Here is a 57,671-nt window from a genome sequence, read left to right on the forward strand (position 1 = left end):
GTCCTCTCGTGGTCGATCTGCGTGGGCCGCATGCCTACGCGGCGCTGCACATCGAGGGTTCGCTGAACATCGTGGACGAGGTGTTCGAGGAACTGCTGCGGGGCGGGCTGCCGTTCAGCAGGAGCACGCCGGTCCTGCTGGCCTGTCCGGTCGGTGAGAAGTCGCTGCGGTACGCGGCGGCGCTGGCGCGGCTGGGGCATCCGGACGTACGGAGCCTGGCGGGCGGGATCGTCGCCTGGCGGGACGCGGGCGCCCCACTGGTACGGGAGTGAACGGCCCGAGCGTCCGCCACCGCCTCCGGTGGTAAGTGATAACCGTTTCCACCTGTAGATTTCTGTCCCGGGCAGTGAAACAGGCGAGAGACGGAAGAGGTGGCGCGACCAGATGGGCGTGAGCATGGGAACGGCCGCGATGTGGGTCGAGCGCTGGGAGCGGCAGCAGCGTCGCTACGCGGTGGACCGCGAGGAACGGTTCACGGTGATCGCGGATGTCGTCGAACACGTCACGATGACGGCCGGCCCCCGGCCGCTCCTGCTCGACCTGGGCTGCGGCCCCGGCTCCCTGTCCGCCCGGCTCGCCCACCGGATGCCGGACGCGGAGATCGTCGCCGTGGACATGGACCCGCTGCTGCTGGAGCTGGGGCGTACCCACCACAGCGACGCCGCCCGGTACGTCGACGCCGTCATCGGCGCGGACGGCTGGACCGACGCGCTGGAGCTGCGCCGCGGCCTGGACGCCGCCGTCTCGACCACCGCCCTGCACTATCTCGACGAGCCCACGCTCCTGGACACCTACCGGGCCGTCGCGGCCCTGCTGCGGCCCGGCGGTGTCCTGGTCAACGGTGACCACTTCCGGCCGGCGGCGACGTCCTGCTCCGACCTGACCGCGCTCGTGGGACGCCGCCGCGCCGAGCGGACGGGTTCCCACACCCATGAGGACTGGCGGTCCTGGTGGTCCGAGGTGGCCCGGGACCCCGAACTGGCCGACCTGTTCACGGAGCGCGAGCGGCGCCGGCCGGTCGGTGGCGGGAGCGGCGGTGCGGGGGACCTCTCCCTGGACCGGCACACCGAGCTGCTGCACCGGGCGGGTTTCCGGCACGTCACGCCGGTCTGGCAGTTCGGGGACAGCTGCGTGCTGGTGGCCGTCAAGGAGTGAGGGGCGAGGGCTGGGGAGGCGGGCCCCGGCCTCAGCTCTCCGTGGCAGGCTCGTCCCGGAGGGCCAGGGACATCAGTATCTCGTCGCGGTCGTCGCCCGGCGCCACCCGCAGCGCCCCCGGCCACCGGCCGACCTCCGTCCAGCCTGCCTTGCGGTAGAAGACTTCGAGCCCGAGGCCGGCCCGCGCGGTCAGCTTCAGCCGCTCCAGGCCCATCTCGTCGCGGGCCACGTCCCGCACATGACGCATCAGCGCCGCCCCGATACCCAGGCCGCGCAACGGCACCTGGGTCTGGACGTGGTTGACGACACCGCAGTGTGTCTCCAGCGGATGCGACTCGCGGCGGACCAGCAGCCAGCCCGCGAGGGCGCCGTCCACGGTGGCCACGAGCAGCCGGCTCCGCCGGGGGGCGAGTTGCTCCACGAGCCGGTCCAGGGCGGGGGCGAGGTGTGACGGGGACACCGGCGGCAGGGGGCAGTCCGCCGGGATCACCGCCCCGCCGGCGTTGGCCACCGCCGCCCAGCAGGCGAGCAGTTCCCGGCGCAGGGCCGACGGCAGGTCCTCGGGCCGGGTTATCTGACCGAACGCGGGGGCGTGCACTGTCTCGGGTGCTGTCACACCCGCCAGCTTGCCAGAGACGGGTGTGTCCCGCCGTGGCGGGGGAGCGGTCCCGTGGCCGCACGGGCCGCCGGTGTCCGCACCCCTGCGGGGGCGTCACGGCTTGCGGGCGACCGCTCCGTACATGGCGATGTCCTCGTCGCGGATGCCCTGTTCGCCGGTGCCGTCCGGGTGCCACTTGTGCACCTGCACGATGCCCGGCTCGACCAGTTCCAGACCCTCGAAGAACTCATGGGCCTCGTCCAGGGTGCGCAGCCGCATCGGCATGTCCCGGGCCGCGTACTCACGGGCGACCCGCGCCACCTCCTCGGGGGCGAACTCCGCGGTGCCGATCGACATCGCCAAGTAGCTGCCCGACGGCAGCGGTTCGAGGAGCCGGCGGACCACTCCCACCGCGTCGTGCTCGTCCAGCATGAAGTGCACGATGGCGATGACGGTCAGCGCCACCGGCCGCGTCAGGTCGAGGGTCTCGCGCAGTTCCGGCGCGTCGAGGATGGCCGCCGGGTCACGGAAGTCGGCCTCCAGGTACGCCGTCCTGCCCTCCGGCGTGCTGGCCAGCAGCCCCTGGGAGAGGGTGAGCACGATGGGATCGTTGTCGACGTAGACCACCCGCGCGTCGGGGGCCACCGCCTGGGCGATCTCGTGGAGGTTGGGGGAGGTGGGGATGCCGGTGCCGACGTCCAGGAACTGGCGCATCCCCGCCGTCTCGGCGAGCCAGCGCACGGCGCGGTTCATCCAGTCCCGGTTGGCGCGCATGTGGACCGGCAGGGCGGGCCACTCCCGGGACATGGCGTCGCCCGCCTCCTGGTCCGCCGGATAGTAGTCCTTGCCGCCCAGGATGTAGTCGTAGATCCGCGCGGAGTGCGCGTGCTCGGTGTCGATGCGGTCAGCGGGCCATCCGTTGTCGGGCACCGTCATGTCTCCCATACAGGTTGTGAGGTTCGGGCCAACGCCCAACAAAGAAAGCACACTTCGCAGCGGAGCGTCGGCGGCACCGGCTCTCACACCCGGCGCCGACCGCACCGTCTGGCCCTCGCGCGCCGCAGGGCGTGCCGTCACAGTTCCTTGCGCAGCGCGTCGAGAACGGCCTCGGTCCGGGCGGCGGGCGTCGCCTGGGCGCCCAGCCGGTCCAGGGCCTCCCGGTACACCACGACATCGTTGCCCTTGTCGAGGTAGACGGCGCCGACCAGTCCGTCGAGGTAGACGACGTCGGGGAGCTCCCGGGCCCGGAACCGGAAGAGCTGGAACGCGCCCGCCCGCATGGCGGGATGCGGTCCGCCGGCGAACGGCATGATCTGCACCGTCACGTGCGGCAGCCGGTTGACCTCGATGAGATGTCCGATCTGCGCGCGCATCACGTCCGCCCCGCCGACCGGCCAGCGCAGCACCGTCTCGTCCATCACCACCCACACCCTGGGCGGCGCCTGGCGGGTCAGCAGGTCCTGGCGGCGCATCCGCAGCGCCACCCGGCGCTCGGTGGCCTCGGCCGGGGCGTGCGGGTTGCCGGCGCCCAGCAGGGCCCGCGCGTACGCCTCGGTCTGCAGCAGCCCGTGGACGAACGCGCTCTCGTAGGCCCGGATCTGCAACGCCGCCTGCTCCAGGCTCAGATAGGCGGCGTACCAGTCCGGCATGACATCGCGGTAGGTGTGCCACCAGCCGCGCTTGTTGGCCTCGCGGACCGACTTCAGGAACGTGTCGATCTCCTGCTGGTCGGTCACCCCGTAGACCTGGAGGAGCTTCTCGGCGTCGGTCAGCCGCAGCCGAGCCACCTTGGCGGCCTCCATCCGGCGGATGGTGGAGTGGCTGACCCCGATGGCGTCCCCCGCCTCCTCGTACGTCAGGCCGGCCCGGGACCGCAGTTCCTCCAGCTGCTTGCCGAGGATCATGCGAAGGACGGAGGGAGCGCCGCCCCAGTCGGTCTCCGCCCGCACGCCCGCTCCCTCACTCGCTCGGAAAGTCCCCGGGTCACCGTCTCATGCGTACAGGTGACACGGGCCGTCGCGGCCACGTGGCCGCGAAGAGCAGCATGCACGTGGGCACTTGCAATTTTCAACTTGCCGGTTGCGAGGCGTGGTCGGAAGGTGCCACAGTGGAGTCACCGTTCCGGTTGTCACGTACACCGGTGATGCCGCACCGGCTGCCGGCGGTCCGGGTATGGCCGGTGCGAAGGCGGACGGAAGGCGATGGCGATGTGTGGCCCTTTCCTCTCGGACGCCCGGCGGACCGCCCGGACACGACCGGGTCGGAACGCCACCCCACCCGTGCCACCCGCGGCCGGCCCGCCCGAGCCCGAGCCGCGGGGCGGCAGCGCGGGGACCGGGCGTCCGGTCGACCACCGGACCGCACCCGGCCCCCGCGCACACCCGGAGGCGGGCACACCGGTCGACTCCCCGGGCCGACGGCCCCGACCGGCCCGCCTCCGGGAACTCCCTGACCCCGTCCCACCGTACGGCGCGCGGGGCCGCCGCACGCCGCGGGCACGGCACCCTCACCGACCTCGCGGAAAACAGACACGAGCAGGGTGGCCCCCGTTTGAGAACGCCTACGCGCACGGGTGGCGTCCGCCTGAGAACGGCTACGAGCGCGGGCGGCCCCCGCCCGAGGAAGACCTCATCACGACGGCACCCGCTGAGAACAGACACGAGCACGGCGGCGTCCGCCCGGCAACGGACACCAACGCGGTGGCACCCGCCCGAGACAGCGCGGCGGCACCCGCCTGACCACGGAGGCCGACCGCACCACCGGCGGTCCCGTGCCGCCCTGCCCGGCCCACCCCCCACTCGGCCGAAGGACTCCTGCCTCATGGACCGACCGTCCCGCCCCGACCTCTCATCGCCCCGCCCGCGGCCGTGCTCGCCCGAGCACACCGAGCGCCTGCGGATACCGGCGCGGCTCTCCGCGGACCTCGGCTACGACGCCGTGGGACTGCCCCGGGAACACGGCGAGCACATCATGGACCGGCTGCCCCGCGTGGGCTGTGTCTTCGGCGACGACCGGCGCTGGTGGTGGATCGTCCCCTCCGGCTCGCAGATCGGCGTGGTCTGGCCGCCCGGTACCACGTACGCCGTCGGCGCCCGGGTGGCCGACCCCTCCTGGACCTCCACCCACCGGCCGAAACCGGGCGCCGACCGGCCCGGACTCATCCACGCGCCCCGCACCGGCTCCCCGTACACCCCGCCGATACCCCTCTACGTCCTCACCTGCCGCCTGGCCGGCGGCCCGCCGTGCTGGCAACTGGACGCCACCGGCTGACCCCTCGGCACCACGGCCCCCGCGGCCATACCCTGTACGGGCCGGCACGGCCCGGCCGGCCGTCTCCCGACCCCGAAGGACGCATCATGGCCGCCGTTGAGCCCGTCACCTTCGACGACGTGCGGGACGCCGCCGCGCGTCTCGCGGGCGTCGCCCACCGCACCCCGGTGCTGACCTCCCGCACCCTCGACGCCCGGGTCGGGGCCGAGGTGTTCGTCAAGTGCGAGAACTTCCAGCGGGTCGGCGCCTTCAAGTTCCGCGGCGCCTACAACGCCGCCTCCCGGCTCTCCCCCGAGCAGCGGGCCAAGGGCATCGCCGCCTACTCCTCCGGCAACCACGCCCAGGCCGTCGCCCTGGCCGCCCGCGAACTGGGCACCACCGCAGTGATCCTCATGCCCGAGGACGCCCCGCGCGCCAAACGGGAGGCGACCGCCGGATACGGTGCGGAGATCGTCACCTACGACCGCTACACCGAGGACCGCGCCGAGCTCGGCGCGGCCCTGGCACGGGACCGCGGCCTGGCCCTCATCCCGCCCTACGACCATCCGCACGTCATCGCGGGCCAGGGCACCGCCGCCCTCGAACTGCTGGAGGACACCGGCCCGCTGGACGCCCTCGTGGTGCCGGTCGGCGGCGGCGGGCTCATCGCCGGCAGCGCCGTCACCGCCACGGCCCTGCACCCGGCGGTCCGGGTCGTCGGGGTGGAACCCGAGGCGGGCGACGACACCAAGCGCTCGCTGGCCGCCGGTGAACGCGTCACCGTCCCCGTCCCGCGCACCATCGCCGACGGCCAGGCGCTGTCCACCCCCGGTGAGATCACCTTCGCCGTGAACCGGCGCCTCGTGGACGCGATCGCGCTCGTCACCGACGAGGAGATCGTGCGCGCCATGCGCTTCGCCTTCGAACGCCTGAAGATCGTCCTCGAACCCAGCGGCGCCACCGCCCTGGCCGCCCTGCTGACCGGGCGTGTCGAGCACCCGCCGCGGCGGGTCGGCGTCATCGCCTCCGGCGGCAACGTCGACGCCGCGCGGTTCGGCGCGCTCCTCGGCGGCTGACGCGGCGGTCGGCCCGGCGGGCGCGGGCGGCCGAGACCGGTGATTCACGCGATGCCGGCCGCCCGCCGGTGCGGCGAGACTGCGGAGTCGTCCGGAACCCTCTCCTTGTGGAGGCAACCATGATGTCATGGGCACGACATATCGGAATCCGGGCGGGCGCGCTCCTGCTGCTGGCCACCGGCCTGTGGTCCGCACCCGCCCCCGCCGTCGCCGCCGCCGACGGACCCACCGTCACCACCCGCTACGGGCAAGTCCGGGGCGAGGCGGGCGAAACCGCGCACTCCTACCTCGGCATCCCCTACGCCGCGCCACCGGTCGGCCCGCTCCGGTGGCGTCCGCCGGCCGCGCCCGCGCGCTGGACCGGCGTCCGGGACGCCACCGCCCCGGGCGATCCCTGTACGCAGACCGCCTCGGACAGCCCCTGGGGCGACCTGGCCGGACCCGGCACCCCCAGCGAGGACTGCCTCTACCTCAACGTCCACACCCCGGCCCGGCCGTCACCGCTCAAGCGCCCGGTGATGGTGTGGATCCACGGCGGTGGCTTCACCGTCGGCTCCGGGGCCTTCTACGACGGCAGCACCCTCGCGGCCGACGGCGGCGTGGTGGTCGTCACCCTCAACTACCGCCTCGGCGCCTTCGGTTACCTGGCCCACCCGGACCTGGCCGGCGAGTCCGCGGAGGGCAGCTCCGGGAACTACGGGGTGCTCGACCAGCAGGCGGCGCTGCGCTGGGTGCGCGACAACGTGGCGGCCTTCGGCGGCGACCCCGACAACGTCACGGTGTTCGGGGAGTCGGCGGGCGGCGGCAGCGTCTGCCACCAACTCGTCTCGCCGCGCACCGTCGGCCTGTTCGACCGGGCCATCGCCCAGTCGGGCTGCGGGTTCACCCTGCCCACCCAGGAGTCGCAGCGGAGCCGCGGCACCGCCTGGGCCGGCTCGCTGGGCTGCGCGGACGCCGCGTGCCTGCGCGCGCTGCCCGCCGACCGCGTGCTCACCGCCGCGCAGAGCCCCACCGCCCGCTGGACGCCCAACGTCGACGGTGCCGTGCTGCCCCGGCAGGTGACGGACGCGCTGGAGAGCGGACGGTTCCACCGGGTTCCCGTCCTCCAGGGCACCACCGCCGACGAGGGCCGCCTCACCGTGGCGAGCACCTACGACCTGGCCGGCCGGCAGCTCACCGCCGCCGGATACCCGCCCGCGGTCCGCGCCCTCTACGGCGACCGGTCCGACGCGGTCCTCGCCCGCTACCCGCTGTCGGACTACGGCACGCCCGCCGAGGCGCTCGGCGCGATCCTCACCGACTCCCCGTTCGCCTGCCCGCAGTCCCGGACGGCGGGCCTGATGGCCCGGTACGTACGCTCCTACCAGTACGAGTTCGCCGACCGGCACGCCATGGACCACCTCGGCCTGCCGGTCAGCTTCCCGATCGGGGCCCCGCACGGCTCCGAGATCCGGTACGTCTTCGGCGGCGTCACCGGCACCCCCGCCCAGAACGCCCTGGCCGACGCGATGCTCGGCTACTGGACGACCTTCGCGAAGACCGGCGTCCCGTACGCCGCCGGTGCCCCGCACTGGCCCCTCTTCCCGAAGGTCCAGATCCTCGACCCCGAGGCGATCACCGCGCAGACCATGTTCCCCGAACGGCACCGGTGCGACCTGTGGAACCAGCCCGCCTCCTGACCCAGGGGCCCGGCCCGGGGCAGTACCGCCGCCCCGGGCCGGGACCGTGTGCGGCGGGTCAGTACGGGCGGTCGCCGGTGATGGCGACGCGCTCCGCGACGCGGCGGTCGCAGCCGTAGTCGTAGACGGCGTAGTGCTGGGTGGCGCGGTTGTCCCAGAACGCGATGTCGCCCGGCCGCCAGCGGAACCGCACCTGGTACTCCGGCACGTGCGCCTGCTGGAACAGGAACCGCAGCAGCCGGTCGCTCTCGTCGCGGTCCATGCCGGTGATGTGGGTGGTGAAGGAGGTGTTGACGAACAGCATCCGCCGTCCGGTCACGGGATGGGTGCGCACCACGGGGTGCTCGACGGGCGGGAAGAGGTCCTGGAAGGGGGCGAGCCGCTCGGGGCCGTAGAAGCGGGCGAAGCCGGGGATGAAGTCGTGCACGGCACGGGCGCTGTCGACGCGGTCCTTCACCTCCTGCGGCAGGTTGTCGTAGGCGGCGGCCATGTCCGCCCACATGGTGTCACCGCCGAACGGGGGCACCTCGCGCAGTTGCAGGACGGCGCCGAGCGCGGGCCGTTCGCGGAAGGTGACGTCGGTGTGCCAGACGTTCTCGAAGGTGGGGACGGCGCCGCGGCTCTTGTCGAAGCGGACGACGTCCTCGCCGGCGCCCGTGGCCAGCAGCGGGTTGGTCTCCAGGTCGCCCCAGTTGCGGGCGAACGCGCGCTGCTGGTCGGAAGTGAGGTGCTGGGAGCGGAAGAAGAGGACCTTCCACTCCACCAGGGCGCGGTCCAGCTCCTCGCGCAGGGCGGGCGTCAGCGGACGCGACAGGTCCACACCACGGATCTCGGCCCCGATGGTGCGGGCCTGCGGGACGACGTCGAAGAGTTCGTACGGGCGCTCCTCCCACCCGTCGGGCAGCCGGCGCAGGACGCGCGGCCCCTCGTAGAGCCCGTCTGCGGGGATGCGTGCGGTGCGGAGCGTGACGGACGGCACAGTGGCCGTGGCGGTCATGGGGATCCTCTCCTTCGGGCCGGCCCGGCCGGGACGGCGGACACGCGGAGCGGAGCGGACGGAACACCCGGAACGCGGGAGAGAGCCGTCCGCGGCGCGCCGCCGTCACGGCCGGCCCTGGCAACGGCGGATGGGCGTCCGGTACGACGGGACGCCGGTGCGTGCGGGGAGGCGCGGTGAGCCCACGGGCTCGCGCGCGGAAGGTCTCCGGCTACCGGCCGGAGCGCTCACACCCGGTTCGCTCCGGGACGCGCAGAGGCCCCGCAGCTGACTCGAACCAGTAAATGAGCATGGAGTGATTGTGTGATCCCCGCTTCGCCGCTGTCAATGGCACCCCGCGCGGGCTACTCGGGAGGATTCGGGGTGTCGTGCGTGCGGTACATCGCCTGGACGTCCAGTTCCAGTTGCACGGTCGGACCCACCACCGCGATGCCGCGCGCCAGCATGGACCGCCAGTTGAGGGTGTAGTCCTCACGGTGCAGTTCCGCCCTGGCCAGCGCCGCGCAGCGCAACTCCTCGCCGTAGCCGCCGTTGACCGTGCCCAGGTAGGTGGTCTCCAGCCCGACCGAGCGGCTCACCCCGTGCATGCTGAGGGTGCCGTTGAGGACCCACTTGCTGCCGCCGCGGTAGGCGAAGCGCGTGCTGACGAAGTCGATGTGCGGGTAGTTCTCCACATCGAGGAAGTCGGCCGACCGGAGGTGGTTGTCCCGCGTGGTGTTGCCCGTGGTGATGCTGGCGGCGTCGATGCGGACCTGGACCCGGGAGTCGGACATGTCCGGCGCCATGTGGAGGACGCCGTCGAAGCGTTCGAAACGGCCGTGCACATGGGCCATGCCGACGTGCTTGGCGATGAACCGGATCGCGGTGTGGGGCGGGTCGAAGACCCAGCTGCCCGCCGGGGGCAGGGCGAGCTGCTGGGCCGAGTGGAGCCGTACCAGCCCCGTGTCGGGGTGCGAGTCGCCGGTGATCTCGATGGTCTCGCGGTGCGGCTCCAGGCCCTCGGCCACGATCAGCATGCTGTAGCGGCCGGCGGGCAGCGCGGCCACGAAGAAGCCGTAGGGGTCGGTGGTGCCGCGGGCGAGGAGCCGGTGGGTGTCGAGCGCGGTGACCGTGACGTCGGCACCGGCCAGCGGCTGGTCGACCGGGTCCAGAACGGTACGGCTGACGCCGCCCGCGCCGGCCGGCAGCGGCAGGGTGAGACTCGGACTGGCCGTGGCGTTCCTGTGCCACCGGCGTCGGAGCAGCCCGAGGGGCATGGTGTTCACCTTTCGTCGAGGGGCGGGGAGTTGGGGTGGAGATGGGGGAGCTGGAAAGTCAGGGAACGGTGCGGATCAGGGACCGAGAGTGTGCACAGGCAACGCTCAGGGTACGGGGACAGGGTAGACCGCCCATGATCATGAGGTGGGCGGGGGTCGTACGAGTGTCTCAATACGAGACAGTGCGCACGTGGCGCGGTGTCCAGGGGTATCGCCCGTCGCCGCCGGGACCGGGCTCGGTACGGTGTGGGACGTCATGACCACGGCACATCACTCCTTCCCAGTCGCACACCATTCCTTCACTTCTCGTTCGCTCGCGCAGCTGCGGCGGGCCCGGCAACGGTTCCTGGCGGGGCGTCCGCTCCCCGACGGTGTGCCTCAGGAGGTGGCCGCCGCCTGGCGGCGCGCCCGGTTCTTCGGGGTACGGCCGGACACGGCCTGGCCCGCGCCGGGCGCCGGGGAGGCGGACCGGGGGCCCGGGCCCGGCACGGACGCCGGGAACGGGTCCGGCCGTCCGCCCGAGCCGGCCCTGCTGGCGGCGGCCCGGCCGGTGCTGGAGCGGCTGGCGCCGAGCCTCGGCGACGGGCGGGCGGTACTCGTCCTCACCGACGAGCGCGCGCGGATCCTGTGGCCGTCCCCCGGCGCGGACCTGTCCGAGCGGCGGGTCGGGCACAACAGCGCGGCCCTCGCGCTGGATACGGGCCGCTCCTGCGCGGTGCACGGCCCCGAGCACGTTCTCGACGCGTGGCAGGACGTGTCCGCGGTCAGCGTGCCGGTCCTGGACCCGGCCGGGCGCGTCCGGGGGACGGTGACCGTGGTGTCACCGCTGTGGACGGACGGCCGTACGCCCCCCGAGGCGGCGCTGGCCGAGGCGGTGGCCGCGCTGGTGGAGACGGAACTGGCGGCGCGGTCGCGCCCGGCGGAACGGGTCCTGCTGGACGCCTACCTCGCGGCGGCGCCCGGCGAGGACCGCGCGGTGGTCGTGTTCGGCGGCCACAGCCGGCTGGTGAGCCGGGCCGCGGCCCGGCTGCTGTCCCCGGCGGACCTGGAACACCTGGAGCGGAACGCGCCGTGGGGCCGGGACCTGGCGTACGGCCCCGCCTCGCGGGAACTGCCGCAGACGGGTGCGGACCTGGGTACGTGTACGGACGCGGAGTCCGGGGCCCGGTCGCCGTCGGCGCCGCGGCCGGATGACGCGGACGGCGTTCCGGAGTCGCCGGACCCGGCCGCCGGGGCCGGCCCGGGGACGGCGTCGGCGATCCCGCCGCCCCGGGACGGCGCCGAGGAACCGCCGGGTGCGGACCTCACGTACGAGATCCGGCTGCCGTCCGGGGCGGTGGCCGCCGCGCGGTTCGCCGCCGTGCGGCATCAGGGGGTGGCCGTCGGGGCCGTGGCCGAGCTGGAGCCGGTGCCCGGCGCGTCCGCGCGGAGCGCCGGCAGGACCACCGTCGCGCTGGCCGGCCGGTCGGTGCCCTGGCGGCGGGCCGTCGAACGGGCCGCCGAACTCGCCGAGGTCCGCGCCCCGTTGCTGCTGGCCGGCGAACGCGGCACCGGTAAGACCACCCTGGCCCGCGAACTCGTCTGCGACCCGCTCGTCCTGGACGCCGCCGAAGGTCCCCTGGGCCAGGGCGTCCTGCCGTCCCGGGACCGCCCGGTCCTCCTGCGGCACGCCGAGCGTCTGGCGCAGCAGGACGTCGCCGTCCTCAACCGCCTGCTCGACGACCGTCCCGACGCGCCGCTCCTGCTCACCTACACCCCCGGCACACCCCCGGGCCCCTGTCTGCAACGGCTCCTGGACGCCTTGTCCGCCCGCTCGGTCACCCTGCCCGCGCTGCGTGAACGGCCCGAGGACATAGAGGACCTCCTCCCCGCCGTCACCCCGCGCCCCGCCGCCGGGCACCCGCCGCTGACCTGGACCCTGGACGCGCTGCGCGCCCTGGAACGCCACCCGTGGCACGGCAACGTCACCGAACTCGCCCACGTCGTACGGGCACTGGCGCTCCAGCGCCGCACGACGGGTCCCGTCCGGCGCTGCGAACTTCCCGACCCGGTGCGCCAGGGCCCCGCCGCCCGCCCGCTCACCCCCATGGAGCAGGCCGAACGCGCCGCCATCCTGGAGGCCCTGCGCCGGCACGGCGGCAACAAGGCCCGCACGGCGGCGGCGCTGGGCATCGGCCGCGCGACGCTCTACCGCAAGCTGCGGAGCTACCAGACGTAGCGGCGCGCGGGCATACCGGACGGGGCGAAGCGCGGGCATACCGTGACGCGGCGAAGCGCGGGCATACCGGCCGGGCGGGAGGGTAGGGCTTCCTCCGCGCCACCCCATGGACCAGCCAGCCACCGAGTCGTGGCCCCGCGCGGACGGGCCGCGACGGGCGTCTCCCGGGAGCCTTGCCATGCCGGACATCGGAATCGTCGGAGCGGGGGTCGCCGGCCTCCACCTGGGCCTGCTGCTGCGCCGGCAGGGCCTGCCCGTCACGCTCTACAGCGACCGGACCCCGGCCCAGGTGGCCACCGGACGCCTGCCGGCCACCGTCGCGCACCACGCCCCCACCCTGCGCCGGGAGGAGGCGCTCGGCGTCGCGTTCTGGCCCGCCGGGGAATACGGCTACACCTGCCACCACCACTACGTCGGCGGCCCCCGGCCGCTGTCGTTCCGCGGCGACTTCACCAGCCCCTCCCGCGCTGTCGACCACCGCCTGGTCCTGCCCGCCCTGACCGAGGTGTTCCAGGAACGCGGCGGCGGACTCCGGGTGGGGCGGGTCGGCGCCGACGACGTGGAGAAGCTCGCCGCCCGGCACGACCTCCTCGTCGTCGCCGCCGGACGCGGCCCGCTCGCCGCGCTCTTCCCCCGGCTGGACGGCCCCGGCTCGGCCACCGCGCCCCGCCGCCGGCTCTGCGCCGGCCTCTACCACGGCGTCGCGCCCGTCGAACCCAAGGGCGTGACCCTGTCCCTCGCCCCCGGCCGCGGCGAACTGATCGAGATCCCGCTGTACTCCCGCGACGGACACGTCACCGCGCTGCTGTTCGAGTGCGTTCCCGGCGGTGGCGCGGACGCGCTGTGCGACATCGACCACCGGGCCGACCCGGCCGCGTTCCGCCGCGCGGTGCTCGACGAACTCGCGGCCCACCACCCCACCGTGTCCGCGCGGATCGTGCCGGGCGAGTTCGGGCTCACGGGCCCGCTCGACCTCGTACGGACGGCGATCGTGCCGACCGTGCGGGCGGACTGGGCCGAACTGCCCGGCGGCCGGTACGCGCTCGCCCTCGGCGACGCCCACACCGTCGTCGACCCCGTCGTCGGGCAGGGCGCCAACGTCGCCTCCTACGCTGCCGAGGTCGTCGCCGAGGCCGTCGCCGAGGCCCTCCTGGAGGACCCCGTCCTCGACGAGCTGTTCTGCCGCCGGGTCGCGCGGCGCCGCGGCGAGGTCGTCATGGGAGCGGCCCGCTGGTCCGAACTCATGCTCCAGCCACCGGGGCACGTACGCCAGTTGCTCGGTGCGATGAGCGAACTGCGCGGCGCGGCCGACGAGTTCACCGACAACTTCGGCCACCCCGACCGGCAGTGGCGCGTCGTCGCCACGCCCGAGCGCACCCACGCGTTCCTGGCCCGGCACGGCGCCGCCCGCGTGCGGCACACCGAGGGCGGCCGCGCCTGAGCCCCCGTACTCAGCCCGTCTGCGTCCCCGGACTCTGAGCCCGGCCCGTGCCCGTCTCGCACGATGGGGGCCCATCCCGTGGCGGAAGAGGCATGCATGGGCCGTGACCTGCAAGTGCGCGTGGCGACCACCGAGGATCTCCCGTGGATCCACGAGCTGCGCCACCGGGTGTACGCACAGGAACTGGGCCAGCATCCGCCGGACCCGTCCGGGCGGCTGTCCGACGGACTCGACGGCGACAACGTCTACCTCGTCGTGGCCCACGGCCCGGCCCGCACCGGATTCGTCAGCGTGACGCCGCCCTGGGCGGGCCGGTACGCCCTGGAGAAGTACCTCACGCGCGAGGAACTGCCGGTGCTGTCCGGGGACGGCGTGTTCGAGGTGCGCCTGCTCACCGTGGAACCGGAGCGGCGGTCGACCGGCGCGGCGACGCTGCTGATGTACGCGGCGCTGCGCTGGATCGCGGCCCGGGGCGGCCGCCGGGTGGTGGCGATGGGCCGCACCGAGCTGCTCGCCATGTACCTGGCCACCGGACTGCGCCCCGTCGGTCGTACCGTCCGCAGCGGCGCCCCGTCCTTCGAGGTGCTGGCCGGGAGTGTGACCGGCCTGACCCGGGCGGCGACCGGCCGCTACCGCGCCGCGCTCGCCCGGCTGCGGGACCGGACGGACTGGCGGCTGGACACGCCCTTCGCCGCCCCGCCGGACGGCTGCGAACACGGCGGCGCCTCCTTCACGGCGATCGGCACCGACTTCGCCGATCTGGACCGGCGCCACCGGATCGTCGCCGCCGACGTCCTGGACGCCTGGTTCCCGCCGGCCCCCGGCGTCCGGGCGGTGCTCGCCGAGGACCCGGCCTGGGCCGCCCGGACCTCACCGCCCGCCGGAGCCGAGGGCCTGCTCGCGGCGGTCTCCGCGGCCCGCGCGCTGCCGGTGGACACGCTCGCGGTCGGCGCGGGCTCCTCCGACCTGATCTTCCGGGCGTTCGGCCGGTGGCTGACCCCCACCAGCCGGGTCCTGCTGACGGACCCCTGCTACGGCGAGTACGCCCATGTCACGGAGCGGGTGATCGGCTGCCGCGTCGACCGGTTCCCGCTGCGCCGCGCGGACGGCTGGCGGATCGACCCCGACCGGCTGGCGTCCGCCGTCGCCCGTGGCGGCTACGACCTCGTGGTCCTGGTCAACCCGAACAACCCGACCGGGCGCCACGCCCCCGCCGATCGACTGCGGCCCCTGCTCGCCGCCGCGCCGCCCCGGACCCGCTGGTGGATCGACGAGGCGTACATCGGCTACGCCGGCCTCACCGAGTCGCTCGCCCCGCTCGCCGCGACGGACCCGCGGGTGGTGGTCTGCACCTCGCTGTCGAAGATGTACGCGCTGTCCGGCGTGCGGGCCGCCTACCTGGTGGCCGAACCCGCCACCGCGGCACGGCTGCGCGACTGGACGCCGCCCTGGCAGGTCGGGCTCCCGGCGCAGCTGGCCGCGGTGGCGGCGCTGCGCGACCCGGCGTACTACTCCGGCCGCTGGCTGCGCACCCACGCCCTGCGCCGGTCCCTCGCCGCCGGCCTGGCGGCGCTGGACGGAACGCTGGAGGTCGAGGAGTCGGTGGCGAACTTCCTCACCCTCACCCTGCCGCCCGGCGGTCCGGGTGCCGCCCCTCTGGTGGCCGAGTGCCGTCGCCAGGGCGTGTACCTGCGTGATCTGTCCCCGCTGTCCCCGCGCTACGAGGGCCGCGCCGTGCGGATCGCGGTCCGGGACACCGAGGAGAACGCCCGTGTCGTCGCCGCCTGCCGCGCCGCCCTGGAGACCCTCCGGCCTGGTCCGGCGCCGCGCACCGCCCCGTCCCGGGCGGTCACCACCGGTGCCCTGGCGGCCGGGTGACCCCGTTCCCGTGGGGGCGCTCGGTGGTGCCGGGTTCCGTGGACGAACCTGGCCCCGGCCGGGGAGCCGCCACCGCCGGCCGGCGGCTGTCCCGGCCGGCGGCCGGCAGCGGCCGATCCGGCCGGGCGATCGGCTACGCGCCGGCGGCCGGGCCCGTCTGCTGCACGACCTCGAAGGACCACAGCGTGGAGCCGCTCGCCGCCGGCTTCGGGCGCTCGCCCTCGGGGGCGCCGCCGCCCTGGTGGGCCGACTTCATCGGGCCCTCCATCCACGCCTGGAAGGACTCCTCGTCACGCCACCGGGTGTAGACCAGGTAGGTGTCGGTGCCCTCGACCGGGCGCAGGAGTTCGAACCACTCGAAGCCGTCGGAGTTCTCCACGGCGTGCGCCCGGGAGGCGAAGCGCTTCTCCAGCGTCTCGCGCTGCTCGGCGGGGACCGTCAGTACGTTGATCTTGACTACGCTCATGGCCCCATCCTGCCGTACCGGCCCCGGCGCGGCCGGTCCGGGTCACCCGCGCGGCACATCGGCACGGCGGCGCGCGAGCAGGGCCGAGCAGATCTCCCCGGCGCGTACGGCGGTGGTGGACAGCAGGGTCGAGGTGAGGCCGTGGGTGTGTTCGGTGCCGCCCTGGAGGTAGACGTCGGCGGTGACGCCCGGCGCGGTCTCCACCCGGTGGTCGCGGCCGACGCGCAGGGCGTCCTCGTCGTCGCGCAGACAGAGCTTGGCGATCTCGCCGAGGCTGTCCCCGATGCTCTGCGGGCGGTAGCCGGTGGCGTAGACGAGGACGTCGGAGGCGAGGAGTTCGCGCTCGCCGGTCGGCAGGTACTCGACCGTCACCCGGACGTCCCGGGCGCGGGTCTCGACCTCGCGGATGCGGGAGACGTTGAGCATCCGCAGCCGCTGCCTGCCCTGCACCCGCTCCTGGTACATGGTCCGGGACAACGACTCGATCAGCTCGGTGTCGACCACCGAGTAGTTGGTGGAGCGGTGGTAGTCGAACAGGGACTGCTTGACCTCGGCGGGGGCGCCGTAGAAGACGTCCACGGCCTCGGGATCGAAGATGCGGTTGGCGAACGGGCTGTCGTCGGCCGGCGTGTACCCGTACTTGGCGAACACCGAGCAGATCTCCGCCTCCGGCAGCCTGCGGTGGAGGTAGTCGACGGCCTCGGCGGCGCTCTGCCCGGCGCCGAGCACCACCGCGCGGCGCACCGGCCGGCCGGAGCGGACCAACTCGTCGACCCGCGGCAGCAGTTCGCTGTTGTGCCAGACCAGGTCGGACAGGACGGCGCCGGGCGGCAGCCGGGGCTCCAGACCGGTGGCCACGCACAGGGCGCGGGCGCGGCGCACGGTGTGCCGGCCGGGCGCGGCCGGGTCCCGGCTGACCACGTCGAACCAGCGGACCTCGCCGTCCTCGGTGACCGGCCGGACCGCGACGACCTCGGCGCCGTACGCGACGAGATGGCCGAGGCGGGCGGCGGCCCACTCGAAGTAGTCGTGGAACTCCACCCGCAGCGGGAACAGTGTCTTCTGGTTCAGGAAGTCGACCAGCCTGCCGCGTTCGCGCAGGTAGCACAGGAAGCTGAAGTCGCTGGTGGGGTCGCGCATCGTCACCAGGTCCTTGAGGAAGGACACCTGCATGGTGGCGTCGTCGATCAGCATGCCCCGGTGCCAGCCGAACCGCGGCTGGCGTTCCAGGAATCCGGCGCGGAACGGGGCCTCGGGGTCCGCGGTGACGCCCTGTTCGTGCAGGGCGATCGCCAGGGCCAGGTTGGCCGGGCCGAATCCGACGCCCAGTACGTCGTAGACGGAATCCGGCCCACTGCGCAGTGTCGTCACCGCTTCATCGCCTCCCGTTGCGGGCCGCTTCCCGCAGGCACATGCTAGATAAGGTTAGCCTTACCTGACAATGGGGCGTCCGTGTCGGCCCGTTCGTGGTGACGGCCCATCGGCACCACCATCGGCGTACCGCTGACCGGGTCGCGGCCGACCACGCAGCGCAGGCCGAAGACCTCCTCCACGGTCCGCGCCGTGACCACCTCGGACGGTGCGCCCTCGGCCACGATCCGGCCCGCCTTCATGGCGACGATGTGATCGGCGTAGCGGCAGGCCTGGTTGAGGTCGTGCAGGACCATCACGACCGTGCGGCCCTGATGCCGGTTCAGGTCGGTGATCAGGTCCAGGACATCGATCTGGTGGGCGAGGTCGAGGTACGTCGTCGGCTCGTCCAGCAGCATCACCGGGGTGCCCTGCGCGACCGCCATGGCGATCCAGGCGCGCTGCCGCTGGCCGCCGGACAGCTCGTCGACGGCGCGCTGGGCCAGCTCGGTCATCGCGGTGGCCCGCAGCGCCTCGTGCACGGCCCGTTCGTCGGCGGCCGACCACTGCCGCCACCACGTCTGGTGCGGTGAACGCCCCCGCCCCACCAGGTCGATGACGGTCAGCCCCTCCGGCGCGACCGGCGCCTGCGGAAGGATGCCGAGCCGCTGGGCCAGCACCCGGGTCGGTATCGAGTGGATCGAGCGCCCGTCCAGCTGGACGGTGCCCGCGCCCGGGTTCAGCAGCCGGGCCAGGGCGCGCAGCAGGGTGGACTTGCCGCACGCGTTCGCCCCGACGATCACCGTGATCCGGCCGGCGGGCACGGCCAGGTCGAGCCCGTCGACGACGACCCGGTCGCCGTACGCCAGCCGCAGTCCCTCGGCCCGCAGGTGCGGGCCGGCGCCGGGAGCGCCGTGGGCCGGCTCGTGCGGCGTCTGTCGTACCGCCTCGGATCCAGAAGACTTCGCGGACACTTCCTCACCCTCCAGAACCGGCGCGGTTGGCACGGACCAGCAGCCACAGCAGGACGGGGGCGCCGAGCACGCCCGTGACGATGCCGACCGGAAGCTCGGTGCCCGGAACGAGCTTCCGCGCGGCCAGGTCGGCGACGAGGACCATGACGGCGCCGGTCAGCCCCGCGGTCACCGGCGGCGGGTGGGCGGTGCCGGCCAGCCGCTGGGCGATCTGGGGCGCCGCGAGCGCCACGAACGCCACCGGCCCGGCGGTCGCCGTCCCGAACGCCACCAGGCCCACGCAGGCCAGCAGTACCGCGACCCGCACGGTCTGCACCCGGGTGCCCAGGCCCCGGGCGACGTCGTCGCCCAGTTCCAGGGTCCGCAGCTGCCTCCCGAGCAGCAGCGCCGCCGGCACCAGGACGGCCATCGTCACGGCGAGCGGGCGGATCTGGTCCCAGGTGCGCCCGTTGAGGTTGCCGACCAGCCAGCCCAGGGACGCCTGGGCCTGGAAGCGCTGCCCGCGGGCCATCAGGTAGTCGGTGGCGCTGGTGCACAGCCAGGCCACGCCCACGCCGACCAGCACGATGCGGTACCCGGTGGTGCCCCGCTGCCACGCCAGGACGTACACGAGCAGCGCGGCGGCGAGCGCGCCGAGCAGCCCCAGCGCCTGGGTGCCGACCCCCGCGTCCCAGCCGAGCACGATGCCGGCCACCACCGCGGTCCCGGCGCCCTGGGTGATGCCCATCATGTCGGGACTGGCCAGGGGGTTGTGCGTCATAGTCTGGAGCAGGGCGCCGGAGACCCCGAAGGCGATGCCGACCAGCAGTCCGGCCAGGGAGCGCGGCAGCCGCAGTTCGTGGACGATGAGCCGGGTGCCGGGGTCGCCCGCGCCCACCAGGGCGCGCACCACGTCGGCCAGCGGCAGCGAGATGTCCCCGGTCGCCGTCTCCACGCTGAACGCCAGGAACGCGACGGCGGCGAGGACCAGGCACACGCCGAGGAGCCGGGGCCGCAGCACCCCGGAGACGGGCGGCAGCGCGAACCGGAAGGGGACGCGGCCGGCCGTGCGGCGGGGCGCGGCGTCCCGGCGCTCGGGGACGGGGGCGAGTTCGGTCGTCATGGGTCACAGCTCCGCGAGGCGTCGACGGCGGACCAGCGCGATGAAGAACGGGCCGCCGACGAAGGCGACCAGGATGCCGGCCTGCACCTCGGCCGGCCGGGCGATCAGCCGTCCGGCGATGTCGGCCGCGAGCAGCAGACACGGGGCGAGCACGGCCGACAGCGGCAGCAGCCAGCGGTGGTCCGGGCCGATGCCGGCCGCCTGGGTCAGGACGCGGACGATGTGCGGCACCACCAGTCCGACGAAGACGACGGGCCCGATGACGGCGACGGCTCCGCCGGTGAGCAGGGTCACCGCCACCACGCCCTGGACCCGTACCACGCCGAGCCTCAGACCGAGGGACTTCGCCACGTCGTCGCCGAGCGCGAGGCTGTTCAGCGCGGGGGCGCAGGCCAGGGCCAGCACCGCGCCGACGGCGAGGAAGGGCAGCACCCGCAGCAGCACCCCCTGGTCCTGGTTGGCCAGCGAGCCCGCGGACCAGAAGCGGTACCGGTTCAGGGCGTCCGGGTCGGTGAGGGCGACCGCGCTGGTCAGCGAGAACAGCAGTGAGGTCACGGCGACCCCGGCCAGGGCCAGCTTCACCGGGGTGCTGCCGGAGCGGCCGAGCCCGCCGAGTCCGTAGACCAGCGCACTGGCCACCGCCGCCCCCGCGAAGGCGAACCAGATGTAGCCGTGGACCGAGCCGATGCCCAGGACGCCCACGGCGAGGACGACGGCGAAGGCGGCGCCCGCGCTCACCCCCAGGATGCCGGGGTCGGCCAGCGGGTTGCGGGTCAGCGCCTGCATCAGGGCGCCGGACAGGCCGAGCGCGGCGCCGGTGGCGAGACCGAGCGCGGTGCGGGGCAGCCGTACCGACCAGATGACGTTGTCGACACGGGAGCCGGGCGGGTGGCCGAGCAGGGTGTCCCAGACCTGGCCGGGGGGCACGCTCAGCGCCCCGAACGCCATCGACATCGCGCACAGGGCGAGCAGCGCCGCGCCGGAGAGGATGAGCAGAAGTGCCGCGCGGGGGCCTTTCGCCGCCCGGACCGCCAAGGTCCCCACGTCCGTTTTCCTTCGGTCAGGTCTGCCTGGAATCGCCTGGAAGCTGTGCGCACCCTGTGAATTAGGTAACCCTTACCTTACTATGGCGCCGACCGCCGGCCCAGGGCCGGGACCGACCTGCCGGGAGGCGCGCTGTCGTGTGCGGTTCCGACGATTCCCTGGTCCACTGGCGGACGTTGCTCACCCCACCGCCTCCGGAGACCGCCCTGCCCGCCGACCGGCCCCACCCTCCGGATCCGTACCCGGACCGGTCCGCGCGCACCCTCACCGGGGTGCCGGACGCCCCGGGCCTCGTCCTGCTGGCCGCCTTCTTCGCCCTGCTGCACCGCTACAGCGGGGCGACCGACCTGACCGTCGGCCACGACGGACTGCCCGTCCGGGTCAGTCTGCGACACGGGCCGGGATTCAGGGAGTTGGTGCGCCGGGTGACCCATGCCTGGCAGGAGGCCGAGAGCCGGCGGCTGCCGCTGGAGATGCTGGTGGACGAAGTACGTCCCCGGCCGACGCGCGGTGGCGGCCTGTTCTTCAACACGGCCTTCGCCACCGCCGGCCGGCCCGCCACCGGCCTGCCCGCCCCCCTCGACCTGCTCCTGGACGTACAGAGCGGCGAGGCCCGCGCCACCTACCACCCCGGCCTCTTCGACGAGGCCACCGCCGACCGCGTCCTCCACCACTACCGCACCCTGCTCACCGACGCCCTCGCCCGCCCCGACACGCCCGTCGCCCGGCTCGCCCTGCTGGACGCCGACGAGTACCGCCGGATCGTCGTCGACGCGAACGCCACCGGACACGGCGTACCCCCGGACACCTGGCCCGCGATGTTCGCCGAGCAGGTCCGGCGCCGCGCCGACCACGTCGCCCTCGTCTTCGAGGACGAACAGCTCACGTACGCCGGACTCGACGCCCGCGCCAACCGGCTGGCGCACGCCCTGATCGCCCGCGGCGCCGGCCCCGAACGCGTCGTCGCCATCGCCCTGCCCCGCTCCGCCGACCTGATCGTGGCCGAGGTCGCCGTCCTGAAGTCCGGCGCCGCCTACCTCCCGGTCGACCCCGACTACCCCGCCGACCGGATCGCCCACATGCTCGGCGACGCGGCGCCCGTCTGCCTGGTCACCACCGAGGACGGCGCCCGCCACCTGCCCGCCCGCGGCGGCATGACAGCGCTGGCCCTCGACGCCCCCGCCACCGCGGCGGAACTGGCCGCCCGCCCGGCCCACGACCCCACCGACGCCGACCGGGGCGCCCCGCTCACCGTCCGCAACGCCGCCTACGTCATCTACACCTCCGGCTCCACCGGCCGCCCCAAGGGCGTCGTCCTCGCGCACAGCGGCGTGGCCAAGCTCGTCGCGACCCAGAGCCGGCGGTTCGGTGTCGGCCCGCACAGCCGGGTGCTCCAGTTCGCCTCGCCCAGCTTCGACGTCGCCTTCTGGGACCTGTGCCTCGGCCTGCTCTCCGGCGGCCGCCTGGTCGTCGTGCCCGCCGAACGCCGCGTGCCCGCGGCACCGCTCGCCGACTACGCCCACGCCCACGGCGTCACCTTCATGATCCTGCCGCCCGCGCTGCTGGCCGCCCTCCCCGACGACGTGACCCTCCCGCCGGCGGCCACCCTGCTCGCGGGCACCGAGCGGGTCTCGCCCGAGCTGGTCGCCCGCTACGCCCGCGGCCGGATGATGTTCAACGCCTACGGCCCCACCGAGGCCACCACCAACTCCACGCTCGGCCTGTGCGACCCGGACATCCCGCCCGGCTCCCTCGTCCCCATCGGCGTCCCCGACCCGGGCACCCGGGCCTACGTCCTCGACGCCTGGCTGAGCCCCGTGCCCGCCGGCGTCACCGGGGAGCTGTACCTGGGCGGGGAGGGCCTGGCCCGCGGCTATCTGAACCGGCCCGGCCTCACCGCCGAGCGGTTCGTCGCCGACCCGTTCGGCGCCCCGGGAGAACGGCTCTATCGCACCGGCGACCTGGTCAGGCTGCGCGGCGACGGCCGGCTGGAGTTCCTCGGCCGCGCCGACACCCAGATCAAGATCCGCGGGTTCCGGATCGAGCCCGGCGAGATCGAGTCCGTACTGCGCGGCCACCCGGCCGTCGACCAGGCCACGGTGGTCGCCCGCGAGGACCGCCCCGGCGACCGGCGGCTCGCCGCCTACGTCGTACCCGCCCTGGACGCGCCGTCCGACGACCACGCGCGGGTCGAGGAGTGGCGCGAACTGCACGAACTCCTGTACGGAGCGGCCGGTGCGGAGGGGGCGCCCACCGCCGGGCTCCGGGAGAACTTCGCGGGCTGGAACAGCATGTACGACGGCCGCCCGATCCCCGTGGAGGAGATGCGCGCCTGGCGCGACGCGACCGTCGACCGCATCCGTGAACTCCGGCCGCGCCGCGTCCTGGAGATCGGTGCCGGCTCCGGCCTGATCCTGTCTTGGATCGCCCCCGACTGCGAGAGCTACTGGGGCACCGACCTCTCGGAGCGGGCGGTCGAGGCGCTGCGCGGCCAGATCGCCGCGGACCCGCGCCTGGCCGGCCGGGTCCGGCTGTCCGCGCGGCCCGCCCACGACACCGACGGCCTGCCCGCCGCGCACTTCGACACGATCGTCCTCAACTCCGTCGTCCAGTACTTCCCCGGCGCCGGCCACCTCACCGACGTCCTGCGCCGGGCCGCCGCGCTGCTCGCCCCCGGCGGCCGGATCTTCGTCGGCGACGTCCGCAACCTGCGGCTGCTGCGCACCCTGCGCGCCGCCGTGGAGACCCGCCGGGCCGGTCCCGGTCAGGAGGCGGAGAAGGACGCGCTGCGCGAGGCCGTCGAGCGGTCGGTGCGCTGGGAGGGCGAACTCCTCCTGGACCCCGACTACTTCGCCGCCCTCGACGGCTTCGACGCCGACATCCGCCTCAAGCGCGGCGCCCACCACAACGAGCTGAGCAGGTACCGGTACGACGTCGTCCTGCGCCCCGGACCGGGGGCCACGCCGTCCACCGGCCCCGACGAGCACGAGGTGCCCTGGACCGGGACCGGCTCGCTCCGGGTGCTGCTGGCCGAGCGCCCGCCCCGGCTGCGGATCACCGGCATCCCCAACACCCGGCTCGCCGACGACCTCGCCGACCTGCGCCGGCTCGACGACAGCAGCGGCACGGCCGGCACCGGAGCCGACCCCGAGGACCTCCACGCCCTCGCCGCCGCGCACGGCTACCGGGCCGCCCTCACCTGGAACGCCACCGCCGACGACGGCGCCTTCGACGCCGTCCTCGCCCTCGACGGCCCCGTCACCGGCCGCTACCGCCCCTCGGGCACCCGCCCCCACGCCAACCGTCCCGCCCCCTTCCGCGACGTGACGGCACTGATGCGCGCCCTGCGCGCGTACGCCGCCCAGTGGCTGCCCGACTACATGGTCCCCTCGGCGTTCGTGCCCCTGCACGCACTGCCGGTCACCCCCAGCGGCAAGCTCGACACGCGGGCGCTGCCCGCCCCGGACCACGCGGCGACGCGTTCCGGCCGCCCGCCCGGGACCCCGCGCGAACGGCTGCTGTGCCGGCTCTTCGCCGAGGTGCTGGGCCTGGACTCGGTGACCGCCGAGGACGACTTCCTCGCCGTCGGCGGCGACAGCATCAGCGCCATCCGGCTCCTCGTCGCCGCCCGCGAGTCGGGGCTGACGCTGACCACCCGCGACGTGTTCCGGCACCGCACGGCCGAGGCCCTCGCCCGCGCCGCCGCCCGCACCGAGGACACGGAGGACGCCGGCACCCCGCTCCTCACCCTGGACGCCGCCGGGCTCGCCGCCGTCCAGGGCACGCACCCGCTGCCCGTCGCGGAACTGCTCCCCCTCACGCCGCTCCAGCAGGGCTTCTTCTTCCACGCCCTGACCGGCGGGGCGGACCGGGACACCTACGTGGTGCAGCAGATCCTCGACCTGGCCGGCCCGGTCGACGCCGCCGCCCTGCGCCGCGCCGCGCAACGGCTCCTGGACCGCCACGCCCCCCTGCGCGCCGCCTTCCGCAGCCGCCCGGACGGCACCCCCGTACAGATCGTCACCGAACGGGCCGTACTGCCCTGGCGGGAGACCGGCCCCGCTCCCCACGACGACCCCGCCCTGGTCGAGCGGACGGCCGCCGCGGAACGCGCCGCCGGCTTCGACCTCGCCAGGCCGCCCCTCCTGCGCTGCGCCTTCGTCCGCCTCGACGACCACCGCGCCCGGCTGATCCTGACGTTCCACCACATCATCGCCGACGGCTGGTCGCTGCCCGTCCTGCACCGCGAACTGATGGCGTACTACGGCACCGACGCCCCGACGCTCCCCGACGTCACCCCCTACCGGGCCTTCCTGCGCCGCCTGGCCGCCCAGGACCGCGAGGCCGCCCGCGCCGCCTGGCGCGCCGCCCTCACCGGCCTGGACGAACCCACCCGCCTGGTGACCGCCCCGCCCTCCGCCGCCCCCGTACACCCCGCGCACGTCCGGGTGGAACTCCCCGAGGAGACCACCGAGCGCCTCACCGGCCGCGCGCGGGAACACGGCGTCACCCTCGGTACGGTGGTCCAGGCGGCCTGGGGACTGCTCCTGGGCAGGCTGACCGGCCGCGCCGACGTCGTCTTCGGCACCACGGTCTCCGGCCGGGACAGCGAGGTCGACGGCATCGCCGACATGGTCGGCCTGTTCATCAACACCGTGCCGACCCGCTTCCGCTGGACGCCGGGTGCCACCCTCGCCGGTCTGCTCACCCGCCTCCAGGACGAACAGGCCCGCCTCCTCGGCCACCAGCACCTCGGGCTCGCGGAGATCCAGCGCCTGGCGGGGCACGCGGGGGAGGGGGAACTCTTCGACACCCTCGTCGTGTTCGAGAACTACCCCGCCGCGACCGGCCTCCACGACGCCTCCGGCCGGACACGGATCACCGGCGACGCCTTCCACGACACCGTGCACTACCCGCTCGCCCTCGTCGTCAAGCCGGGCCCCCGGCTCGACCTGCGGCTCAAGCACCACGCCGACCGGATCGGCACCGGCACCGTACGCGCCCTCGGCGACCGCCTGGTCCGCGTCCTGGAGGCCATCGCCGACGACCCGGGCCGGGCCGCGGCCCGCGTCGAACTCCTCTCGTCCGACGAGGCCCTGCGCGCCCACCCGGCCGGCCCGGACCGGCCCGTCGCGGAGACCACCCTCGCGGCGGCGTTCGCCGCGCAGGCGGCCCGGACCCCGGAGGCGACGGCGGTCGTCTTCGAGGACACCCGGCTCACGTACGCGGAACTCGACGCCCGCGCCGAGGCGCTCGCCGCCCGCCTGGGCGCGCGGCCGGGGGAGTTCGTCGCGGTGGCGGTGCCCCGGTCGGCGGAGCTGATGGTCGCGCTGCTCGGCGTACTGAAGTCGGGCGCCGCCTATCTGCCGGTCGACCTGGACTATCCGCCCGACCGGGTCGCCCACATGCTCCGGGACTCCGGCGCCGCGACCGTGGTCACGCTCACCTCGCAGGCGGGCCGGCTGCCGGTGCCGTCGTCGGCGCTCCTGCTCGACGCCGAGGAACCGGGCCCCCGGCCCGGCCCCGAATCCGTGCCCGCCCGCCCCGACGACCCCGCCTACCTCATCTACACCTCCGGCTCCACCGGCCCGCCCAAGGGCGTCGTCGTCACCCACCGCGCCATCGTCAACCGCCTCGCCTGGATGCAGGACACCTACCGGCTCACCGCCGACGACCGGGTCCTGCAGAAGACGCCGTCCAGCTTCGACGTCTCCGTGTGGGAGTTCTTCTGGCCCCTGCTCGCAGGCGCCGCGGTCGTCCTCGCCCGGCCGGACGGCCACCGCGACCCGGCCTGCCTGGCGGCCCTCGTCCGCGAACACCGGATCACCACGATGCACTTCGTGCCGTCCATGCTGGAGGCGTTCCTCCAGCACGACGCGGTCGCCGGTGACCCCGCCTGGTCGGCGTCCCTGCGGCACGTCCTCACCAGCGGCGAGGCCCTGCCGCCCGCCGCCGCCCGCCGCTGGCTCACCCTGACCGGCGTCCCGCCGCACAACCTCTACGGTCCGACCGAGGCCGCCGTGGACGTCACCCACCATCCCTACGGCCCCGCCGACGACACGGCGGCCTCCGTACCCCTCGGCCGCCCGGTCTGGAACACCGGCCTGCGCGTCCTCGACGCCTGCCTGCGCCCCGTCCCCGACGACGTGCCCGGGGAGCTGTACCTGACCGGCGTACAGCTGGCCAGGGGCTACCACCGGCGCCCGGCGCTGACCGCCGAACGGTTCACCGCCGACCCGTACGGCCCGCCCGGCAGCCGCATGTACCGCACCGGCGACCTGGTGCGCCGCCGCGCCGACGGCGTGATCGAGTACCTGGGCCGCACCGACCGCCAGGTCAAACTGCGCGGCAACCGCGTCGAACCCGGCGAGATCGAGGCCGCGCTCACCGCCCTGCCCCAGGTCGCCCGGGCCGCCGTGACGGTACGGGACGGGGCCCTCGTCGCCTACGTCGTACCGTCCGGCGGCGCGACGGCCGCCCCCGAACCGCCCGCCCCGCGTGACGCCCTCGACCCGGCCGCCCTGCGCGCCGCCCTCGCCGGTTCCCTCCCCGCCCCCATGATCCCCGGCGCCTGGGTGGTCCTCGACGCCCTGCCCCTCACCCCCAGCGGCAAGCTCGACCGGGCCGCCCTGCCCGCCCCGCGGGCGGTACGGACGGCGCCCCGCGCCCCGCGCACCCCCCGCGAGCGGCTGCTCACGGAGATCTTCGCCGCCGTCCTGAAACTGCCCGACGCCGGGCCCGACGACGACTTCTTCCTGCTGGGCGGCGACAGCATCAGCTCCATCGCCGTCGCCGGCCGCGCCCACCGCGCGGGACTCGCCCTCGGCCCCGGCGACGTCTTCACGCACCGCACCCCGGCCGCCCTCGCCGAGGCCGCGACGGACGTCCAGGACACCGGCACCGGGGCACCGGCCCCCGCCGTGGAGCTGACCGACGGGGAACGCGCCCGCGTCGAGCGGATCGCCCCCGGCCGCATCGAGGACGTGTGGCCGCTCGCCCCGCTCCAGGAGGGGCTGTTCTTCCACTCCGCGTACGACGACAGCGCCCTGGACGTCTACACCGTCCACGAGTCCTTCGACCTCGCCGAGCGCGTGGACGCCGCCCGGCTGCGTGCCGCGGTCCGCGCGCTGCTGGCCCGCAACGCCGGCCTGCGCGCCGGGTTCACCAGCGAAGGGCTGCGCCGGCCGGTGCAGTTCATCGTCCGGGACGCCTCCGTACCGCTGACCGAGGTCGACCTCTCCGGGCTGCCGCGCGACGCGCAGGACCGGCGGATGGAGGGCCTGCTGGAGGAGTCACGGGCCCGCCGCTTCGACCTCGGCAGCCCCCTCCTCTTCCGGATGCTGCTGATCCGGCTCGGTGACGAGCGTGGCGACCGGCTCGTCGTCGGGCGCCACCTCATCCTCTGGGACGGCTGGTCCGCCTGGCTCTTCCTGGACCAGCTCTTCGCCCTGTACGAGAGCGGCGGCGACCCGGCCGGACTCGCCCGCCCCGGCTCCTACCGCGACTACCTGACCTGGCTGGAACGGCAGGACGACACCGAGGCCGGCCGCGCCTGGCGGGCCGCCCTCGACGGTTTCGACGAGCCCACGCTGCTGGCGCCCGCCGCCGCCGACCGCGGCCTGGCACCGGTCGTCCCGCGCCACCTCGACACCACCCTCGCCCCGGCGTCCGCCGAGCGGCTGCGCGGCTTCGCCCGCCGCCACGGTCTGACCGTCAACACGGTCCTCAACGCCGCCTGGGCGCTGGTCCTGGCCCGCGCCACCGGCCGTACCGACATCGCCTTCGGTACCACTGTCGCCGGGCGCCCCAGCGAGGTCCCCGACGTCGAGAACGTCGTCGGCATGTTCCTCAACACCGTCCCCGCCCGCATCGCCCTCGACCCCCGCGAACCCGTCCTCGCCCTGCTGCGCCGCGTCCAGGGCGAACGGCTGGCGCTGATGCCGTACGAATACCTCGGCCTCGGCGTCCTCCAGGCCGAGACCGGGCACCGGCGGCTGTTCGACACGCTGTTCGTGCTGCGCAACGCCGACACCGACGACCGGCTGGCGGAACTGCGCGCCCGCCACGGCGCCACCGCCGTCGCCAACGTGGACGCCACCCACTACCCGGCCAACCTCGTCGTCACCCCCGGCGACCAGGTCCGCGTCACCCTCGCCCACCGCCCCGACGTCCTGGACGACACCTGCGCCCGGACCCTGCTGGACCGGTTCGTACGGGCGGTGGACCGCCTGGTCGCCGACCCGGCGGCGCCCGTCGGCGCGCTGGACACCGTACTGCCCGCCGAGCGTGCCGCCGTCGCCCGCGCGGACGCCGCGAGCCGCCCGCCCGTACCGCACGAGACCGTGGCCGACCTGCTCGCCGCCCAGGCGGCCCGCACCCCGGACGCCACCGCCCTGGTCTGCGGCGCCCGTACCGCCACCTACGCCGAACTCGACGCCCGCTGCGACCGCCTCGCCCGCCTGCTGGTCACCCACGGGGCGGGCCCGGAACGGGTCGTCGCGCTGGGCCTGCCCCGCTCGATCGACACGGTGGTGGCGTTGTTCGCCGTACTGCGCACCGGCGCCGCCTACCTCCCGCTGGAACTCGACCACCCCGCCGAGCGGCTCTCCCTCATGCTCGCCGACGCCCGCCCGCTGCTCCTGCTGACCACCCGGGCCGTCTCCCGCCGCCTCACCACCGACACCCCGCGCCTGCTCCTGGACGACCCCGGCACGACGGCCGCCCTCGCGGCGCTGCCCGACGGCCCGCCGGACGTCACCTTCCGCCTGGACCACCCCGCCTACGTCATCTACACCTCCGGCTCCACCGGCCGTCCCAAGGGCGTGGTCACCCCGTACGCGGGCCTGACCAACATGCTGCTCAACCACCGCGAGGAGATCTTCGCCCCCACGATCGCCGCCGCCGCCGGCGGACGACGGCTGCGCATCGCGCACACCGTGTCCTTCGCGTTCGACATGTCCTGGGAGGAACTCCTGTGGCTCGTCGAGGGCCACGAGGTGCACATCTGCGACGAGGAACTCCGGCGCGACGCCACCGCCCTGGTCGCCTACTGCGAGGAACACCGTGTCGACGTCGTCAACGTGACCCCCACCTATGCCCATCTCCTCATCGAGGAGGGCCTGTTGGAGGGCCACCGTCCGCCGCTGGTGCTGCTCGGCGGCGAGGCGGTCACCGAGACGGTGTGGAACACCCTGCGGGACACCGACGGCACCTGCGGCTACAACCTGTACGGGCCCACCGAGTACACCATCAACACCCTCGGCGGCGGCACCCGCGACAGCGCCACCCCGACCGTCGGCCGCCCGATCCGCGCCACCCGCGCCCACGTCCTCGACACCTGGCTGCGCCCCGTCCCCGACGGCGTGCCGGGCGAGCTGTACGTCGCCGGCGCCGGCCTGGCCCGCGGCTACCTGGACCGGCCCGGTCTGACCGCCGCACGGTTCGTCGCCGACCCGCACGGCGGCCCCGGCGAGCGCATGTACCGCACCGGCGACCTGGTCCGCCGCCGCCCCGACGGCAACCTGGACTTCCTCGGCCGCACCGACGACCAGGTCAAGATCCGCGGTCACCGCGTCGAACCCGGCGAGGTCGAGACCGCCCTCACCCAGCACCCCGAGGTCTCCCAGGCCGCCGTCCTCGCCCGCGACGACACCACCGCCCCCGGCACCCGCCGCCTGGTCGGCTACGTCGTCCCCGCCGAACCGGACGCCGAGGCGCGGGAGTCGGCCGAGCGGGAGCAGATCGGCGAGTGGCGGGACATCTACAGCGCCGAGTACACCGAGATCGGCACGGCCGTGCGCACCGAGGACTTCGCCGGCTGGGACAGCTCCTACGACGGCACCCCCATCCCCGCGGACCACATGCGCGAGTGGCGCGAGGAGACGGTCCGCCGCATCCGCGCCCTGCGCCCGCGCCGCGTCCTGGAGATCGGCGTCGGCTCCGGGCTGCTGCTCTCCCGGCTCGCCCCGCACACCGAGGCGTACTGGGCGACGGACTTCGCCGCCCCCGTCATCGGCAAGCTCGGCGCCGACCTCGCCGCCGACCCGGAACTGGCCGAGAAGGTCACCCTGCGCTGCCAGGCCGCCGACGTCACCGACGGCCTCCCCACCGGCTTCTTCGACACGGTCGTCATCAACTCCGTCGTCCAGTACTTCCCGAGCCTGGACCACCTGCACCGCGTCCTGCGCGGCGCGCTGAACCTGCTCGCCCCCGGCGGCGCCCTCTTCCTCGGCGACGTACGCGACCTGCGCCAGGCCCGCGTCCTGCAGACCGGCGTCCAGCGCGCCCGCGCCGCGACCGGCACCGACCCCGCCACCCTGCGCCGGGCCGTGGAGCGCGGACTCGCCCTGGAGAAGGAACTCCTCGTCGACCCCGACTGGTTCAGCACCCTCGGCGCCGATGTCGAACTGCGCGTCAAGGCCGGCCGCCACCACAACGAGCTGACCCGCTACCGCTACGACGTGATCCTCCACGAGGGCACCGCCGAGGCGACCCGGCTGGACACCGTCCCCGCCGTCGACTGGGCCGGACCCGACGACCTCGCCGCCCGCCTCGACGGCACGGGACCGCTGCGCGTGCGCCGCGTCCCGGACGCCCGCACCGCCGACGACCTCGCAGCCCAGCGCGCCATGGACGGGGAGACCACGCCGGTTCCGGTCGCGACCGTGGACCCGGAGGACCTGCGCGCCCTGGGGGAGCGGCACGGCCACCACGTCCTGACCACCTGGTCGGACCGCCCCGGCCTGCTCGACGCCGTCTTCCTCCCCGGCGCCCGCCCCCGCCGCACGACCGGCCTCCACCGCCCCCGCCCCGACCGCGGCTCGGCCCCGTACGCCAACACCCCCACCGCCACCCGGGGCCACGGCGCCCTCGTCCGGCGGCTCCGCGACGACCTCGGGCGGCGGCTGCCCGCCCACATGGTCCCGGCCGCCTTCGTGGTCCTGCCCCGGCTGCCGATGAACGCCAACGGCAAGCTCGACGCCCGCGCCCTGCCCGACCCGGAGCCCGCCGTCGCCCTGACGGAAGGGCGCGGCCCGCGCACCCCCGCCGAAGAGGTGCTGTGCCGGCTGTACGCCGAGGTGCTCGCGCTGCCCCGGACCGGCGCCGAGGACAACTTCTTCGACCTGGGCGGCCACTCCCTGCTCGCCACCCGGCTGATCAGCCGCGCCCGCACCGAACTGGGCGCGGAACTGGCGATCCGGGACCTCTTCGAGGCACCGACCCCCGAGGCGCTGGCCCGGCGCGCGGACACCGGACCGCGCTCCACCCGCCCCCCGCTGCGGGCCGTGGCCCCACGCCCGGCACGCGTCCCGCTGTCGGCGGCCCAGCGGCGGCTGTGGCTGGTGGAACGGCTCACCGGCGCCGGCGCCGCCTACCACTTCCCGCTGGTGTTCCGGCTGCGCGGCGCCCTGGACGTGGACGCGCTGCGTGACGCGCTGCGTGACGTGACCGTCCGGCACGAGGCCCTGCGCACCCGGTTCGCCGAGGAGGACGGCGAGCCGTACCAGTACGTCGTCCCGATGGCGGAGGCCGAACCCGAGTTCCTCGTCACCGACGTGGACGAGGACGGGACGGCCGCGCGGATCAGGGCGGCCCAGCGCCGTCCCTTCGACCTGTCCGCCGGGCTGCCGGTGCGGGCCGAGGTGCTGCGGCTGGCTCCCGACGACCACGTGGTGGCCCTGGTGCTGCACCACATCACCACCGACGAGTGGTCCGACCGGCCCTTCCTCACCGACCTCACCACCGCCTACGCCGCCCGCCGCGCGGGCCGGGCGCCCACATGGACGCCGCTGCCGGTCCAGTACGCCGACTACACCCTCTGGCAGGACGCCCTCCTCGACCGGATCGGCCCCGGACAACTCGCCCACTGGACCGAGGCGCTGCGCGACCTGCCCGAGGAACTGGCCCTCCCGCTCGACCGCCCCCGCCCCGACGCACCCACCGGACGCGGCGGCAAGATCCGCCTGGACCTGCCCCCCGCCACCGCCCGCGCCCTGCGCGACCTGTCCGCCGCCACCGGCACCAGCATGTTCATGCTGTTCCAGGCCGCCACCGCCGCCCTCCTGCACCGGCACGGCGCCGGAGACGACATCCCCCTCGGCACGCCCATCGCGGGCCGCACCGACGACGCCCTGAACGACCTCGTCGGGTTCTTCGTCAACACCCTCGTCCTGCGCACGGACCTCTCCGGGCCGCACCTGACGTTCCGTCGACTCCTCGGTCGGGTGCGGGAGGCGTCCCTGGCCGCGTTCGAGCACCAGGACCTCCCCTTCGACCGGGTCGTCGAGGCCCTCAACCCGCCCCGCGTGGCGGGCCGCAACCCGCTCTTCCAGGTCATGCTCGGCTACCACCACCGGCCCGACGGCGACCCGGACGTCCTGGGCCTGCCGACCGAGTGGTACGACATGGACACCGGCGCGGCCCAGTTCGACCTCCACTTCACCTTCGTGGACCACTCCGTGGACGACACGGGCCGCGACCGCTTGGTGCTGCTCCTGGAATACGCCCTCGACCGCTGCGACGAGGCGACGGCCGGCCGGCTGGCCCGGCGCCTGGTCCGCCTCCTGGAGCAGATCGCGGCCGGACCGGACACCGCCGTACGCGACCTGGACCCGCTCACCGACGACGAGCGGGACCTCGTCCTCACCCGCTGGAACGCCACCGCGCACGACACCCCGCCCACGACCCTGCCGGAACTCTTCCGCGCCCAGGCGGCCCGCACCCCCGACGCCACCGCCCTGGTCTCGGGCGCCGAGCACCTGACGTACGCGGAACTGGACGCCCGCGTCGAACGGGCGGCCCGGGTGCTCGCCGGCCGGGGCGTGGGACCCGAGCGCACCGTGGCGGTGGCCCTGCCACGCTCCGTGGACCTGGTCGTCACCCTGCTGGCCGTGCACCGCGCGGGCGGCGCCTACCTGCCGCTGGACCCCGACCAGCCGGCCGGGCGGACCGCGCTCGTCCTGGCGGAGGCCCGACCGGTGTGCGTCGTGGACGCCGCGCTGCCCGACGACGGCCCGGCCGGTGACCTGCCCACCGCCTACGACCCCGCCACCCCCGCGTACGTGATCTACACCTCCGGTTCCACCGGCCGCCCCAAGGGCGTGGTCGTCCCGCACCGGGGCATCGCCAACCGGCTGCTGTGGATGCAGGACGCCTACGGTCTGACCGGCGAGGACCGGGTGCTCCAGAAGACCCCCGCCGGGTTCGACGTGTCGGTGTGGGAGTTCTTCTGGCCGCTGACCACCGGGGCCGCCCTGGTGCTCGCCGAGCCCGGCGGCCACCAAGACCCGGCCTACCTCGCCGCGCTGATCCGCGACCAGGGCGTGACCACCGCGCACTTCGTGCCGTCCCTGCTCCAGGTGTTCCTGGCCGAGCCCGCCGCCGCCCGCTGCACCGGCCTGCGCCGGGTGCTGTGCAGCGGCGAGGCCCTCCCGCCCGCGGTGGCCGACCGCTTCCACCGGCTGCTGCCGGCCCGACTGCACAACCTGTACGGCCCCACCGAGGCGTCCGTCGACGTCACCGCCACCGAGGTGGGGCCGGGCACCGCGCGCGTGACGATCGGACGCCCGGTGTGGAACACACGGACCCACGTCCTGGACGCCGCGCTGCGTCCCGTCCCCCCGGGCGTCCCGGGCGAGCTGTACCTGTCCGGAGTCCAGCTGGCCCGCGGCTACCTCTCCCGCCCCGCCCTCACCGCCGAACGCTTCGTCGCCGACCCGTACGGCGCCCCCGGCACCCGCATGTACCGCACCGGCGACCTGGCCCGCTGGACGGCCGACGGCCGCCTCGACTTCCTCGGCCGCACCGACCACCAGGTCAAGATCCGGGGCGTACGCGTCGAACCCGGCGAGACCGAGGCCGTCCTGGCCCGGCACACCGCCGTCGGCCGCGTCGTGGTCGTCCCGCACGACCAGCGGCTGGTGGCCTACGTCGTCCCGGCCGCCGGACACACCGTCGACCCGGCGGAGCTGCACCGCCGCACGGCCGCCGCACTGCCGTCGCCGATGGTCCCCGCGGCCTTCGTGCCCCTGGAGGCGCTGCCGCTCACCCCGAACGGCAAGATCGACCGGCGCGCCCTGCCCGCCGTCGACCTCACGGCGGCCGCCGGCGCCGGCGGCCGGGGCCGCGACCCCCGCGAGGAGATCCTGCGCGCCCTGTTCGCGGAGGTGCTCGGCGCCCCGGAGGCCGGTGTGGACGACGACTTCTTCGCCCTCGGCGGTCACTCCCTCCTGGCGATGCGGCTGGCCGCAGCCGTCCGGGAGGCGTTGGGCACCGAGGTGGCGCCGCGCACGGTGTTCGACGCGCCGACGCCGTCCCGGCTGGCCGCCCGGCTGGACGCGGCCCGCACCGCCACCCGGCCCGCGCTGACGGCGGGGACGCGTCCGGCGCGGCTGCCGCTGTCGTCCGCGCAGCGCCGCCTGTGGGTCCTCCACCAGGTCGAGGGCCCCAGCCCCACGTACAACATCCCCACCGCCTGGCGGCTCACCGGCACCCTGGACGTCGACGCGCTGCGGGCCGCGGTGCGGGACCTCGTCGCGCGCCACGAGACGCTGCGCACGGTCTTCCCCGACGAGGAGGGCCGCCCCCGCCAGCGGGTCCTGGCACCGGACGAGGCGCACGTCCCGTTCGAGACCGAGGAGACCGGCGCCGGACCGCTGCCCGCACGGCTCGCCGAGGCGGCGGCGTACGGCTTCGCCCTCGACCGCGAACCGCCCCTGCGCGTCCACCTGTTCCGCACCGGCGACCGCGAATGGACCCTGCTGCACGTGCTGCACCACATCGCCGGCGACGAGTGGTCGCAGGCGCCGCTCAGCCGCGACCTGGCCCACGCCTACGCCGCCCGCACCGCCGGGCGGCCCCCCGAGTGGACCCCGCTGCCGGTCCAGTACGCCGACTACACCCTCTGGCAGAACGCGCTGCTCGACCAGGTCGGCACCGCACAACTCGCCTACTGGAAGCAGGCCCTGGCCGGCCTCCCCGAGGAACTGCCGCTCCCCGTCGACCGGCCGCGCCCGCTGGAGGCCACCTACCGGGGCGGTGCGGCCGACCTCTCCCTGGACGCCGGTACGGCCGCCGCCCTGCGCCGGCTGGCCCGCGAGCACGGCGTCACCGTGTTCATGGTGCTCCAGGCCGCCGTCGCCACCCTGCTCACCCGGCTCGGCGCGGGCCACGACATCCCGATCGGCAGCCCCGTCTCCGGCCGTACCGACGCGGCCCTGGACGGCCTCGTCGGGTTCTTCCTCAACACACTGGTCCTGCGCACCGACACCGCCGGCGACCCCGCCTTCCGCGACCTGCTCGCCCGGGTACGGGAGACCGACCTGGCCGCCTTCGACCACCAGGACGTGCCGTTCGAACGGGTCGTGGAGGCGGTCAACCCGGCCCGGTCCCTGGGCCGGCACCCCCTGTTCCAGGTGATGGTGGTCCACCTGCCCGCCGGGGACGACACCCCGGTACTGCCCGGACTGCGGGCCGCCCGGGACGACGTGGCGACGCCGACCGCCAAGTTCGACCTCTCCTTCGACTTCGTGGAACGCGCCGACGGCACCGGCGTGGACGGGGTGCTGGAGTACAGCGCCGACCTGTTCGACCGGGCGACCGCCGAGTCGTTCGCGGAGCGTCTGCGGCGCGTCCTGCGGGCCGTCACCGACGACCCGGGCCTGCGGCTCGGCGCCATCGACATCCTCGCCCCGGACGAACGGCGCCGCCTGACCGCGGGATGGCACGCCAGGCCGCCGCTCGCCGCCCCGGCCACCGTGCCCGCGCTCTTCGAGGAGCGGGTACGGGCCTGCCCGGACCGGCCCGCCGCGGCCTCCGACGGCATCGAGCTGACCTTCGCCGAACTCAACGCGGAGGCCAACCGCCTGGCGCGGTTCCTGGTCGCACACGGCGCCGGCCCCGAGCGCCTGGTCGCCCTCGCCCTGCCGCGCACCGCCCGCTTCCTGGTCGCCGTCCTCGCCGTGCACAAGGCCGGCGCCGCCTGTCTGCCGCTGGACCCGGACGCCCCGGCCGACCGCACCGCCGGCATCCTCGCCGACGCCCGCCCGGTACTGACCCTGACGACCCTTGCCGCCGCGCCCGGTGAACTCCCCGGTGCCCTGCCGTTGGACGACCCGGCGACGGCCGCCCGGATCGCCGCCCACGACCCGGCCGACCTCACGGACGCCGACCGCACCGCCCCGCTGACGCCCCGTCACCCGGCGTACGTCATCCACACCTCCGGCTCCACCGGCCGTCCCAAGGGTGTCGTCGTCACCCACGAGTCCCTCGGCCACCTCTTCCACAGCCACCGCGAGACCCTCTACACCCCGGCCGTCGAGGCCACCGGGCGGCGCCATCTGCGGGCGGGGCACGCCTGGTCGTTCTCCTTCGACGCGTCCTGGCAGCCCCAGCTCTGGCTGCTGGACGGGCACTGCGTGCACATCGTCTCCGACGAGGTACGGCGCGATCCCGAACTCCTCGCCGCCGCCGTCGTACGCCACCGCTTCGACTTCCTGGAGGTCACCCCGTCCCTGCTGGCCCAGATGGCCGACAGCGGCCTGCCGCTGGACGCCGACGGCCCGCTCGCGGCGGTCGGCGTGGGCGGCGAGGCCGTACCGCTCGCCCTCTGGCGGCGCCTGGCCGGTCCGCGCGGCCCCGAGGCGTACAACCTGTACGGGCCCACCGAGTCCACCGTCGACGCCCTGGTGGCCCGGGTGCGGGACAGCGAACGCCCGCTGGTGGGACGGCCGGTGGCCGGCACCCGCGCCCACGTCCTGGACGAGCGGCTGCGACCGGTGCCGCCGGGGGTGACCGGCGAGCTGTACCTGTCCGGCGGCGGTCTCGCCCGCGGCTATCTGAACGCCCCCGCGCTGACGGCCGAGCGGTTCGTCGCCGACCCGTTCGGCACCCCGGGCACCCGCATGTACCGCACCGGCGACCTGGCCCGCTGGACGGCCGGCGGACGGCTGGACTTCCTCGGCCGGGCCGACGACCAGCTCAAGATCCGCGGCTTCCGCGTCGAGCCCGCCGAGATCGAGTCCGCCCTCACCCACCACCCGGCCGTCACGGAAGCGCTCGTGACGGCACGCCAGGACGGCCCGCGCACCCTGCTGGTCGCCTACGTGGTGTCCACTGCCGCCCCGGCGGAACTGCGCGCCCATGTCGCGGCCCGGCTGCCCGACCACATGGTGCCGGCCGCCGTCGTGCCGCTGGAGCGCTTCCCGCGCCTGGCCAACGGCAAACTGGACCGGGCCGCGCTGCCCGCCCCCGACTTCACCGCCCTCTCCGGCGGGCGGGCCCCCCGTACTCCCCGGGAGGAGGCCCTGTGCACGGTCTACGCCGATGTCCTGGGGCTCGAACGGGTCGGCGCGGACGACGACTTCTTCGCCCTCGGCGGCGACAGCATCGTCGCCATGCGACTCGTGGGCCGGGCCCGTTCGGCGGGCGTACGGATCACCCCGCGCCTCGTCTTCCGGCACCGCACCCCGGCCGCGCTGGCCGCCGTCGCCGAGGAGACCGGCCCGGCCGCCTCCCGCCCCGAGGACGACGGCACCGGCACCGTGCCGCTCACCCCGGTGATGCACTGGCTGCGCGAGCTGGGCGGCCCGTTCGCCACGTACCACCAGTCGGCGCTGGTCCGCACCCCCGCCGACCTGGACCTGCCCGGCCTGAGGGCCGTCCTCCAGGCGCTCGCCGACCGGCACGACATGCTGCGCGCCACGCTGGTGCGGCCCCACCCCCGCGACGACTGGTCGCTGCACGTCCCGCCCGCGGGCTCCGTGGACGCCGCGCGGTGGATCGAACGGGTCGACGTCCGCGGCCTCGACGCCACCGCGCTGGCCGGTGCCGTACGGGAACACGCGCACACCGCCCGGGCCGGGCTGGACCCGGACGCGGGGGAGATGGTGCGGGCCGTGTGGTTCGACGCGGGCGGCGACGCGCCGGGACGGCTGCTGCTGGCGGCCCATCACCTGGTGGTGGACGGCGTCTCCTGGCGGGTGCTGCTGCCGGACCTGGCGGCGGCCTGGCAGGACGTCCGCGCGGGCCGCCCCGCCCGCCTGGGCCCCGTGGAGACGTCCTTCGCCCGCTGGTCCCGGCTCCTGACCGACCTGGCCCGCGACCCCGCCCGCCAGGCGGAAGTGCCGGTGTGGACCTCCGTACTGGACGGCGGCACGGAACCCTTCCCGCTCACCCGGGAACCCGACCCCGCCCGCGACACCACCGCCACCCGCCGCGAGGTCGTCCTGCGGCTGCCCGCCGAGCGCACCGGCCCGCTGCTGTCGACCGTCCCCGCCGCCTTCGGCGCCGGCGTCAACGACGTACTGCTGGCCGCCCTCGCCCTCGCCTTCGCCGACTGGCGCCACCGGCACGGCGGCCATGACCGGACCGTCCTGGTCGACCTGGAAGGCCACGGCCGGGAGGCGGAACTCGCCGGGGACGGCGTCGACCTGTCCCGGACCGTGGGCTGGTTCACCAGCGTCTTCCCGGTCCGCCTGGACGCCGGGGAGGGCGACCTCACCGACGCGTTCACGGGCGGCCCCGCCGCGGCCGGCACCGTACGGCGGATCCGCGCCCACCTCGCGTCGCTGCCCGCGAACGGCGTCGGCTACGGGCTGCTGCGCCACCTCGACACCCGCGGACGCGAGATCCTCGCGGCCCGCGAACCGGCCCGCGTCGAGTTCAACTACCTCGGCCGCTTCGGGCTGCCCGAGGACACCGACTGGTCGTACGCGCCCGAGGAGGACGCGGCCGACATCGGCCCCGAGCCCGCGATGCGGCAGGGCCACGCACTGGAGATCAACGTGGTGACCGAGGACCGCCCGGACGGTCCCGTGCTGTCCGCCCACTGGGCGTACCTGGAAGAGCTGCTGCCGCGCGAGGCGGTCGAGGATCTGGCCCGGACCTGGTTCCGGGCCCTGGACGGCCTGCGCGCGTGGGCGGACGGCAACCCGCGCACACCCGAGAACCGAGGAGGCGGAACCCGATGACCAACCCGTTCGAGGACCCCGACGGCGTCTACCTGGTGCTCGTCAACGACGAGAACCAGCACAGTCTGTGGCCCGACTTCGCCGACGTCCCCGCGGGCTGGCGCGCCGTCCACGGCCCCGCCTCCCGGCAGTCCTGCCTGGAGTACGTCGAGACCCACTGGACGGACCTGCGGCCCCGCAGCCTGGCCGAGGCGATGGACGGCTGACCTGACCTGCCCCGAGGGGGACACGTCCCCCGCGGGGCGCGCGGCCCGGGGTCACGGAGCGGGCTGCTCCACCTCGGTCGCCGGCTTGCCGTCCACGGCCGCCGCCAGCTGCGGCACCAGCCGCTCCACCACGTACGGCAGGCTCAGCACGGAGACGAACGAGGTCGCGTGGCCGTAGTCGCTCGACTCGGCCACGAAGACCTCCCGGGCTTCCTTCACCACACCCAGGTCCTGGTACGAGGCGTCCGCGTGCAGCTTGGCGGCGTCCTTGGTGACGTCACCGGCGAACCACACGATGGCGTCCTGGTCGAGCAGGTCGGTGCGCTCCTTGCTGATGTTCGCGCCGAACTGGTCACCGATCGCCTTGTCCAGCCCCTGGGGCAGCGAGAACCCGAGGTCGGTGAGGAGCCGCGAGCGCGCGTCCTGGGTGCCGAAGACGAACATGCCCTCGTAGGGGGTGGCCATCAGTGCGGTCGCGCCCTTGAACTCGGGGTGCTCGGCCGCCGCCGCCTCGATGGTGTCCTCGGTCTCCTGGACCACTTCGGCGGCCCGGTCCGGCTTGCCGAGCGCCCGGCCGACCCGCTCGGTCAGCTCCTGCCAGGGAACGCCGTAGTCGTTGTACTCCTTCGGCTGGGCGACTACCGGCGCGAACGCCGACAGCGACTGATACTGCTCCTTGGTGAGCCCGCCGTACACCGCCAGGATCAGGTCGGGCCTGAGCGCGGCGATCCGCTCCACCTGGGGGCCGGTGCCGGTGTCCTTCAGGACGGCCGGGAGTTCGGCCCCGCCGAGCTTCTCCTCGGCCCACGGGCCGATGGCCCCCGGGTAGCCGCCCAGCCACTCGGTGGTGCCGACCGGCACCTTGCCGAGCGCCAGGACCGCGTCCTGGTCGGTGAGGCCGACCGTGACGATCCGCTTCGGCTCGGACTCGATCGTCGTGGAACCGTACTTGTGGCCGATGGTGACCGGGAAGGCGGACTTTCCGGAGGCGCTCGCCCCGGTGCCGGAACCCGAGGTGCCGGAGTCCGATTCGTCCCCGCCGCAGGAGGTGGCGGCGGTGAGGAGCAGGAGGGCGGAGGTGAGCGCGGCGGCGAGCCGTGGCGCTCTGCGGGAGCGGAACATCGGTGGTCCTTCGCTTCGGAGTCTGGTGGAGCGGAGTGACGCGGGGTGACGCGGGGTGGAGGCTGGGCCGGGCTTCGCGCGGGGCGGACCGCGCGGCCCGTCCCGGCAGATCCGCTTCCCTCACGTGTCCTCGCGGAGCGGCGGTCACAGCACCCGGACGCCGGACCCACAAACTTAGGCAAGGCTAACCACAACTGCCCTGCGGGGCCAGCCCTTCGGGGCGGCGGCGGGCGCGGTGGCGGGGGGCGCGAAGGCGCGGGGCGGGGGCGCGGGACCGGGAGCGAGGAAGGCGGCGATGTCAGTGCCGGATGCGAGGCTGGACGTCATGGATGAGGCGGAGTTCATGCGCGGCCGGGTCTACGGAGCCGAGCACGGGGACCCGGGGCCCCGGACCGGTCGTGCCTACGCGCAACTGGTGGGCGGCCCGCTGGACGGTCTGCTCCTGGACGTCACCGGCACGTTCGGGACCGGCGTGCCGGAGAGCGTCGCGCTGCCGACGGAGATAGGCCGCTACGGCCCCGGGGGACGGGCCGTGTACGCGCCCCGGCCGGCGGACGGCCGGCGGTTCGACTGGCAGGGGGACATCCGGTGACCGTCCCACCGGCGCCACGCGCGAGGCACCGGACATCCGGCGTGCGCCGGATTCCTGGCCTGCGCCGGAGGTTGGGGCCTGCACCGGCTTCCTTGCCTGTACTGCACCGGATACCTGGCCCCGGAACCAGTCGGCCTGCGCCGGATTCCTGGCCTGCACCGGAGGTTGGGGCCTGCACCGGCTTCCTTGCCTGTACTGCACCGGATACCTGGCCCTGGAAACAGTCGGCCTGCGCCGGAGACTCGGCCCACAACGGGCCCCGGCCCACAGCCGGCCCCTACCCACTGCGGACGTCCGGCCCGCGCGCCGGACGCGACCAGGGACGGCGCTCAGCCGCTCAGCCCGGCGGCCTGTCGCCGCAGGGCGGCCGCCAGGGCCTGGGCCGGCGCCGCGACGGCACCCGGCATCCGTACCAGGCTGACCCGCCGTACCTCTTCGGCGACGCCCGCCACGTCCACCAGGCGTACCCCGGAGGGCAGGACCGGAAGAAGCGCCGGGGTCGCCGTGGTGACCCCGGCCCCGGCGGCGACGAGATGGAGCCTGGTCAGCCAGTCCCGGGCGGTATGGCGGACCGCCGGGCGTCCGGGCAGCCCGGGCCAGACGCCCAGCAGGGGTTCGTCCGCGCTGCCCGGTCCGGCGATCCACGGCTCCCGCGCGATCTCCTCGGCGGTGACGTGGCCGCGTGCGCCGAGCGGGCCGTCCGCCGGCACCGCCACGGCCAGCCGCGTCCGGAGCAGCGGCTCGGCCCGCAGCGGCGGGTCCTCCGTGTCGGGGGAGCGGTGCGGTGGCCGGGAGGACAGCACGGCGAGATCCAGGGTGCCCGCGCGCAACGCACGCACCAGCGACGGGGTCGTGCCCTCACGCGTCGTCACCCGGACCCGGGGGTGGTCCCGGCGCAGCGCGGCCAGCGCCCCGGCCACGACCACCGGCCCGGCGGGAGGGAAGAAACCGAGGCGGACGACGCCGTCGTCGGCCGCCGCGCCGTGCAACTCCTCGTCGGCCGCGGCCACCGCGTCCAGCGCGACGACGGCGTGCCGCAGCAGCGCGCGCCCGGGGCCGGTCAGCCGCACACCACCGGGGTGGCGGTCGAAGAGCCGGACACCGGCCGCCTGTTCCAGCCCCGCCACCTGCCGGGAGACGGCCGACTGTGTGTACCCCAGCGCGTCGGCCGCCGCCGTGAACGTGCCCCGCTCCGCCACCTCGCGCAGCACCCGCAGCCCGACCAGTGTCATTTCCATGGGATCACCATGAGCAGACAGCATAGGAGGCATGCGAACCATTCGTTGGCGGAATGCCCGGCGCGCTCGTAGCGTGACGGACATGCCTCTGACCAACGTGTATCTGCGCAAGGGAACGACTCCCCAGTACCGGCGGGACGTCTCCCTCGGCATCCACCGGGCCATGATCGACGTGCTGGGAATCCCCGAGGACGACCAGTTCCACGTCTTCCACGAAGTCGACCCCGGCAACTTCCACATGCAGCCGGTGGCCTTCGGCCTGCCGCGCGGGGAACGCGCCATGTTCCTCCAGTTCTCCTTCAACCACCGCCCCGCCGAGCAGAAGACGGCGCTCTTCGCGGCCGTCGTCGACAACCTGCGCCAGTGCCCCGGAGTCCCCGAGGAGGACATCCTGATGACCGTGATCGAGACGGCGCGCGAGAACTGGTGGGCCGCGGGCCGCGTCGTCGACCCCGCCACCGGCTACGACGAGCGCATGGCAGCGCCCACGTCCACACCGACGCCGGGGACGGCGACGGCCTAAGGGGCGGACACGCGCTGACGGCGGCGGCCCGGCGGACACCCCGGTGCGGTCAGTCCCGCAGGTCCAGCCGCATCAGCACGCGGGAATGGCCGGCCAGCACCGAGGTGGTGTCGGCGGCGTGGGTGAACCCGGCGCGTTCGAAGTTCTTGCGGATCCCCGCGTACGCCATCGTCATGTCGACCCTGGCGTCACCGTTGTCGAGGGGATACGCCTCGATCACCGGGGCACCGTGGGAGCGGGCGAAGTCCACGGCACCGGCGATGAGCGCGTGCGAAACGCCCTTCTTGCGGTGCCCGGGGCGTACCCGGACGCACCACAGCGACCAGACCGGCAGGTCGTCGACGTGCGGGATCGTGCGGCTGCGGGCGAAGGAGGTGGCCGACCGCGGGGCGACGGCGGCCCAGCCGACCGGTTCGTCACCGTCGTACGCCAGCACCCCGGGCGGCGGATCGGCCCGGCACAGCCCGGCGGCGTACTCCGCGCGCGCCGGGCCCCGCAGCTCGTTGTCGAGCCTGGACGGGACACGGTGGCTCAGGCACCAGCAGACGGTGGCGCCCGGCGACTTCGGGCCGAGCAGGGCCCGCATGTCCTCGAAGTCCGAGGCGGGGCGTACGTCGAGGGTCATGCACGCCACGGTGCCACGGCGGGTGCGGCGCCGCCGCCGGCGCGAAGCCGTCGCCTCCCGGCTCTCCGCCGCCGACCCCGCCCCGCCGCCCGACGCCACCCCCGCGGCCGGGGTCCCCGACAACGTCCGGCGGTCACGGCCTGACAAGGTGGTGGGCATGCGTCTGTACGAAGAACGCCTCGCCGTATCCGGCACCTGGTTCTGGCTCAGCGCCCTGCCGGGCGCGATGACCGCCACCCTCCTGCTGCCGTTCGGACCCGCCGCCGCGCTCGGCGGCCTCGTGGTCACCGTCGCCCTGACGGCCCTGGGGCTGTACGCCTACGGCTCCGCCGCCATCGTGGTGACGGGCGGTCACCTCACGGCGGGCTCGCTGCGCTACCCCCTGACCTCCCTCGGCATGGTGGAGATCCTGGACGCCGAGGAGGCGTTCCTGTGGCGCACCCGGCGGGCCGACGTGTCCGCGGCGATGCTGCTGCGCGGCTATGTCCCGACCGCCGTGCGCATCGAACTCGACGACCCGGACCGCCCCGCGCCCTACCTCTACCTCTCCACCCGCCGGCCCGCCACGCTCCTCGCGGTACTGTCCTTCGCGCGCCGCTGACGACGCGGGATGGCGCTCGACACATCAGGCCGCCGCGGCGAAGCTGCCGGCGATCGCCGTGTCCGTGCGGGCGTGCACCACCAGCCGCGGCCCACGGGTGCCGCCGTCGGCCTCCAGCAGACGGCGCAGCGGCGCGCTGTGGGTGACCACGGACATGAGGATGCCGAGCCGGGCGCAGAACTGATGGGCCCGGAGCACGGCACTGACCGCCGCGCCGCCCGCCGCCCGGTCGTCGATGACGACGACCACCGGGCTCGGCCGGTGGGCGTCGACCAGATCCGTGATCCGGCTCGCCAGGCCGGCCCGGCCACCGATCCCGGGGTCCCGCTCCACCGTGATGACCAGCACCTCGTGCTCCAGACGGTACGACAGCATGGCAGCCTCCGATCCCCACCGTTCATGCCCGGTGTCTCCGGCAGTGAGAGTGCCCCGAGAAGCGCCCACGATGCCCTGGAGTCCCGGACGCGTACGCCGGCGGCCCCGCGCCGCCGGTCACCCGGACGGCGTACGGCACCGGCCCTGGACAGGGCCGACGGTCCACAGGCGGGCCCGTCCCGTCTGGTGGGAGTCGTCCGGCGGTGCGACGCTGGGAGGAGAACCCGGGAGGAAGCCGATGGGACGGGACGTTCCGGCTCTGGTCTTCACCCGAGAGGACCGCCGCCGCTACCGCATCAAGATGCAGGAGTGCCTCGACGCGTTCGCCCAGATGCTGCGCGAGTCACGGTTCGAGTCGGGGCGGCCCCAGGTGGGGCTGGAGATCGAACTGAACCTGGTCGACGCCGAGGGCGAGCCCGCGATGCGCAACAGCGACGCGCTGGAGGCGATCGCTGACCCGGCCTGGGACACCGAGCTGGGCCGCTTCAACCTGGAGGTCAACATCCCGCCGCGCAGTCTGACGGCGGGCGGTCCCGACGCCTGGGAGACCGAGATCCGGGCCGCGCTGAACCACGCCGACGAGCGGGCCAGGTCGGTCGGCACCCAGCTGATCATGACCGGCATCCTCCCCACCCTCCGCCAGGAGGACGCCGGCGACGCCGCCCTGTCGGAGAACCCGCGCTACCGCCTGCTCAACGACCAGATCTTCGCGGCCCGCGGCGAGGACCTGCGCATCGAGGTGGACGGAGACGACCGGCTGCGCACCTACGCGGACACCATCACCCCGGAGGCGGCCTGCACCAGCACGCAGTTCCACCTCCAGGTGTCACCGGACGAGTTCGCCGGCTACTGGAACGCGGCCCAGGCGATCGCCGGCGTCCAGGTCGCGCTGGCCGCCAACTCGCCCTTCCTCTTCGGCAAGGAACTCTGGCACGAGACCCGTGTCCCCCTCTTCGAGCAGGCCACCGACACCCGCCCCGAGGAGATCAAGGTGCAGGGTGTCCGCCCCCGCGTCTGGTTCGGGGAACGCTGGATCACCAGCGTCTTCGACCTCTTCGAGGAGAACCTGCGCTACTTCCCGGCCCTGCTCCCGCTGTGCGACGAGCAGAGCCCCACCGAGACACTCGACCGCGGCGACATCCCCGAACTCGGCGAACTCACCCTGCACAACGGCACCATCTACCGCTGGAACCGTCCCGTCTACGCCGTCGCCGGCGACCGCCCGCACGTACGCGTGGAGAACCGGGTCCTGCCGGCCGGCCCGACCGTCGCCGACACTCTCGCCAACGGCGCCTTCTACTACGGGCTCACCCGCGCCCTGGTCGAGGAGGAACGCCCGGTGTGGTCCCGGATGTCCTTCGCGGCGGCGGAGGAGAACCTGCACGCCGCGGCCCGGCACGGCATCGAGGCACGGCTGTACTGGCCCGGAACGGGCGAGGTGCCCGTCGCCGAACTCGTCCTGCGCCGGCTGCTGCCCCTGGCCCACCACGGTCTCGGACTCTCCGGCATGGACGCGGCCTGGCGCGAGCCGCTGCTCGGCGTCATCGAGCAGCGGTGTGTCACGGGCCGCAATGGGGCGACGTGGCAGAAGGAGATGTTCCACCACATCCGCGCCTCGGCCCACTGCGACCGCCACGAGGCGCTGCGGCGGATGACCCTGCAGTACATCGACTACATGCACCTCAACGCCCCGGTGCACACCTGGCCGGTCGACTGACGCCGCCCGTCCACCGATGTCCCGGCCCACCCCGCGGCCCGGAGCGGGCCGGACAGCCGGCCCCGCCCCACACTGCCGCGGCCGGCCCCGCCGACGGCAGTCGTGCCGACGGCTCGCGGCATCCCCGCTCGGGTTCCGCGGGTGGCCGCCCCGCGTCGCCGTGAGCCCCTCAAGCGCGGCTCGGCCCGCGATCTGCTGGCCGAGCCGCCGCGCGCCGGCGATCACGTGACGGGCGCACACCCGCTCCGCACGACGTGGCCGCGCCGACGGCCGGACGGAGGCCGAAGCCGCAGCAGGCGAAAGGGAGGCGGCCCGACCCCTCGCCGCGGCCCTGGGCCGCGCGGCGCACGCACGGCGTGATACCACTGCACTCGGCCGTGGCCCAGCTCACCTCGGGCGCCGCCCGCCCCGCCGGGCCCACTGACGGGGCGGCCCGCCTCCCGGGGCTCCGCGCCGACCCGGTCGTCGTCACTGCCGACGGTGACCTGCCCACCGTACCTACGACCCTGCTCGCGGAGGAGTCCCGGGACGGCGACGGCGCCCCGGTCTCCGTCGCCCGGCCCCCAGGCTCCCCAGCACCCCCCAGGACGGTGACCACCATGACGACACACACCATCACTGCCACCACCGATCCGGCCGTCCACCCGGCCCTCACCGCCGCCGCGCGCGCCGCCCTCGACGCCTACACGGCAGCCCGCGCCGCGCACGACCGTGCCACCCTCGCCGAGGCCGTGGCGACCGGCGCCGACGGCACCCCCACCCTGCGCATCGACCGCCTGGTCGAGGACGCGGTGATCGACGCTCTGCGCCCGCACGGCGTCAACATCCTGTCCGAGGAGAGCGGCTGGCTCGACCACGGCAGCGCCGTGTCCCTGGTCATCGACCCCCTCGACGGTTCCGCCAACGGCGCCGCCGGGGTTCCGCTGACCGCGTTCGCCGCCGCTGTGGCGGTCGACGGCGAGTTCACCGAGGCGTACACGGTGTGGCTCGACACCGGCCGCGCCTGGTGGGCCCACCGCGACCAGCCGGTGCCGTACCGCACCTCCGGACGCCGGGAACTGTCCGGTGCGGCACTGTCCTTGCTCCGCCCGCACACGGCCGAGCCCGGCCCGGCCGCCGCCTGGTGGGCCGCCGCCTCCCGCGCCGCCCGGGTCCGCATCCTGTCCACCACCTGCCTGGAGGCCGCGCTGGTCGCCGAGGGCGCCACCGACGCCTTCGCCGATGCCTGCTCGGACACCCACCGGCTGGTGGACCTGGCGGCGGCGGCCGTCATGGTGCCGCGCGCCGGGGGAGTGGTCCTCGACACCCGGGGCCGCCCCCTGGTCTTCGACACCGACCTGACCCGTCGCTGGTCGGGCATCGTCGCCGCCACCCCGGAACTGGGCGCCGAACTGGCCGACGTACTGACGACGGCGGCGGACGCGGTCACCGCTCCGGCGGCACCGGATGCCGGCTCATGACGGAGACCCGGTTGAACGCGTTGATGGTCACCGCGATCCAGATCACCGCCGATATCTGCGCGTCGGTGAGGACCGCGCGGGCCGCGGCGTAGGCGGCCTCCTGCGCGGGGAGGTCGGCCGGCGCGGTGGTGGCCTCCGCGAGCCCGAGTGCCGCGCGTTCCACGTCGTCGAACAGCCCGGCCTCCCGCCAGGCGGCCAGTACGCCGAGCCGCTGCGTCGTCTCACCCGCGCGCAGTGCCGCGCGGGTGTGGACGTGCAGACAGAAGGCGCAGCCGTTGATCTGCGACACTCGCAGGTTGACCAGCTCCACCAGGGTCCGGTCAAGACCCGCGTCGTCGGCGACCGCCCGGACCGCCTCCGACGTCCGTACCAGCGCCCGGTACGCCTCGGGGCTCTGCTTGTCGATGAAGACACGGCTGCTCAACTCGGACTCCCTGGGGGCCGCCGCCAGGGCGGAGCGGGCAAGTGATTGAAGGTGAAAGTAGCATGAGGGGCGGAGGTGGTCATCGATGAGCAACGTCGAGACGGAACCCGCACGGACTCGCTGCGGACCCACGAAGGACGACGCCCGGCGGCCGGAGGAAGGCCGGGTCGACGTCCTCGCCCCGCGCGACGTCCCCCTGGGCGGCCCGCGGGCCATGACGGTCCGCCGCACCCTGCCGCAGCGGGCCCGGTCCCTGATCGGCGCCTGGTGCTTCGCCGACCACTACGGCCCCGACGACGTGGCCCGCACCGGCGGCATGGACGTCGCGCCCCACCCCCACATCGGTCTGCAGACGGTCAGCTGGCTGTTCAGCGGGGAGATCGAACACCGCGACAGCCTCGGCACCCACGCCTACGTCCGCCCCGGCGAGCTCAACCTCATGACCGGCGGCCACGGCATCTGCCACTCGGAGGTGTCCACCCCGCGGACCACCGTCCTGCACGGCGTCCAGCTGTGGGTGGCCCTCCCGTCCCAACACCGCGACACCGACCGGGACTTCCAGCACTACGCGCCCGAACCCGTGCACATCGACGGCGCGAAGGTCAGCGTCTTCCTCGGTTCCCTGGCCGGTTCCGTGTCACCGGTACGGACCTTCACGCCCCTCCTCGGCGCCGAAGTCACCCTCGCCCCGCACACCACGGTCACTCTGCCCGTCGACCCTGCCTTCGAGCACGGCCTCCTGGTCGACCAGGGCGGACCGCACCTGAACGACACCGCGCTGCACCCCGCCGAACTGGGCTACGTACCCCCCGGCACCGACACCCTGACCCTCCGCAACGACTCTCCCGAACCGTCCCGCACGGTCCTGCTCGGCGGGCCGCCGTTCGAGGAGGAGATCATCATGTGGTGGAACTTCATCGGACGGTCACACGAGGAGATCGTGCAGGCTCGCGAGGACTGGATGAAGGGGAACCGCTTCGGCGAGGTGCACGGCTACGACGGGGCACCGCTGCCCGCGCCGGAACTGCCGAACGCGCCCTTGAAGCCGCGACGAAGGGCGCGCTGACCTGCGGATACGGCGCGCCGCACGTCGGAAGCCACCCCACAGTCCGCCTGAAATAAAATCGCCGGACTCTACGAGCCTCGGGGCATCTCACCCGCGTGGGTGATGATCCCGCTACCTCCTTGCGGAGCTGCTTCAACTCGGCATGCTCGGCGCTGGTCAGCCGGTCGTCGCGTTCGCCGCTGTCCGCCTCGGCCTGGCGGACCCAGCCGCGCAGAGCCTCCTTGTGGATGCCCAGGTCCTTCGCGACATGCGCGACCGGACGGCCGGTGGTGCGGACCTCGCGGACGGCACGCTCACGGAGCTCGTCCGGGTACTTGCGTGGTGCTGGCACTGCTCGTGGTTCTCCTTCGGGCCAGGATCATAAGCCTGGCTTCAGGGACTCCACGAAACCGGGGTCAGCTCAGTCGAAGGCTCCCTGGCCGACTCGGAGGACATCGGCCTGGACGAGGAGGAGCGGACGATGCTGATCGAGGTGCTGGCCAACTTCGCCGGGCATCGCGCCCGCTCCGGCGCACACCGGACGTTCCCCCTCCACGGCCTGCTGGAAGAGGTCGACCGCCTCGCCGACCAGTACGACGACGGCCTGCTGGGCCGACCCGGCCGCCGCCTGGCGGACCGCCTACGCGAACTCACCAGCCGCTGATCCGACGCTGCCGGAAGCCGCAGGGGGTTTCTCCGGGCGCAGCCACAGGGTTACCGCGACGGTGACCCACTGGCCCTGGACCAACTTGACCTCGGATTTCACCTGCTCGGGGCCGAGCAGGCGTTCCTCCACTTCGCGGGCACATCCCGCGGCTGTGGCCGGACCAGCAGGCGGAGTTCACCCTGCGGAGTCGTGTCTTCCCGCGTGCGGTGCCGTTAGCCCGTATGGACCAACAAGCCAATCGAAGGAGTGTCTGATGAACAGCAAGGTACGCGGTATGACCGCGGCGGCGACGCTGGCATTGGGAGTGCTGGCCGGCGGCGCCGGTACGGCGCAGGCGTCGGGTAACGACAACCATCACGAGTCCAAGCCGGAGACCGACTGCCGCAACAGCAGCTACGGGGCGGCCGCGGTCCTGTCCCCGACCTATTACACCCACAACCAAGGTGACAACGTCCGCCAGTGCTCGGCTGCGGATCAGGCCAACCATCCGTCGCTGTCCAGCCTGACCGGTCTGCTCAATGTGATCTGACCGAGATTCCCCGCACGGCGTGCGGTCCGGACAGCCCACGCCCTGATCCGAAAGGCTCGAAATGTCCCTGCCCACTCCTCCCAGGGCAAGCACTCCGGTCCGTCACGTCGGCGCGGGCCGTCGATGGGGTGCCCGCCTCAGCATCCTGGGCGTGACCGCGCTCGCCCCGCTCCTCACGACCGCCCCCGCTCACGCTCAGGGCGTCGACCTGTCGAGTCTTCCAGTAGTCGGAGGTCTTCTGGGTGGCGGCGCCGAGGCCGTTGGGGATGCGCTGGACGAAAGTACGTAGGCCTAAAGAGACCGGAGCACTGATTCCGGCGCCGACGCCCTTTTACCTGCCGGTCGCGCTCAACGGGCCGCCCGTGCGAAGAATGCTTCGACGCTGGCGCGGATTCGGCGCTCCTCGAACGGTCGCGCCTGGCTGTTTTGGGGAATGTCAACGAGATCCAGAAACAGCGCCGGCGGCTCGCAGCGGTGCGCACCGGCCCAATCTGTCGTCCCTGGAGCGGATCAAGAGAGCACCCATTGGGGAGGGTGTCCCGGGTCGGACGGGCAGGTGAAGACGTGCAGGTCTCGGTCACGGCCGAAGCGGAGTCGGGTTCGGCGACGGACTGGTCGCCCCAGATCGAGGCCCTACCTTGCCGGGACAGATTGCGGTCTTCGAGCGGCATCCAGCTGTGGGAGTCGGGGTCCATCTCGCCGCCTCCCGGCCGTCAGCAGGAGCCGCATCGGGGCCCGACAGGACGCGCAGGCTATGTCCATCGGGCCCGTGGACGCCCAGTTGGGAAAGCCGCCGACCCGCCAGCCGGGCGGGATCGAGAGAGCGCCCTGGTAGTTCGGTGCGTCGCGGCCGCCTTCCACCGTCTGGGCGTCATCCCAGGCGTCGATGCGGGCGATCAGATCCGCAGGCAGCGTGTGTCGTCCTCCGCCCACGGATAGGTGTCCACCTCCTCGGGGTGCAGGACACAGGGTTCTGGGAGTTCGTGCTCCCACCGGAGCAACGGCACTTCAGGCGCGGCAGCAAGGAAGCGGTCCGCGCGCTCCGTCTGCGCGGCCAGCCTCCACTGCAGGAGGTATCGGCGCTCGAGGTGAGGGCCGTGCGTGAAGGGGCAGCGGAAAAGCTGCACAAGGTCAGCGCCGCCGGGACCGGCGGCAAGGCCAGGAACGTCCCGGCCGAAGAACTGAGCGAGCCCCACGAACGGCACCGGACCGCCCTGCCCCGGGCTGCCGGCACCGGGCGACGGGCGGCTTTGAGGTGACACGCCCGCGGCCCGGGCAGCGCGGATCTCATCCGGTGCGTATCCCTCCGTCTTGGGCTCGTGCGGCTCGCGGCAGAACGGCCACGACTCGTCGCTGGGCCACAGCAGCGGCCCGCTGACATGGCTGTCGTGCCGCCCGGGCCGCCCCGGCCGCAGGTGCAGGCGGGTCGTCCGCCCTCGGTACGCCGCAAGCTCCGGGAACACGGCCTCCACGGCGACCGGCCTGTCCGGCGTTGTCCTGGTCATAGGCGGAACGTACGCGGCCGGGAACGTGTCACGCGAACGGGTTACCAGGGGGACAGCTGGGAGGTCACATCAGCGTGCCCCGGGCCGAGCACAACCACGTCCCTGACACAAGCACGTAGGGGTTCCCAGATCTCGGCAACATGTCTTCCCGGAGGAAGGGAGCGTTCCTGCCCCTGATCAACAGACGTTCTCGAAACCAACCAACAGAGCCAAACCACTGCCCTGACCAGTTCGAACACGCCTGTACCCCTCGATAAGAGGCGGTTCATCACAGCGCGGCCAGGGCGAAGGCGGCGGAGGTGGCGGAGGCGACGACGAACTGGGTGAAGCCCAGCCACAGCATCGTCGGACGGCCGGCGGCCCAGCCGAGCCGTACGGCGGCGGCGAAGGCGTGCGGGAGGCCATCCGCCAACAGGTGGTACACGCGATGTCCTCGGCATGCGAACCTGCGCGGTAACCGACCTTCTGCGGCAGGGCGGTGGGGGTCTCGGGGCGGTCGCGGGGTCGGCGGGACGTGAGGAAGCCTTCTCTGAACTAGGCAGTTTCGTTTGGATCAGCCGGTCGTTGGTCCGGGTGTGCCGTTGGCTGATGCGCAGTGGGCGCGGATAGAGCCGTTGCTCCCGGACCGGACGCCGAAGCGGGGAGACCGCTGGCGAGACCATCGCGAAGTGATCGACGCGATCGCCTACAAGTTCCAGATCGGAAAGGGCGTCGAGCACGCCGTCGGCCAGTGGCTGCAGGACAATGGCGTCGATCACGGCCCCGGCATCTCCCGCATCGCTGTCGCCGGCGAGTTGGTCGGCGGGTGCGAGTAGTGAGGCCCGACGTGATGCGGACGGTGTGTCAGGCGTTGCTCGCTGCGGTGGCGTAGTCGTCGTAGAAGCCGCAGCCGGTCTTCACGCCGAGGCGGCCGGTGTCGACGTACTCGTGGAGCAGTCGGCGGGGCCCTTCGGGCAGGTGCGGATTCTCCGCGGCGTAGTGGTTTTCGATGTCGAGGACGACGTCCAGGCCGACCTGGTCCATCATTCGGAACACCCCGACCTTTGCGCCGGTGTTCACCTGGAACATCGCGTCGAATTCCTCCGGCGTGGTCACCCCTTCGGCCACGACCTCCAGCGCCTCGCGCTTGATCGCGGCCCAGACCCGGTTGAAGATGAAGCCGGTGCTTTCCCGGCGGGCCTCGAAGGGGTGCACTCCGTAGCGCGGCAGCTCGTTCTTGAGCCGCTCAATGATCGCGGGGTCGGTGGCCCCATCGCTCATCAGGTCGACCGCGTTCTGCGCCGGCGGCATGTAGAAGTGCATGTTCAGCACCCGCTCCTTGTGCTCCACTCGGTCGACGAACAGGCGGGAGGCGTAGGAGGAGGAGTTGCTGGCCAGGATCGTGTCGGCCGGGGCGATCCGGTCCAGATCGGCGAACAGGGTGCGCTTGAGCTCCAGCCGCTCGGGCACCGCCTCGACGACCAGCCACGCATCGGCCAGCGCGGCCTCCAACGTGTCGACGCCGACCACCCGGCCTTCGGTGGCGCCGGGGCGGGCGGCGACCACCTGCGGCAGCTCTGCGGTGACGTAGTTCAGGGCCGCGGTCCGGACGTCGGCAGACAGATCGTACAGGCGCACCAGCCCACCGTCGGAGGCGAACATCATCGCGATGCGGCGGCCGAGGGTGCCTGCGCCGATCACCGCGACCGGGCGAGCGGCGGTCTGGCGAGAAGTGTGGGTCATCACGGGACTCCCTTGTGCGCGTTCGGTCGGGCGGGTTGCCCGACACGCAAACTCGATGCAAACTGTACTCAATACGTTTTGTATCGCAAGGAGAGTGGAGCAGTGCGCGAGTCCGAGGTGGCGCGTCAGGCGCTCACGCCGCTGGGAGTGCCGGTCTATCCGGTGCGGGCGACCCGGTTCACCGACCGGGAGTACTTCAACATCGTCTACCGCACCGACCCCGACGCCCTGCGCACGGTGGTGCCCGAGCCGCTGGGCGTGCCAGAGCCGCTGGTGCGGTTCGAAGTGATGAAAATGGGTGACGTCGAGGGCTACGGCCCCTACCTGGAGTGCGGCCAGGCGATCGCCGTGGGGTTCGACGGCGAGGCGGGCGAGTACCTGCACGCCATGTATCTGGACAGCTTCGCCGCCACGGCCGCGGGCCGCGAGCTGAGCGCCTACCCCAAGGTGGCCGGCAGCCCGGCACTGTTCACCGACACCGGTGCGCTGGTCGGCACCCTGGACCGCGGCGGACAGCGGGTGGCCACCGCGACCATGCCCTACAAGTGGCAGCCCCTCGACCTCGATGCGGCCCGGGCGGAGATCACGGTTCCCACCTTCGCGCTCAAGCAGGTGCCCAACGTGTTCACCGGGCAGTTGCGCGCCTCGGACCTGGTGCGCACCGAGATCACCGACATCGTGGTCAAGGAAGCCTGGACCGGGCCCGCCCGCCTGCAGCTGTTCGAGCACGCGATGGCCCCTCTGGCCGATCTGCCGGTGCTCGAGGTCGTCTCCGCCAGCCACATCCTCACCGACCTGACCCTCAGCCCGGTCACCTCCGTGCACGACTACCTGCACAGCGGCTCGCCCCTCAGCCAGGAGTCAGGCTCGCAGCCGCCGAAGGAGAGGATGGCCCGATGAATCACCCGACCGCCCCCGCATCCGCCCGACCGCCCCGCCAGCGCAAGGCGACCCGCGCGCAGCTGATCGCCGCGGCCGCCGACCTGTTCGCCGAGCACGGCACCACCAACGTCAGCATCGGGGCGATCTGTGAACGCGCAGGGTTCACCCGCGGCGCGTTCTACTCCAACTTCAAGACCGTCGACGACGTCTTCTTCGCCTTGTACGAACAGCGCAACGCCGAGGTTCAGCAGCGGCTGGAGGCGCTGGCCGCCGACACGCCGCCTCCCGGCGAGTCTCGCTTTTCCCTGGAGCCCGTCGTGGCCACGGTGTTGCGGGCGCTGCCCATGGACCCGCAGTGGGTCGCGATCCGCACGAGTTTCGCAGGTCAGGCCCAGCACCGGCCAGAGGTCGCGGCCGTACTGCGCGAACACGCCGAGCAGCTTCGCCGGCACCTCCAGCCACTGCTGATGCACGCCCTGGAGCTCACCGGCCGTCGACCGCTGGACTCCCCGGCAGCCTTCACCCGGGCCGTCATCACCGCGCACGTCGGCGCGATCACTCAGTCGCCGCTCCACGACGACCCCGAAGCCGTCCGCGAAGCCGTCGTCCGCGGCATCGTTCTCGGCCTCACCACCGACCAGTGAACAACAGTGCCTCCGCTCAGCTCAGTGGCTGTTGTCGTTCCGCCCGTGAGGTGAGCGCCTCGAAAAAGCGTGTGGCAAGTGACCTGTCCAGGTGTAAGTCCGTGAACGAGAAGGAGGCACAGTGTCTCTGCTGATGAAAGCGATGGTGCAGGCCCTACGGCTGCGACCGAAGCCTCTCGCCTCGGCCGATGCGATCGCCGCGGAGATCGACCGTGACCGCCCCAACGCGGAGGTGCCGCGCACCCTCCTCAGGGCGTACAACGTCCGCCGGAGCAGCATCGAGGGCATGCCGGTCATCACGCTCACCCCGAAGGGTGTTGACCCCGAGGGGGAGCTGCTCTACACGCACGGCGGCGCGTACGTGCACCCGCTGGTCACACCGCACTGGCACATCATCGGAAACCTGGGGCTGACCACCCCGCTGCGCGTGACTGTCCCTCTGTACGCGCTCGCCCCCGAGCACACCGGCGACGAGACCTACCCCAAGCTCCACAAGCTCTACGACAGCCTGACCGAATCCGGATTGCCGCTGATCACCGCGGGCGACTCAGCCGGCGGCGCCCTCACCATGGCGCTCACCATCCGCGCCCGGGACGACCACCGTCCTCTTCCCGGCGCGGTCCTGCTGTTCTCGCCCTGTGCAGACGCGACCCTGACCAACCCCGACATCCCAGCCATCGAGCCGCGAGACCCCATGCTCGGCAGCGAAGGAGCGCGATGGGCCATGAGCCGCTGGGCCGGCGACCGCCCCCTGCAACACCCCTGGCTCAGCCCGGTCAACGACAGCCTGCGTGCCCTGCCCCGGATCTCCGTCTTCCACGGCGAACGCGACATTCTGTGCCCCGACGCCAAGAAGATGGTCGCCAAGGCCAAGACCACCGGCACCAATGCCGAGATCAACCTCTACCCCGACGCCTTCCACGTCTTCGTCGGCCTGCCACAACTTCCCGAATCGCGGGCAGCCCTCGCCCACGCCAGAGGGATCATCAAAACCGTCACCGCGACCTGACCCCACCACGAGGCGGACGCCGCCCCGGGCCGCGCTGCCCGTCCCCGTCGTCAGGCGTTCTCTGAGTCGGGAACTCTGTTCAGATATGAGGCGAGTCGTTCGAGGATCTCGTCTGCGGTCCTAGTACTGCAACGGTGCTTGTCGTGGCTGGTGGCCAGGTCTGGGGATGTGTCCGGGTCGTTTGTAGTGGCTGGTGCGGGCCTGGTGTTGTCGTCGGCGGCGCCAGGTCGATCAGTGCGGGATGTGCTCGACGGGTGTGGGCCGGCGGCTGGTGAGGCGGGTGATCAGCCGTCGTATCTCGGCGGGGCTGAGGTGGATGAGCTGGGAGGATCCGTTTCTGCTTTCCCGGCATCCAGCTCTCGGGCTCGCAGGACGGTCAGGCAGGCGTGGGCGGCCATGGCGAGGGTCATGTGGCGGTGCCATCCGGGGTAGCGGCGGACCGGGTAGTCGTCCAGTCCGCATTCCTGCTTGGCGCTCTGGAAGCACTCTTCGATGGCCCACCGGCTGCCCGCGATGCGGATCAGGTCTTTCAGTGTGGTGCCGGCGGGGCAGTAGGCGATGTAGTAGGAGATCTCCTGCGGGCGGTGCGACGCTGCGGCGGGCGATCACCCAGTGGCGGCGGTCGGGCCGGTGCCACGGTCTGACTTCGACGCGTGCTCAGTCGTAGATCCGCGGGCCGTGAGCCCCGCTGCCGCAGGAACGACGTTTCCATTTCTGCCGGGCAAGGCCGTTGAACAGGTCGTGGACGGGGTGGTCGATCGCCCAGCGGGTGACCACGGTGTCGTGGCGGGGGGTGGCCATGACGTGGAAGACGTCCGCCCGCTCCAGCTCGGACCGCCAGCCCTTGGAGAAGCCGTAGGCGGCATCCGCGGTCACCCACCGGAACGGGATCTTGTCCGCGATAGCGCGGCGGACCATCGCCTTGGCCATGGTTTCGGAGGCGACCTCGTCGCCGATGCCGGCCCGGTGGCATCTTTCCCGGTCGTCGGTCCACGAGGTGAGCAGATACAGACGCCGGTCGATCAGCGTCCGCCCACGGTCGGTGGCATAGGCGAGGAAGACGCCGACCTGGCAGTTCTCCGTCCGCCCAGCGGTGCCGGAGTACTGCCGCTGCACTCCTGCCGACCGAGCCCCCTTCTTCAAAAAGCCCGTGTCGTCCACGACGAGGACCGCGTCCGGGTCGCCGAGATTGTCGGCCACGTACCGGCGCACGTCGTCGAGGACCTCGTCGGCGTCCCACTCGATCCGGTTCAGCATCCGGTGGATGCGGTCCGGGCCCGCGGGGCCGGCTTCCTCCGCCAGCGTCCAGCCGTTCTTCCGCTGCAGCGGAGCGA

The 57,671-nt window shown here is 73.9% G+C and carries 40 protein-coding genes and 2 pseudogenes (1 of these 42 running past the window's edge); 22 read left to right on the top strand and 20 right to left on the bottom strand.

Annotated features, from left to right (window positions below; translation table 11 throughout):
- Together ACZ3IG_RS35145 and ACZ3IG_RS35150 are read left to right on the top strand one after the other, a co-directional pair.
- Nucleotides 1–272 (top strand): rhodanese-like domain-containing protein (locus tag ACZ3IG_RS35145; RefSeq protein ID WP_467437243.1); only part of this gene is annotated, 272 nt, incomplete at its 5' end.
- 112 nt (nucleotides 273–384) lie between these two features.
- Entirely contained in the window at nucleotides 385–1,155 is a 771-nt protein-coding gene (locus tag ACZ3IG_RS35150; protein ID WP_467437244.1) for a class I SAM-dependent methyltransferase, read from the top strand.
- 31 nt (nucleotides 1,156–1,186) lie between these two features.
- On the opposite strand, the gene ACZ3IG_RS35155 is transcribed toward ACZ3IG_RS35150, so the two are convergent.
- The 3 genes from ACZ3IG_RS35155 to ACZ3IG_RS35165 all read right to left on the bottom strand — a co-directional run bounded on the left by ACZ3IG_RS35155 (nucleotide 1,187) and on the right by ACZ3IG_RS35165 (nucleotide 3,702).
- A complete protein-coding gene (locus tag ACZ3IG_RS35155) occupies nucleotides 1,187–1,771 on the bottom strand; it encodes a GNAT family N-acetyltransferase (RefSeq protein ID WP_467437246.1) in 585 nt (194 codons plus the stop codon).
- 96 nt (nucleotides 1,772–1,867) lie between these two features.
- Nucleotides 1,868–2,683, bottom strand: coding sequence for an SAM-dependent methyltransferase (locus ACZ3IG_RS35160; protein ID WP_467437247.1), 816 nt, complete (start codon nucleotides 2,681–2,683; stop codon nucleotides 1,868–1,870).
- A gap of 143 nt (nucleotides 2,684–2,826) precedes the next feature.
- Nucleotides 2,827–3,702: a helix-turn-helix domain-containing protein gene (locus ACZ3IG_RS35165; RefSeq protein WP_467437248.1), complete on the bottom strand. Its 876-nt coding sequence runs from the start codon at nucleotides 3,700–3,702 to the stop codon at nucleotides 2,827–2,829.
- 871 nt (nucleotides 3,703–4,573) lie between these two features.
- Here ACZ3IG_RS35165 and ACZ3IG_RS35170 point away from each other — a divergent pair.
- The 3 genes from ACZ3IG_RS35170 to ACZ3IG_RS35180 all read left to right on the top strand — a co-directional run bounded on the left by ACZ3IG_RS35170 (nucleotide 4,574) and on the right by ACZ3IG_RS35180 (nucleotide 7,757).
- On the top strand, nucleotides 4,574–5,023 hold the full coding sequence (locus ACZ3IG_RS35170) for a hypothetical protein (protein ID WP_467437250.1): 450 nt from the start codon (nucleotides 4,574–4,576) through the stop codon (nucleotides 5,021–5,023).
- A gap of 86 nt (nucleotides 5,024–5,109) precedes the next feature.
- Nucleotides 5,110–6,078, top strand: a complete 969-nt coding sequence (locus ACZ3IG_RS35175; RefSeq protein WP_467437251.1) for a threo-3-hydroxy-L-aspartate ammonia-lyase — start codon at nucleotides 5,110–5,112, stop codon at nucleotides 6,076–6,078.
- A 119-nt stretch (nucleotides 6,079–6,197) separates the two neighbouring features.
- On the top strand, nucleotides 6,198–7,757 hold the full coding sequence (locus ACZ3IG_RS35180; RefSeq protein WP_467437252.1) for a carboxylesterase/lipase family protein: 1,560 nt from the start codon (nucleotides 6,198–6,200) through the stop codon (nucleotides 7,755–7,757).
- 58 nt (nucleotides 7,758–7,815) lie between these two features.
- Here the strand turns inward: ACZ3IG_RS35180 and ACZ3IG_RS35185 are convergent, their stop codons facing one another.
- Nucleotides 7,816–8,754, bottom strand: coding sequence for a TauD/TfdA dioxygenase family protein (locus tag ACZ3IG_RS35185; RefSeq protein ID WP_467437254.1), 939 nt, complete (start codon nucleotides 8,752–8,754; stop codon nucleotides 7,816–7,818).
- Nucleotides 8,755–9,098: 344 nt separating this feature from the next.
- A complete protein-coding gene (locus tag ACZ3IG_RS35190) occupies nucleotides 9,099–10,010 on the bottom strand; it encodes a YceI family protein (RefSeq protein WP_467437255.1) in 912 nt (303 codons plus the stop codon).
- Nucleotides 10,011–10,383: 373 nt separating this feature from the next.
- Here ACZ3IG_RS35190 and ACZ3IG_RS35195 point away from each other — a divergent pair, with 373 nt between their 5' ends.
- The 3 genes from ACZ3IG_RS35195 (at nucleotide 10,384) to ACZ3IG_RS35205 (ending at nucleotide 15,547) form a co-directional block, all read left to right on the top strand.
- Entirely contained in the window at nucleotides 10,384–12,228 is a 1,845-nt protein-coding gene (locus ACZ3IG_RS35195) for a helix-turn-helix domain-containing protein (protein WP_467437256.1), read from the top strand.
- Nucleotides 12,229–12,406: 178 nt separating this feature from the next.
- Entirely contained in the window at nucleotides 12,407–13,669 is a 1,263-nt protein-coding gene (locus tag ACZ3IG_RS35200) for a styrene monooxygenase/indole monooxygenase family protein (protein WP_467437258.1), read from the top strand.
- A gap of 96 nt (nucleotides 13,670–13,765) precedes the next feature.
- Nucleotides 13,766–15,547 carry an aminotransferase class I/II-fold pyridoxal phosphate-dependent enzyme gene (locus tag ACZ3IG_RS35205; RefSeq protein ID WP_467437259.1) on the top strand — a complete coding sequence of 594 codons (1,782 nt, stop codon included), beginning with the start codon at nucleotides 13,766–13,768 and terminating at the stop codon, nucleotides 15,545–15,547.
- Nucleotides 15,548–15,680: 133 nt separating this feature from the next.
- Here the strand turns inward: ACZ3IG_RS35205 and ACZ3IG_RS35210 are convergent, their stop codons facing one another.
- The 5 genes from ACZ3IG_RS35210 to ACZ3IG_RS35230 form a co-directional block, all read right to left on the bottom strand.
- Nucleotides 15,681–16,013 carry an antibiotic biosynthesis monooxygenase family protein gene (locus ACZ3IG_RS35210; RefSeq protein ID WP_467437261.1) on the bottom strand — a complete coding sequence of 111 codons (333 nt, stop codon included), beginning with the start codon at nucleotides 16,011–16,013 and terminating at the stop codon, nucleotides 15,681–15,683.
- Between the two features lie 42 nt (nucleotides 16,014–16,055).
- On the bottom strand, nucleotides 16,056–17,384 hold the full coding sequence (locus ACZ3IG_RS35215; RefSeq protein ID WP_467437262.1) for a lysine N(6)-hydroxylase/L-ornithine N(5)-oxygenase family protein: 1,329 nt from the start codon (nucleotides 17,382–17,384) through the stop codon (nucleotides 16,056–16,058).
- 44 nt (nucleotides 17,385–17,428) lie between these two features.
- On the bottom strand, nucleotides 17,429–18,253 hold the full coding sequence (locus tag ACZ3IG_RS35220; protein ID WP_467437294.1) for an ABC transporter ATP-binding protein: 825 nt from the start codon (nucleotides 18,251–18,253) through the stop codon (nucleotides 17,429–17,431).
- A gap of 88 nt (nucleotides 18,254–18,341) precedes the next feature.
- On the bottom strand, nucleotides 18,342–19,439 hold the full coding sequence (locus ACZ3IG_RS35225; RefSeq protein WP_467437263.1) for a FecCD family ABC transporter permease: 1,098 nt from the start codon (nucleotides 19,437–19,439) through the stop codon (nucleotides 18,342–18,344).
- 3 nt (nucleotides 19,440–19,442) lie between these two features.
- Nucleotides 19,443–20,483 carry a FecCD family ABC transporter permease gene (locus tag ACZ3IG_RS35230; protein ID WP_467437265.1) on the bottom strand — a complete coding sequence of 347 codons (1,041 nt, stop codon included), beginning with the start codon at nucleotides 20,481–20,483 and terminating at the stop codon, nucleotides 19,443–19,445.
- A gap of 137 nt (nucleotides 20,484–20,620) precedes the next feature.
- On the opposite strand from ACZ3IG_RS35230, the gene ACZ3IG_RS35235 reads away from it, so the two are divergent.
- Nucleotides 20,621–39,451, top strand: a complete 18,831-nt coding sequence (locus ACZ3IG_RS35235; protein ID WP_467437266.1) for an amino acid adenylation domain-containing protein — start codon at nucleotides 20,621–20,623, stop codon at nucleotides 39,449–39,451.
- Nucleotides 39,448–39,657 carry an MbtH family protein gene (locus ACZ3IG_RS35240; protein WP_215165300.1) on the top strand — a complete coding sequence of 70 codons (210 nt, stop codon included), beginning with the start codon at nucleotides 39,448–39,450 and terminating at the stop codon, nucleotides 39,655–39,657. Before ACZ3IG_RS35235 ends, ACZ3IG_RS35240 begins: the two co-directional genes overlap by 4 nt.
- Before the next feature lie 51 nt (nucleotides 39,658–39,708).
- On the opposite strand, the gene ACZ3IG_RS35245 is transcribed toward ACZ3IG_RS35240, so the two are convergent.
- Nucleotides 39,709–40,779 carry an iron-siderophore ABC transporter substrate-binding protein gene (locus ACZ3IG_RS35245; RefSeq protein WP_467437268.1) on the bottom strand — a complete coding sequence of 357 codons (1,071 nt, stop codon included), beginning with the start codon at nucleotides 40,777–40,779 and terminating at the stop codon, nucleotides 39,709–39,711.
- A gap of 325 nt (nucleotides 40,780–41,104) precedes the next feature.
- On the opposite strand from ACZ3IG_RS35245, the gene ACZ3IG_RS35250 reads away from it, so the two are divergent.
- Nucleotides 41,105–41,371 (top strand): hypothetical protein, encoded by a 267-nt coding sequence (locus tag ACZ3IG_RS35250; RefSeq protein ID WP_467437269.1) that lies wholly within the window; start codon nucleotides 41,105–41,107, stop codon nucleotides 41,369–41,371.
- A 329-nt stretch (nucleotides 41,372–41,700) separates the two neighbouring features.
- On the opposite strand, the gene ACZ3IG_RS35255 is transcribed toward ACZ3IG_RS35250, so the two are convergent.
- On the bottom strand, nucleotides 41,701–42,609 hold the full coding sequence (locus ACZ3IG_RS35255) for a LysR family transcriptional regulator (protein ID WP_467437271.1): 909 nt from the start codon (nucleotides 42,607–42,609) through the stop codon (nucleotides 41,701–41,703).
- 82 nt (nucleotides 42,610–42,691) lie between these two features.
- On the opposite strand from ACZ3IG_RS35255, the gene ACZ3IG_RS35260 reads away from it, so the two are divergent.
- Nucleotides 42,692–43,132 carry a tautomerase family protein gene (locus ACZ3IG_RS35260; protein WP_467437272.1) on the top strand — a complete coding sequence of 147 codons (441 nt, stop codon included), beginning with the start codon at nucleotides 42,692–42,694 and terminating at the stop codon, nucleotides 43,130–43,132.
- Nucleotides 43,133–43,181: 49 nt separating this feature from the next.
- On the opposite strand, the gene ACZ3IG_RS35265 is transcribed toward ACZ3IG_RS35260, so the two are convergent.
- Complete coding sequence (locus tag ACZ3IG_RS35265; RefSeq protein WP_467437273.1) at nucleotides 43,182–43,757, bottom strand: GNAT family N-acetyltransferase; 576 nt, start codon at nucleotides 43,755–43,757, stop codon at nucleotides 43,182–43,184.
- Between ACZ3IG_RS35265 and ACZ3IG_RS35270 the strand changes: the two genes are divergently transcribed.
- The gene (locus ACZ3IG_RS35270) at nucleotides 43,756–44,358 is read left to right on the top strand and encodes a DUF3093 domain-containing protein (protein ID WP_467437275.1); all 603 of its coding nucleotides are present in this window, start codon (nucleotides 43,756–43,758) and stop codon (nucleotides 44,356–44,358) included. The two genes, ACZ3IG_RS35265 and ACZ3IG_RS35270, sit on opposite strands and share 2 nt — an antisense overlap.
- 24 nt (nucleotides 44,359–44,382) lie before the next feature.
- Here the strand turns inward: ACZ3IG_RS35270 and ACZ3IG_RS35275 are convergent, their stop codons facing one another.
- On the bottom strand, nucleotides 44,383–44,733 hold the full coding sequence (locus tag ACZ3IG_RS35275; protein WP_467437276.1) for a hypothetical protein: 351 nt from the start codon (nucleotides 44,731–44,733) through the stop codon (nucleotides 44,383–44,385).
- A 238-nt stretch (nucleotides 44,734–44,971) separates the two neighbouring features.
- On the opposite strand from ACZ3IG_RS35275, the gene ACZ3IG_RS35280 reads away from it, so the two are divergent.
- Together ACZ3IG_RS35280 and ACZ3IG_RS35285 are read left to right on the top strand one after the other, a co-directional pair.
- Nucleotides 44,972–46,450 (top strand): glutamate-cysteine ligase family protein, encoded by a 1,479-nt coding sequence (locus ACZ3IG_RS35280; protein WP_467437277.1) that lies wholly within the window; start codon nucleotides 44,972–44,974, stop codon nucleotides 46,448–46,450.
- Nucleotides 46,451–46,806: 356 nt separating this feature from the next.
- Complete coding sequence (locus tag ACZ3IG_RS35285; protein WP_467437279.1) at nucleotides 46,807–47,910, top strand: inositol monophosphatase family protein; 1,104 nt, start codon at nucleotides 46,807–46,809, stop codon at nucleotides 47,908–47,910.
- Here ACZ3IG_RS35285 and ACZ3IG_RS35290 read toward each other — a convergent pair.
- Nucleotides 47,876–48,334 (bottom strand): carboxymuconolactone decarboxylase family protein, encoded by a 459-nt coding sequence (locus tag ACZ3IG_RS35290; RefSeq protein ID WP_467437280.1) that lies wholly within the window; start codon nucleotides 48,332–48,334, stop codon nucleotides 47,876–47,878. The two genes, ACZ3IG_RS35285 and ACZ3IG_RS35290, sit on opposite strands and share 35 nt — an antisense overlap.
- 85 nt (nucleotides 48,335–48,419) lie before the next feature.
- On the opposite strand from ACZ3IG_RS35290, the gene ACZ3IG_RS35295 reads away from it, so the two are divergent.
- A complete protein-coding gene (locus ACZ3IG_RS35295) occupies nucleotides 48,420–49,400 on the top strand; it encodes a pirin family protein (RefSeq protein ID WP_467437281.1) in 981 nt (326 codons plus the stop codon).
- Between the two features lie 169 nt (nucleotides 49,401–49,569).
- On the opposite strand, the pseudogene ACZ3IG_RS35300 reads toward ACZ3IG_RS35295, so the two are convergent.
- A pseudogene (locus ACZ3IG_RS35300) lies at nucleotides 49,570–49,731 on the bottom strand (transposase); the annotation flags it as partial.
- A 129-nt stretch (nucleotides 49,732–49,860) separates the two neighbouring features.
- Between ACZ3IG_RS35300 and ACZ3IG_RS35305 the strand changes: the two are divergent.
- Nucleotides 49,861–50,043 (top strand): hypothetical protein, encoded by a 183-nt coding sequence (locus ACZ3IG_RS35305; RefSeq protein WP_467437283.1) that lies wholly within the window; start codon nucleotides 49,861–49,863, stop codon nucleotides 50,041–50,043.
- 256 nt (nucleotides 50,044–50,299) lie between these two features.
- On the top strand, nucleotides 50,300–50,575 hold the full coding sequence (locus tag ACZ3IG_RS35310; protein ID WP_467437284.1) for a hypothetical protein: 276 nt from the start codon (nucleotides 50,300–50,302) through the stop codon (nucleotides 50,573–50,575).
- Nucleotides 50,576–51,471: 896 nt separating this feature from the next.
- Here ACZ3IG_RS35310 and ACZ3IG_RS35315 read toward each other — a convergent pair.
- Nucleotides 51,472–52,080, bottom strand: coding sequence for a hypothetical protein (locus ACZ3IG_RS35315; RefSeq protein ID WP_467437285.1), 609 nt, complete (start codon nucleotides 52,078–52,080; stop codon nucleotides 51,472–51,474).
- Between the two features lie 268 nt (nucleotides 52,081–52,348).
- Nucleotides 52,349–52,504 carry a hypothetical protein gene (locus ACZ3IG_RS35320; RefSeq protein WP_467437287.1) on the bottom strand — a complete coding sequence of 52 codons (156 nt, stop codon included), beginning with the start codon at nucleotides 52,502–52,504 and terminating at the stop codon, nucleotides 52,349–52,351.
- A gap of 151 nt (nucleotides 52,505–52,655) precedes the next feature.
- On the opposite strand from ACZ3IG_RS35320, the gene ACZ3IG_RS35325 reads away from it, so the two are divergent.
- Complete coding sequence (locus ACZ3IG_RS35325) at nucleotides 52,656–52,895, top strand: transposase (protein ID WP_467437295.1); 240 nt, start codon at nucleotides 52,656–52,658, stop codon at nucleotides 52,893–52,895.
- 28 nt (nucleotides 52,896–52,923) lie between these two features.
- Here ACZ3IG_RS35325 and ACZ3IG_RS35330 read toward each other — a convergent pair whose 3' ends face one another.
- Nucleotides 52,924–53,802, bottom strand: a complete 879-nt coding sequence (locus tag ACZ3IG_RS35330; RefSeq protein WP_467437288.1) for a 3-hydroxyacyl-CoA dehydrogenase family protein — start codon at nucleotides 53,800–53,802, stop codon at nucleotides 52,924–52,926.
- Nucleotides 53,803–53,904: 102 nt separating this feature from the next.
- Here ACZ3IG_RS35330 and ACZ3IG_RS35335 point away from each other — a divergent pair, with 102 nt between their 5' ends.
- The 3 genes from ACZ3IG_RS35335 to ACZ3IG_RS35345 all read left to right on the top strand — a co-directional run bounded on the left by ACZ3IG_RS35335 (nucleotide 53,905) and on the right by ACZ3IG_RS35345 (nucleotide 56,337).
- The gene (locus ACZ3IG_RS35335; RefSeq protein ID WP_467437290.1) at nucleotides 53,905–54,702 is read left to right on the top strand and encodes an acetoacetate decarboxylase; all 798 of its coding nucleotides are present in this window, start codon (nucleotides 53,905–53,907) and stop codon (nucleotides 54,700–54,702) included.
- On the top strand, nucleotides 54,699–55,328 hold the full coding sequence (locus tag ACZ3IG_RS35340; RefSeq protein ID WP_467437291.1) for a TetR/AcrR family transcriptional regulator: 630 nt from the start codon (nucleotides 54,699–54,701) through the stop codon (nucleotides 55,326–55,328). Before ACZ3IG_RS35335 ends, ACZ3IG_RS35340 begins: the two co-directional genes overlap by 4 nt.
- 121 nt (nucleotides 55,329–55,449) lie before the next feature.
- Nucleotides 55,450–56,337 carry an alpha/beta hydrolase fold domain-containing protein gene (locus ACZ3IG_RS35345; protein ID WP_467437292.1) on the top strand — a complete coding sequence of 296 codons (888 nt, stop codon included), beginning with the start codon at nucleotides 55,450–55,452 and terminating at the stop codon, nucleotides 56,335–56,337.
- A 284-nt stretch (nucleotides 56,338–56,621) separates the two neighbouring features.
- Here the strand turns inward: ACZ3IG_RS35345 and ACZ3IG_RS35350 are convergent.
- Nucleotides 56,622–57,671, bottom strand: a pseudogene (locus tag ACZ3IG_RS35350) (IS701 family transposase); it runs 112 nt beyond the window's last position.

This window comes from Streptomyces sp. NPDC016677, assembly GCF_055562815.1.

What these genes read in the sequence shown, in the direction of transcription:
- ACZ3IG_RS35150 (WP_467437244.1), top strand. Translation starts at nt 385, where the DNA reads ATGGGCGTGAGCATGGGAACGGCCGCGATGTGGGTCGAGCGCTGGGAG.
- ACZ3IG_RS35170 (WP_467437250.1), top strand. Translation starts at nt 4,574, where the DNA reads ATGGACCGACCGTCCCGCCCCGACCTCTCATCGCCCCGCCCGCGGCCG.
- ACZ3IG_RS35175 (WP_467437251.1), top strand. Translation starts at nt 5,110, where the DNA reads ATGGCCGCCGTTGAGCCCGTCACCTTCGACGACGTGCGGGACGCCGCC.
- ACZ3IG_RS35180 (WP_467437252.1), top strand. Translation starts at nt 6,198, where the DNA reads ATGATGTCATGGGCACGACATATCGGAATCCGGGCGGGCGCGCTCCTG.
- ACZ3IG_RS35185 (WP_467437254.1), bottom strand. Translation starts at nt 8,754, where the DNA reads ATGACCGCCACGGCCACTGTGCCGTCCGTCACGCTCCGCACCGCACGC.
- ACZ3IG_RS35190 (WP_467437255.1), bottom strand. Translation starts at nt 10,010, where the DNA reads ATGCCCCTCGGGCTGCTCCGACGCCGGTGGCACAGGAACGCCACGGCC.
- ACZ3IG_RS35200 (WP_467437258.1), top strand. Translation starts at nt 12,407, where the DNA reads ATGCCGGACATCGGAATCGTCGGAGCGGGGGTCGCCGGCCTCCACCTG.
- ACZ3IG_RS35205 (WP_467437259.1), top strand. Translation starts at nt 13,766, where the DNA reads ATGGGCCGTGACCTGCAAGTGCGCGTGGCGACCACCGAGGATCTCCCG.
- ACZ3IG_RS35210 (WP_467437261.1), bottom strand. Translation starts at nt 16,013, where the DNA reads ATGAGCGTAGTCAAGATCAACGTACTGACGGTCCCCGCCGAGCAGCGC.
- ACZ3IG_RS35225 (WP_467437263.1), bottom strand. Translation starts at nt 19,439, where the DNA reads ATGACGACCGAACTCGCCCCCGTCCCCGAGCGCCGGGACGCCGCGCCC.
- ACZ3IG_RS35240 (WP_215165300.1), top strand. Translation starts at nt 39,448, where the DNA reads ATGACCAACCCGTTCGAGGACCCCGACGGCGTCTACCTGGTGCTCGTC.
- ACZ3IG_RS35245 (WP_467437268.1), bottom strand. Translation starts at nt 40,779, where the DNA reads ATGTTCCGCTCCCGCAGAGCGCCACGGCTCGCCGCCGCGCTCACCTCC.
- ACZ3IG_RS35250 (WP_467437269.1), top strand. Translation starts at nt 41,105, where the DNA reads ATGGATGAGGCGGAGTTCATGCGCGGCCGGGTCTACGGAGCCGAGCAC.
- ACZ3IG_RS35255 (WP_467437271.1), bottom strand. Translation starts at nt 42,609, where the DNA reads ATGGAAATGACACTGGTCGGGCTGCGGGTGCTGCGCGAGGTGGCGGAG.
- ACZ3IG_RS35260 (WP_467437272.1), top strand. Translation starts at nt 42,692, where the DNA reads ATGCCTCTGACCAACGTGTATCTGCGCAAGGGAACGACTCCCCAGTAC.
- ACZ3IG_RS35270 (WP_467437275.1), top strand. Translation starts at nt 43,756, where the DNA reads ATGCACGCCACGGTGCCACGGCGGGTGCGGCGCCGCCGCCGGCGCGAA.
- ACZ3IG_RS35265 (WP_467437273.1), bottom strand. Translation starts at nt 43,757, where the DNA reads ATGACCCTCGACGTACGCCCCGCCTCGGACTTCGAGGACATGCGGGCC.
- ACZ3IG_RS35275 (WP_467437276.1), bottom strand. Translation starts at nt 44,733, where the DNA reads ATGCTGTCGTACCGTCTGGAGCACGAGGTGCTGGTCATCACGGTGGAG.
- ACZ3IG_RS35280 (WP_467437277.1), top strand. Translation starts at nt 44,972, where the DNA reads ATGGGACGGGACGTTCCGGCTCTGGTCTTCACCCGAGAGGACCGCCGC.
- ACZ3IG_RS35295 (WP_467437281.1), top strand. Translation starts at nt 48,420, where the DNA reads ATGAGCAACGTCGAGACGGAACCCGCACGGACTCGCTGCGGACCCACG.
- ACZ3IG_RS35305 (WP_467437283.1), top strand. Translation starts at nt 49,861, where the DNA reads ATGCTGATCGAGGTGCTGGCCAACTTCGCCGGGCATCGCGCCCGCTCC.
- ACZ3IG_RS35310 (WP_467437284.1), top strand. Translation starts at nt 50,300, where the DNA reads ATGAACAGCAAGGTACGCGGTATGACCGCGGCGGCGACGCTGGCATTG.
- ACZ3IG_RS35315 (WP_467437285.1), bottom strand. Translation starts at nt 52,080, where the DNA reads ATGACCAGGACAACGCCGGACAGGCCGGTCGCCGTGGAGGCCGTGTTC.
- ACZ3IG_RS35330 (WP_467437288.1), bottom strand. Translation starts at nt 53,802, where the DNA reads ATGACCCACACTTCTCGCCAGACCGCCGCTCGCCCGGTCGCGGTGATC.
- ACZ3IG_RS35340 (WP_467437291.1), top strand. Translation starts at nt 54,699, where the DNA reads ATGAATCACCCGACCGCCCCCGCATCCGCCCGACCGCCCCGCCAGCGC.